At 67.2% G+C, this 55,970-nt stretch carries 53 protein-coding genes (1 of these 53 running past the window's edge); 21 read left to right on the forward strand and 32 right to left on the reverse strand.

Going from position 1 to position 55,970, the window contains the following annotated elements:
- Positions 1 to 197: 197 nt before the first annotated feature.
- The 9 genes from ASC87_RS18730 to ASC87_RS18770 are packed head-to-tail and all read right to left on the reverse strand — an operon-like array spanning position 198 to position 9,212.
- Positions 198 to 908, reverse strand: coding sequence for an ABC transporter ATP-binding protein (locus tag ASC87_RS18730; RefSeq protein WP_056665517.1), 711 nt, complete (start codon positions 906 to 908; stop codon positions 198 to 200).
- A gap of 1 nt (position 909) precedes the next feature.
- Positions 910 to 1,662, reverse strand: a complete 753-nt coding sequence (locus ASC87_RS18735; RefSeq protein WP_056665520.1) for an ABC transporter ATP-binding protein — start codon at positions 1,660 to 1,662, stop codon at positions 910 to 912.
- Complete coding sequence (locus tag ASC87_RS18740) at positions 1,649 to 2,668, reverse strand: branched-chain amino acid ABC transporter permease (RefSeq protein WP_056665524.1); 1,020 nt, start codon at positions 2,666 to 2,668, stop codon at positions 1,649 to 1,651. The genes ASC87_RS18735 and ASC87_RS18740 overlap by 14 nt, the downstream gene beginning before the upstream one ends.
- 13 nt (positions 2,669 to 2,681) lie before the next feature.
- Positions 2,682 to 3,563, reverse strand: coding sequence for a branched-chain amino acid ABC transporter permease (locus ASC87_RS18745; RefSeq protein ID WP_056665526.1), 882 nt, complete (start codon positions 3,561 to 3,563; stop codon positions 2,682 to 2,684).
- Between the two features lie 24 nt (positions 3,564 to 3,587).
- Complete coding sequence (locus tag ASC87_RS18750; RefSeq protein WP_056665529.1) at positions 3,588 to 4,745, reverse strand: ABC transporter substrate-binding protein; 1,158 nt, start codon at positions 4,743 to 4,745, stop codon at positions 3,588 to 3,590.
- A gap of 7 nt (positions 4,746 to 4,752) precedes the next feature.
- Entirely contained in the window at positions 4,753 to 5,553 is an 801-nt protein-coding gene (locus ASC87_RS18755) for an alpha/beta fold hydrolase (protein WP_056665532.1), read from the reverse strand.
- A complete protein-coding gene (locus ASC87_RS18760) occupies positions 5,550 to 7,172 on the reverse strand; it encodes a benzoate-CoA ligase family protein (RefSeq protein WP_056665535.1) in 1,623 nt (540 codons plus the stop codon). The genes ASC87_RS18755 and ASC87_RS18760 overlap by 4 nt, the downstream gene beginning before the upstream one ends.
- An 8-nt stretch (positions 7,173 to 7,180) precedes the next feature.
- The gene (locus ASC87_RS18765) at positions 7,181 to 8,731 is read right to left on the reverse strand and encodes a 3,4-dehydroadipyl-CoA semialdehyde dehydrogenase (protein WP_056665538.1); all 1,551 of its coding nucleotides are present in this window, start codon (positions 8,729 to 8,731) and stop codon (positions 7,181 to 7,183) included.
- Positions 8,724 to 9,212 carry a DUF4863 family protein gene (locus ASC87_RS18770; protein ID WP_056665677.1) on the reverse strand — a complete coding sequence of 163 codons (489 nt, stop codon included), beginning with the start codon at positions 9,210 to 9,212 and terminating at the stop codon, positions 8,724 to 8,726. The genes ASC87_RS18765 and ASC87_RS18770 overlap by 8 nt, the downstream gene beginning before the upstream one ends.
- Before the next feature lie 85 nt (positions 9,213 to 9,297).
- On the opposite strand from ASC87_RS18770, the gene ASC87_RS18775 reads away from it, so the two are divergent.
- The 8 genes from ASC87_RS18775 to ASC87_RS18810 all read left to right on the forward strand — a co-directional run bounded on the left by ASC87_RS18775 (position 9,298) and on the right by ASC87_RS18810 (position 18,364).
- The gene (locus tag ASC87_RS18775) at positions 9,298 to 10,239 is read left to right on the forward strand and encodes a helix-turn-helix transcriptional regulator (protein ID WP_056665541.1); all 942 of its coding nucleotides are present in this window, start codon (positions 9,298 to 9,300) and stop codon (positions 10,237 to 10,239) included.
- 115 nt (positions 10,240 to 10,354) lie between these two features.
- On the forward strand, positions 10,355 to 12,013 hold the full coding sequence (gene boxC / locus ASC87_RS18780; protein WP_056665544.1) for a 2,3-epoxybenzoyl-CoA dihydrolase: 1,659 nt from the start codon (positions 10,355 to 10,357) through the stop codon (positions 12,011 to 12,013).
- 39 nt (positions 12,014 to 12,052) lie between these two features.
- Positions 12,053 to 13,480, forward strand: a complete 1,428-nt coding sequence (boxB, locus tag ASC87_RS18785; RefSeq protein ID WP_056665547.1) for a benzoyl-CoA 2,3-epoxidase subunit BoxB — start codon at positions 12,053 to 12,055, stop codon at positions 13,478 to 13,480.
- A gap of 41 nt (positions 13,481 to 13,521) precedes the next feature.
- Entirely contained in the window at positions 13,522 to 14,808 is a 1,287-nt protein-coding gene (gene boxA / locus ASC87_RS18790; RefSeq protein WP_056665551.1) for a benzoyl-CoA 2,3-epoxidase subunit BoxA, read from the forward strand.
- Positions 14,808 to 15,602: an enoyl-CoA hydratase-related protein gene (locus ASC87_RS18795; protein WP_056665556.1), complete on the forward strand. Its 795-nt coding sequence runs from the start codon at positions 14,808 to 14,810 to the stop codon at positions 15,600 to 15,602. The genes boxA and ASC87_RS18795 overlap by 1 nt, the downstream gene beginning before the upstream one ends.
- Positions 15,599 to 17,095 carry a 3-hydroxyacyl-CoA dehydrogenase gene (locus ASC87_RS18800; protein ID WP_056665559.1) on the forward strand — a complete coding sequence of 499 codons (1,497 nt, stop codon included), beginning with the start codon at positions 15,599 to 15,601 and terminating at the stop codon, positions 17,093 to 17,095. The genes ASC87_RS18795 and ASC87_RS18800 overlap by 4 nt, the downstream gene beginning before the upstream one ends.
- Complete coding sequence (locus ASC87_RS18805; protein ID WP_056665562.1) at positions 17,088 to 17,897, forward strand: enoyl-CoA hydratase/isomerase family protein; 810 nt, start codon at positions 17,088 to 17,090, stop codon at positions 17,895 to 17,897. Before ASC87_RS18800 ends, ASC87_RS18805 begins: the two co-directional genes overlap by 8 nt.
- Positions 17,894 to 18,364, forward strand: a complete 471-nt coding sequence (locus tag ASC87_RS18810; RefSeq protein WP_056665564.1) for a MaoC family dehydratase — start codon at positions 17,894 to 17,896, stop codon at positions 18,362 to 18,364. Before ASC87_RS18805 ends, ASC87_RS18810 begins: the two co-directional genes overlap by 4 nt.
- A 203-nt stretch (positions 18,365 to 18,567) precedes the next feature.
- Here the strand turns inward: ASC87_RS18810 and ASC87_RS18815 are convergent, their stop codons facing one another.
- Both ASC87_RS18815 and ASC87_RS18820 read right to left on the reverse strand, forming a co-directional pair.
- Entirely contained in the window at positions 18,568 to 19,482 is a 915-nt protein-coding gene (locus ASC87_RS18815; protein WP_157604128.1) for an alpha/beta fold hydrolase, read from the reverse strand.
- A gap of 131 nt (positions 19,483 to 19,613) precedes the next feature.
- Entirely contained in the window at positions 19,614 to 20,414 is an 801-nt protein-coding gene (locus ASC87_RS18820; RefSeq protein WP_056665567.1) for an SDR family oxidoreductase, read from the reverse strand.
- Positions 20,415 to 20,524: 110 nt separating this feature from the next.
- On the opposite strand from ASC87_RS18820, the gene ASC87_RS18825 reads away from it, so the two are divergent.
- Positions 20,525 to 21,472, forward strand: coding sequence for a GlxA family transcriptional regulator (locus tag ASC87_RS18825; protein WP_056665571.1), 948 nt, complete (start codon positions 20,525 to 20,527; stop codon positions 21,470 to 21,472).
- 288 nt (positions 21,473 to 21,760) lie between these two features.
- Here ASC87_RS18825 and ASC87_RS18830 read toward each other — a convergent pair whose 3' ends face one another.
- Positions 21,761 to 22,663: a LysR family transcriptional regulator gene (locus ASC87_RS18830; RefSeq protein WP_056665575.1), complete on the reverse strand. Its 903-nt coding sequence runs from the start codon at positions 22,661 to 22,663 to the stop codon at positions 21,761 to 21,763.
- A 121-nt stretch (positions 22,664 to 22,784) separates the two neighbouring features.
- Here ASC87_RS18830 and ASC87_RS18835 point away from each other — a divergent pair, with 121 nt between their 5' ends.
- From ASC87_RS18835 to ASC87_RS18855, 5 genes are all read left to right on the forward strand, one after another.
- The gene (locus ASC87_RS18835; protein WP_056665578.1) at positions 22,785 to 23,990 is read left to right on the forward strand and encodes a 3-hydroxybenzoate 6-monooxygenase; all 1,206 of its coding nucleotides are present in this window, start codon (positions 22,785 to 22,787) and stop codon (positions 23,988 to 23,990) included.
- Positions 23,991 to 24,017: 27 nt separating this feature from the next.
- Entirely contained in the window at positions 24,018 to 25,061 is a 1,044-nt protein-coding gene (locus ASC87_RS18840; RefSeq protein WP_056665580.1) for a cupin domain-containing protein, read from the forward strand.
- Positions 25,062 to 25,095: 34 nt separating this feature from the next.
- Positions 25,096 to 25,800, forward strand: a complete 705-nt coding sequence (locus ASC87_RS18845; protein WP_056665582.1) for a fumarylacetoacetate hydrolase family protein — start codon at positions 25,096 to 25,098, stop codon at positions 25,798 to 25,800.
- Between the two features lie 13 nt (positions 25,801 to 25,813).
- Positions 25,814 to 26,461 (forward strand): maleylacetoacetate isomerase, encoded by a 648-nt coding sequence (maiA, locus tag ASC87_RS18850; RefSeq protein WP_056665585.1) that lies wholly within the window; start codon positions 25,814 to 25,816, stop codon positions 26,459 to 26,461.
- Positions 26,462 to 26,543: 82 nt separating this feature from the next.
- Positions 26,544 to 27,542, forward strand: a complete 999-nt coding sequence (locus tag ASC87_RS18855; protein WP_056665590.1) for a tripartite tricarboxylate transporter substrate binding protein — start codon at positions 26,544 to 26,546, stop codon at positions 27,540 to 27,542.
- 46 nt (positions 27,543 to 27,588) lie between these two features.
- Here ASC87_RS18855 and ASC87_RS18860 read toward each other — a convergent pair whose 3' ends face one another.
- The gene (locus ASC87_RS18860; RefSeq protein WP_082568746.1) at positions 27,589 to 28,701 is read right to left on the reverse strand and encodes a LysR family transcriptional regulator; all 1,113 of its coding nucleotides are present in this window, start codon (positions 28,699 to 28,701) and stop codon (positions 27,589 to 27,591) included.
- On the opposite strand from ASC87_RS18860, the gene ASC87_RS33285 reads away from it, so the two are divergent.
- Together ASC87_RS33285 and ASC87_RS18870 are read left to right on the forward strand one after the other, a co-directional pair.
- Positions 28,610 to 29,770, forward strand: coding sequence for an alanine racemase (locus ASC87_RS33285; RefSeq protein ID WP_056665595.1), 1,161 nt, complete (start codon positions 28,610 to 28,612; stop codon positions 29,768 to 29,770). The genes ASC87_RS18860 and ASC87_RS33285 overlap by 92 nt on opposite strands.
- Positions 29,760 to 30,722 (forward strand): ornithine cyclodeaminase family protein, encoded by a 963-nt coding sequence (locus ASC87_RS18870; RefSeq protein ID WP_235582210.1) that lies wholly within the window; start codon positions 29,760 to 29,762, stop codon positions 30,720 to 30,722. The genes ASC87_RS33285 and ASC87_RS18870 overlap by 11 nt, the downstream gene beginning before the upstream one ends.
- A 161-nt stretch (positions 30,723 to 30,883) precedes the next feature.
- On the opposite strand, the gene ASC87_RS18875 is transcribed toward ASC87_RS18870, so the two are convergent.
- The 3 genes from ASC87_RS18875 to ASC87_RS18885 form a co-directional block, all read right to left on the reverse strand.
- Positions 30,884 to 31,249: a hypothetical protein gene (locus tag ASC87_RS18875; RefSeq protein ID WP_056665598.1), complete on the reverse strand. Its 366-nt coding sequence runs from the start codon at positions 31,247 to 31,249 to the stop codon at positions 30,884 to 30,886.
- A gap of 72 nt (positions 31,250 to 31,321) precedes the next feature.
- Entirely contained in the window at positions 31,322 to 31,669 is a 348-nt protein-coding gene (locus ASC87_RS18880; RefSeq protein WP_056665600.1) for a hypothetical protein, read from the reverse strand.
- Between the two features lie 100 nt (positions 31,670 to 31,769).
- On the reverse strand, positions 31,770 to 32,102 hold the full coding sequence (locus tag ASC87_RS18885) for a hypothetical protein (RefSeq protein WP_056665604.1): 333 nt from the start codon (positions 32,100 to 32,102) through the stop codon (positions 31,770 to 31,772).
- Between the two features lie 763 nt (positions 32,103 to 32,865).
- On the opposite strand from ASC87_RS18885, the gene ASC87_RS18890 reads away from it, so the two are divergent.
- Both ASC87_RS18890 and ASC87_RS18895 read left to right on the forward strand, forming a co-directional pair.
- Positions 32,866 to 34,671, forward strand: coding sequence for a hypothetical protein (locus ASC87_RS18890; protein ID WP_157604130.1), 1,806 nt, complete (start codon positions 32,866 to 32,868; stop codon positions 34,669 to 34,671).
- Positions 34,672 to 34,769: 98 nt separating this feature from the next.
- Positions 34,770 to 36,407 (forward strand): hypothetical protein, encoded by a 1,638-nt coding sequence (locus ASC87_RS18895; RefSeq protein ID WP_157604131.1) that lies wholly within the window; start codon positions 34,770 to 34,772, stop codon positions 36,405 to 36,407.
- A 26-nt stretch (positions 36,408 to 36,433) separates the two neighbouring features.
- Here the strand turns inward: ASC87_RS18895 and ASC87_RS18900 are convergent, their stop codons facing one another.
- From ASC87_RS18900 to ASC87_RS18965, 14 genes are all read right to left on the reverse strand, one after another.
- Complete coding sequence (locus ASC87_RS18900) at positions 36,434 to 36,928, reverse strand: type II secretion system protein (protein WP_056665614.1); 495 nt, start codon at positions 36,926 to 36,928, stop codon at positions 36,434 to 36,436.
- On the reverse strand, positions 36,915 to 37,334 hold the full coding sequence (locus ASC87_RS18905; protein ID WP_056665616.1) for a type II secretion system protein: 420 nt from the start codon (positions 37,332 to 37,334) through the stop codon (positions 36,915 to 36,917). Before ASC87_RS18905 ends, ASC87_RS18900 begins: the two co-directional genes overlap by 14 nt.
- A gap of 25 nt (positions 37,335 to 37,359) precedes the next feature.
- The gene (locus ASC87_RS18910) at positions 37,360 to 37,869 is read right to left on the reverse strand and encodes a type II secretion system protein (RefSeq protein ID WP_056665620.1); all 510 of its coding nucleotides are present in this window, start codon (positions 37,867 to 37,869) and stop codon (positions 37,360 to 37,362) included.
- Between the two features lie 9 nt (positions 37,870 to 37,878).
- Complete coding sequence (locus tag ASC87_RS18915; RefSeq protein WP_056665622.1) at positions 37,879 to 40,293, reverse strand: secretin N-terminal domain-containing protein; 2,415 nt, start codon at positions 40,291 to 40,293, stop codon at positions 37,879 to 37,881.
- Positions 40,290 to 40,859: a hypothetical protein gene (locus tag ASC87_RS18920; RefSeq protein WP_056665625.1), complete on the reverse strand. Its 570-nt coding sequence runs from the start codon at positions 40,857 to 40,859 to the stop codon at positions 40,290 to 40,292. The genes ASC87_RS18915 and ASC87_RS18920 overlap by 4 nt, the downstream gene beginning before the upstream one ends.
- Positions 40,856 to 41,530: a hypothetical protein gene (locus tag ASC87_RS18925; protein ID WP_056665629.1), complete on the reverse strand. Its 675-nt coding sequence runs from the start codon at positions 41,528 to 41,530 to the stop codon at positions 40,856 to 40,858. The genes ASC87_RS18920 and ASC87_RS18925 overlap by 4 nt, the downstream gene beginning before the upstream one ends.
- The gene (locus tag ASC87_RS18930; RefSeq protein ID WP_056665632.1) at positions 41,527 to 42,132 is read right to left on the reverse strand and encodes a hypothetical protein; all 606 of its coding nucleotides are present in this window, start codon (positions 42,130 to 42,132) and stop codon (positions 41,527 to 41,529) included. Before ASC87_RS18930 ends, ASC87_RS18925 begins: the two co-directional genes overlap by 4 nt.
- On the reverse strand, positions 42,129 to 42,971 hold the full coding sequence (locus ASC87_RS18935) for a hypothetical protein (protein ID WP_056665636.1): 843 nt from the start codon (positions 42,969 to 42,971) through the stop codon (positions 42,129 to 42,131). The genes ASC87_RS18930 and ASC87_RS18935 overlap by 4 nt, the downstream gene beginning before the upstream one ends.
- Positions 42,952 to 44,595 carry a GspE/PulE family protein gene (locus tag ASC87_RS18940; protein WP_056665686.1) on the reverse strand — a complete coding sequence of 548 codons (1,644 nt, stop codon included), beginning with the start codon at positions 44,593 to 44,595 and terminating at the stop codon, positions 42,952 to 42,954. The genes ASC87_RS18935 and ASC87_RS18940 overlap by 20 nt, the downstream gene beginning before the upstream one ends.
- Before the next feature lie 29 nt (positions 44,596 to 44,624).
- Complete coding sequence (locus ASC87_RS18945) at positions 44,625 to 45,803, reverse strand: type II secretion system F family protein (protein ID WP_056665638.1); 1,179 nt, start codon at positions 45,801 to 45,803, stop codon at positions 44,625 to 44,627.
- A gap of 12 nt (positions 45,804 to 45,815) precedes the next feature.
- On the reverse strand, positions 45,816 to 46,289 hold the full coding sequence (gene gspG / locus ASC87_RS18950; protein ID WP_056665642.1) for a type II secretion system major pseudopilin GspG: 474 nt from the start codon (positions 46,287 to 46,289) through the stop codon (positions 45,816 to 45,818).
- Positions 46,286 to 46,984 carry a lytic transglycosylase domain-containing protein gene (locus ASC87_RS18955; RefSeq protein ID WP_082568749.1) on the reverse strand — a complete coding sequence of 233 codons (699 nt, stop codon included), beginning with the start codon at positions 46,982 to 46,984 and terminating at the stop codon, positions 46,286 to 46,288. The genes gspG and ASC87_RS18955 overlap by 4 nt, the downstream gene beginning before the upstream one ends.
- 45 nt (positions 46,985 to 47,029) lie before the next feature.
- Entirely contained in the window at positions 47,030 to 49,462 is a 2,433-nt protein-coding gene (locus ASC87_RS18960; protein ID WP_162255181.1) for a zinc dependent phospholipase C family protein, read from the reverse strand.
- A 333-nt stretch (positions 49,463 to 49,795) separates the two neighbouring features.
- Entirely contained in the window at positions 49,796 to 50,143 is a 348-nt protein-coding gene (locus ASC87_RS18965) for a hypothetical protein (protein WP_056665652.1), read from the reverse strand.
- A 486-nt stretch (positions 50,144 to 50,629) separates the two neighbouring features.
- On the opposite strand from ASC87_RS18965, the gene ASC87_RS18970 reads away from it, so the two are divergent.
- The 3 genes from ASC87_RS18970 to ASC87_RS18980 all read left to right on the forward strand — a co-directional run bounded on the left by ASC87_RS18970 (position 50,630) and on the right by ASC87_RS18980 (position 53,163).
- Positions 50,630 to 50,959, forward strand: coding sequence for a hypothetical protein (locus tag ASC87_RS18970; protein ID WP_056665655.1), 330 nt, complete (start codon positions 50,630 to 50,632; stop codon positions 50,957 to 50,959).
- 323 nt (positions 50,960 to 51,282) lie between these two features.
- A complete protein-coding gene (locus ASC87_RS18975; RefSeq protein ID WP_056665658.1) occupies positions 51,283 to 52,032 on the forward strand; it encodes a FadR/GntR family transcriptional regulator in 750 nt (249 codons plus the stop codon).
- A 27-nt stretch (positions 52,033 to 52,059) separates the two neighbouring features.
- On the forward strand, positions 52,060 to 53,163 hold the full coding sequence (locus ASC87_RS18980; protein ID WP_056665660.1) for an SMP-30/gluconolactonase/LRE family protein: 1,104 nt from the start codon (positions 52,060 to 52,062) through the stop codon (positions 53,161 to 53,163).
- Positions 53,164 to 53,185: 22 nt separating this feature from the next.
- On the opposite strand, the gene ASC87_RS18985 is transcribed toward ASC87_RS18980, so the two are convergent.
- Together ASC87_RS18985 and ASC87_RS30830 are read right to left on the reverse strand one after the other, a co-directional pair.
- The gene (locus ASC87_RS18985; RefSeq protein ID WP_056665662.1) at positions 53,186 to 55,354 is read right to left on the reverse strand and encodes a LamG-like jellyroll fold domain-containing protein; all 2,169 of its coding nucleotides are present in this window, start codon (positions 55,352 to 55,354) and stop codon (positions 53,186 to 53,188) included.
- 173 nt (positions 55,355 to 55,527) lie between these two features.
- Positions 55,528 to 55,970, reverse strand: the 3' portion of a protein-coding gene (locus ASC87_RS30830) for an RICIN domain-containing protein (RefSeq protein ID WP_082568751.1). 847 nt of this gene lie beyond the right edge of the window; only the last 443 of its 1,290 coding nucleotides appear in the window; its start codon lies beyond the right edge, outside the window; it ends in the stop codon at positions 55,528 to 55,530.

Consider the following 55,970-nt stretch of genomic DNA (forward strand, 5'->3'; position numbering starts at 1 on the left):
AAGGCAAGCCGCGCAAGCCTTCGCCGCCGCCCAACCGCCCCTGTTCAACTGAGGGGGAAATTATTCCGGACAGTAGTGGGCTTTCGCCGGGATGACAACGCTGCGATGGAGTCGACCCATCGGTGAATCGGCTGTACCCAGTGGGCCTGCGCCAGGGCGATAGCGGGACGGCAGTGTGGGTCCCCGGAGCCAGCCGATCAGACGCCCAGCAGGTTCGAAAGCTGGGGCGACGCGGCGACTTCGGGCGCGGGGCCTTCGAGTACGGCGAGGCCCTTCTGCAGCACGATGGCGCGGTCGCTGCGGGAGAGGACCTTCCGATAGTCCCGGTCGACGATGAGCGTGGTGATGCCGCTGGTTCGGATCTCGTCGATCACGCGCCAGATGTCCGCCACGACCAACGGTGCCAACCCCTCGGTGGCCTCGTCGAGAATGATCAGGTCCGGGTGGGTCATCAGGGCCCGCCCGATGGAGAGCATCTGCTGCTCGCCGCCCGACAGTTGGCCGCCGAGGTTGGTCATCCGCTCCTGCAGCCGCGGGAAGGTGGCAAGCACCCGGTCCAACGTCCAGTCGGCGCGGCCGTCCCGCCCCTTGCGCGCGGCCATGACCAGGTTCTCGCGCACGCTGAGGTTGGTGAACACCCCGCGCCCCTCGGGCACATAGGCCACCCCGGCCCGCGACATGTCGTGCGGCCTGGCCCGGCTGACATCCCGGCCGTGCAAGGTGATGCGGCCCTCCCGCTGCGGGACGTGGCCGAGCAGCGTCCGGATCAGCGTGCTCTTGCCCATCCCGTTGCGTCCCAGCAGCCCGAAAGTCTGGCCGCGCTGGATCGTGATGTCGACGCCGTGGAGCACGTGGCTGCTGCCGTACCAGGCGTTCACGCCCTCGGCCTGGAGGAGGATGTCCGCCATGTCAGTGCTCTCCCAGGTAGGCCGTGCGGACCTGTTCATTGTTTCGGATGGCGCCTGGCGTGCCGGTGGCGATCACCGCGCCGTTCACCATCACCGTGATGCAGTCGGCGATGCGGAAGACGGCGTCCATGTCGTGTTCGACCAGCAGCATGCCGTGCCCCTGCTTGAGTTCCTGGAGGAGCTGGAGCATGCGGTCGGTTTCCTCGGCACCCATGCCGGCCAGGGGTTCGTCCAGCAGCAGAACCTGCGGACTGGTTGCGAGGCACATGGCCACTTCCAGTTGCCGCTTCTGGCCGTGGCTCAGGGAGCCGGCGTCGCGATCCAGCATCGATGCCAGCCCGGCACGTTTCGCCGCGTCGAGCGCTGCGTCCATCGTGGGGCCGCGTTTCTGGGCGTTGCGCCACCAGGCGAACGGTTCCGGCCGGCGGGCCTGCGCGGAGAGCCGGCAGTTCTCCAGCACCGTGAAGGTCGGATAGATCGTGTTGCGCTGGTAGCTGCGTCCGAGGCCGGCCCGTGCGCGACGTGGTTGGGGCCAGTGGGTGATGTCGCTCCCGAGCATCTCCACCGATCCGCTGGAGGGCGGGATCTCGCCGGACAGGATGTTGATCAGCGTCGACTTGCCCGCGCCGTTCGTGCCGATCACCGCATGGACCGACCCGCGTTCGACCTCGAGCGACACCTTGTCGAGTGCCAGCAGCCCACCCCAACGGCGGGTGATCTCATGGCCGCGGAGAAGAACCTCAGACGATGCCATGGCGGGCCCCCTTGCGAATGGTGGCCACCGGATCGCGCGACACCGCGCGGCGGCCGATGAGGCGCTCTCGAATCTGCGCGGGGACGTGCACCAGGCCCCGGGGCAGCAGCGCCGCACTGAGGATGATGGTGAACCCGAGGCCCAGGTGCCAGTGCTTGGCGAACGCACCGAACACCGCTTCGGACTTGAAGAGTTCCTGGACGAGGGCGAACGCGAACGCCCCGATCAACGCACCGCGAAGGTGACCCAGCCCGCCGAAGATGATCATGATGAGGACAGCGCCGCTCAGGTGCCAGCTCAGCATCTCCGGGTTGACGTACCCGTCCTTGACCGCGAAGAGGAAGCCCGCGAGGCCGGCGATCACCCCGGACAGCGTGAAGGCCGCGAGCTTGTACGGATAGGTCGAGAAGCCGGTGGCGCGCATGCGCTGCTCATTCACCCTGATGCCCGCCAGGGCCCGGCCGAATGGCGAACGAAGGGTCAACGCCAGCAAGGCGAACACCGCCGCGAGGCAAAACCACGTGAAGGCATAGAGCTGTAGCGGCGAGTCGAGGTCGATCGCTGTGCCGAGGGTCGGCTTGATGTAGAGGTAGATGCCGTCGGACCCGCCGCCGAGCGGCGTGTCGTGCACGACGTAGTACGCCATCTGGGCGAAGGCCAAGGTGACCATGATGAAGTAGACCCCCTTGGTGCGCAGCGAGAGCGCGCCGACGACCAGCGCGAACGCGCCGGCGGCGAGCATGGCGGCGGGCAACAGCCAGGCGATCGAGGCCGGTGCGGACTCCGGCGACAGCAGGACGGCGGCATAGGCACCAATCCCGAAGAAGGCGGCCTGCCCGAAGCAGACGAGCCCGGTGGTGCCGACGAGCAGTTCGAGGCTCAGGGCGAGGATGGCGTAGACCATGATCTTGTTGACCAGGTCGACGCCGTAGGCGCCGGCAAAGGCCGGCCATGCGGCCAGCGCCGCGAAGGCGCCGGCCACGAAGACGTGCTTGGAGATGTGCATGGCGGTACAGCGGTCAGGCGGTCTTGAACAGGCCGTCGGGTTTCCAGAGCAGGATGATGGCCATCAGCACGTACACGAGCACGCCTGCCGCCTGGGGCAGCAGCACCTTCCCGAACGTGTCGACGACACCGATGATCAAGGCCGCCACCATGGCACCCTTGATCGACCCGATGCCGCCGATCACGACGACGACGAAACACACGATGAGCACGGAGTTGCCCATGCCCGGGTAGACCGACGACACCGGCGCGGCCACCATGCCGGCCAGCACCGCGATGGCCACGCCGGCGGCGAACACGATGCGGTAGAGGAACTTGATGTCGATGCCGAGGCTCTGGATCATTTCGCGGTTGGTGCTGCCCGCGCGGATCATCATGCCTAGGCGTGTGCGGGTGAACACGAGGTACATCCCGAGCGCGAGGGCCAGGCACACGGCGCTCACGAACAGGCGGTAGACGGGATAGGTCATCAGGTCGCCGAGGGGCAGGCTGCCGGCCAGCAGCTCGGGCACGGCGACGCCGTGCACGTCGTCACCCACCAGCAGGCTGCGGCCCTCCTCGAAGACCAGGATCAGGCCGTAGGTCATGAGCACCTGCTGCAGGTGGTCGCGTTCGTAGAGGAAGCTGAAGAACACCCACTCCAGCACGTAGCCGAGCACGACGGCCACCACGACGCCCACGAACAGCGTCGAGAAGAAGCCGCCGCCGAACGTGGCGGACACGATGGGCGCGAGCGCGAACGCCATGTACGCACCGATCATGTAGAAGCTCCCGTGGGCCAGGTTGATCACGCCCATGATCCCGAAGATCAGCGTGAGGCCGGACGCCACGAGGAACAAGAGAAGGCCGTACTGCAAGGAGTTCAGGCACTGGATGAGAAACGTCGCGAGGTCCATGGCCGGATCTCCTGTCAGCCCGCTTTACAGGCGGCATCCGCGGCCGGGATCGGCGAGCGACTTGCTCGCAATGCCGACGAGCTTGTTCTCCTTGCCCGTCACCTGGCGCAGGTAGATGTCCTGCACCGGGTTGTGCGACCTGGAGACCGTGAACGGACCACGGGGGCTGTCGATCCGGGCCTTCTCGATGCCCGCGGCGAACTCGGCCTTCCTGGAGAGATCGCCCTTCACCGCGGACAGGCCCGCGGCCAGCATCTGGGCCGCGTCATACCCCTGCACCGCGTAGACGTCAGGCTGCAGCTTGAACTGCTTCGCGTACGCCAGCCGGAAGGCGCTGTCGCGCGGCGTGTTGAGCTGGTCGCTGTAGTGCAGGGTGGTGAGGATCCCGTCGGCGTCGGCACCCTGGGCCTCGAGCGTGCCGTCGGTCAGGAAGCCCGCGCCGTACAGCGGGATGGACTTGCGCAGGCCCGCGGCGGCATAGTCCTTGACGAACTTGACGGCGCCCCCGCCGGCGAAGAACGTGTAGACGGCGTCGGGCTTGGTGGCGGCGATCTCGGTCAACAGGGCCTGGAACTCGACGTTCGGGAAGGGCACGTTGAGTTCCTTGACGACCTGCCCACCGGCCTTCTCGAAGGACTCCTTGAACCCGGCCACCGACTCGTCTCCGGCGGCGTACTTCCACGTGATGGTGACCACCTTCTTGTGGCCCTTCTTCGCGACCACGTCGCCCATCGCGTACCCGGGCTGCCAGTTGCTGAAGCTGCTGCGGAAGATGTTCTGGGCGCACATGGGCCCGGTGATGGCGCCGGCCCCGGCATTCGCCACGATGAACGGCGTGCCGGTCTCCTTGGCCACCTTGGCCATGGCCATGGCCACGCCGCTGTGCACGGTGCCCACCAGCACGTCCACGTTGTCGCGCTTGATCAGCTTGTTGACGTTGTCGGTCGCCTTCGCGGGGTCGCTTTCATCATCGACCTTCACGAATTCGATCTCTCGGCCGCTGAGCTTGCCACCCTGTTCGGTGACGTAGAGGCGAAAACCGTTCTCGATGGCCGTGCCGAGGGACGCGAACGTGCCCGTGGCCGGCAGCATCAGCCCGACCTTCAACTTGTTCTGGGCGTGGACGAGGGAGGTGGCGAACAGCGCGGCGCTGGCCAGGGCGAGGGTGCGGATGGTGTTCATGCTGTCGTCAGTTCGTGTGGAGGTGGAGAAAGGACACGGTGGCGTCGATCAACGCCTTCGGTTGATCCCGGTGCGGCGAGTGGCCGCAGTGGGGGAGTTCGAGCAGCTGTGTCCGGGGCAGCTCGCGGGCGATGTGGTGGATCTGGGCCAGTGTGCCGTACTCGTCGTCCAGGCCCTGGACGGCGAGCACGGGGCAGCGGATGGCGGCGATCTCGTGTTCGATGGACCACGCCTTGAAGGGCGGGTGCAGCCAGATGTCGTTCCAGCCCCAGAACGCCGAGTCGGGGTCGTCGTGGTACTTGGCGAGCCGCTGGCGCAGGTCCGTGGTCTGGTAGGCGGTGCGGGCCTTCTCGATGTTCTCGACCGTCAGGTCCTCCACGAAAAGGTGCGGTGCGAGCACCACCACGCCGCCCACGTTGTTCGGGAACTTCACTGCGTGCAGCAAGGCGATGGACGCACCGTCGCTGTGTCCGAACAGCCACGGAGGGCGGCCCTGCGTGTCGACATCCAGCGCACGGAGCAGGGCGGGCAGCACCTCCTCCGCCTGGCGGTGCATGAAGTCGAGGCCCCACGCGTCACCGGGTGCACGCGGGGTGGACTTGCCGTAACCCGGCCGGGAGTAGACGAGACCGCGGCAGCCGGCTGCGTCGCACAGCTGCTGCGGGAAGTCCTTCCACATGGCGCGCGAACCCAGGCCCTCGTGCAGGAACACGAGCAGGGGCGTGCGCTCGCGGTGGTGCGAGATCCACGCGTACTCGATCGACACGGGCTGGCCCTCCCAGTCGACCGTGACGAACGACGGCTTCATTGGCCGGCCTCGCGTTCGCGCAGGCGGAAGCGCTGGATCTTGCCAGTGGCCGTCTTCGGCAGCTCCTCGATGAACTCGATGAAGCGCGGGTACTTGTAGGCGGCCAGGCGGTCCTTCACGAAGGCCTTGATCTCGGCTTCCGTCAGCGTCGCGCCCTTCTTCAACACGATGAACGCCTTGGTCTTGGTCAGTCCTTCCGCGTCCTGCTTGCCGATCACGGCGGCCTCCAGGACGGCAGGGTGCTGGATGAGGGTGGACTCGATCTCGAACGGGGAGACGTAGATGCCACTCACCTTCAGCATGTCGTCCCCGCGGCCACCGTAGGTGTACGTGCCGTCGGCGTTGCGGATGTACTTGTCGCCGCTCTTGGTCCATCCGCCCTGGAACGTGTCGCGGGTCTTCTCGCGGTTGGCCCAGTACATCATCGCGGCCGACGGCCCCTGGATGTAGAGGTCGCCCGGTTGGCCGTCCGGCACGGGGCCGCCGTCGTCGCCGCGCAGTTGGACGCTGTAGCCCGGGACGGGCCATCCCGTGGTGCCATAGCGGACCTCACCGGGCCGGTTCGACAGGTAGATGTGCAGCATCTCGGTGGAGCCGATGCCGTCCACGATGTGGACGCCGAAGTGCGCGTGGAACCGTTCACCGATCTCCGCGGGCAGCGCCTCGCCAGCCGAGGAAACGAGGCGGATGGCCACGTCTTCGCGGGCAGGGAGGTTGGGCGACGCGAGCATGCCGGCAAACCCCGTGGGCGCCCCGAAGAACACCGTGGGACGCACATGGCCTGCCTCCCCGCGCAATCGCTTGAAGGTGGCGTCGGGCGTCGGGCGGTCCGCCATCAGGATGACCGTGGCGCCCACGCTCAATGGAAAGGTGAGGGCATTGCCCAGCCCGTAGGCGAAGAACAGCTTCGCGGCGGAGAAGCAGACGTCGTCTTCCTGGAGTTCCAGGAGCCGCTTGCCATAGAGCTCGGACGTCCAGTACGGATTGGCATGGGAGTGGACCGTGCCCTTCGGCCGGCCGGTCGACCCCGACGAGTAGAGCCAGAAGCCCGGATCGTCCGGGCCGGTGGCGGCGGGTCGTGCCAGGGGGCTGTGCGCCTGGAGCAGGTCCGCGAGGTCGATCTCGGCGGGGTGCAGTGGCCCGGTCGGATGGGACACGACGACGCGGCGCACGTCCTCGCCCGACTGCGACAGCGCTGCGGTCAGCGTGGGCAGCAGGGCGCCGGACACGAACACGGCCTGCGCGCGGGAGTGCGCCAGCATGTAGGCGTAGTCGTCGGCCGTCAGCAGCGTGTTCACCGGCACGGGAACGATGCCGGCGTACATCGCGCCCAGGAAACAGGCGGGCCAGTCCGAGGTGTCCTGCATCAGCAGCAGCACGCGCTCCTCGCGCTTGACGTCCATGGCGACCAGGGCAGCGGCCACGCGGCGGACACGTTCGGCGAACGCGCCGTAGGTCAGCGCGCCGTGGTCATCGACGAAGACGGCCTTGTCGGGGCGTGCCTCGTTCGCCGCCAGCAGGTGCTGCGCGAAGTTGAAGACCTCGCCAGGCGCGCGGACAGGGGGGAACGCGGAAGAGGACTCGGTTGCCTGGGAGGCCGGGGCAGTGGTGACGTCCATGGCGGCTCCTAGAGAGTGAACGATGACAGGACGGACGTGCTGGCCTGGATGGCCGTGCGCTGGTGATAGAAGTCCAGGGCCCGCAGGCCGCCCAACTCCTCGCCGCCGCCGGCCCGCCCAGGGCCTCCGTGCACCGACTGCGGCATCACGTTGCCGTGGCCGGAGTGGCTGGCACCCACGTCCGGAGACACCACGTGCACCCTGCCGTGGCTGTCCGCCAGTTCCAGCGCGGCCGCGCCGAGCGCTGCAGGATCGCTGCCGTAGATCGACGTCACCAGCGAACCCAGGCCGCGTCGGGCCAGTTCGATGGCGTGTGCACTGTTGCGGTATGGCACCAGCGTGGCCACCGGGCCGAACACCTCGGTGTCATGGACCAGGTGGGCTTCGTCGGCACGGCGGGTGCCCAGCAGCGTGGGGCCGATGCAGCACGCCACTTGCGGATCGGCGTCGACGAGTGCCTGCGCGGCACCGTCGTGAAGGGTTTCCGTCTGGCTGGCCAAGGCCTGCAATCCGCTGCGCACCGAATCGAACTGGGCACGGCTCACGAGCGAACCCATGCGCACGGATTCGTTGCGCGGGTTCCCGACTGTGACCTTCGAGAGCCGGGCGCGCAGTGCTTCGGCCACCGCGTCGTACTGGTTCTCCGGGATCAGCACGCGGCGCACCGCCGTGCACTTCTGGCCGGACTTCTGCGTCATCTCGCGGGCCACCTCCTTCACGAAGAGGTCGAAGGCCTCGGACCCTGGGCCTTCACCCGGCAGCAGGATGGCCGAGTTCAGGCTGTCGGCTTCGATGTTCGCGCGCACCGAGCGCTTCGCCACGGCGGCGTGCGTCCGGATCACGGCAGCGGTGTCGGCAGAGCCGGTGAACGAGAGCACGTCGAAGGGCTCGAGCGCGTCGAGGAGGCCGGCGGAGCTGCCGCAGATCACCGAGAGCGCGCAGGCGGGCAGCACACCGGCATCGATGATGTCCTTCACCATGCGCTGCGTGAGCCACGCGGTGGGCGTGCCGGGCTTCACGATCACGGGCACCCCGGACAGCAGTGCCGGTGCGGCCTTCTCCCACAAGCCCCAGCCCGGAAAATTGAACGCGTTGATGAAGAGGGCCAGGCCGCGGCGGGGCACCCGCACATGCTGCGACTGGAACAACGGGTCCTTGCCCAGGCGCGAGGGTTCACCGTCCAGCAGCGCGCGCTGTGCACCCAGGCCTTCACCGAGCTTGGCGTAGGTCGACAAGGTGTAGATGCCGCCGTCGATGTCGATGGCCGAGTCGTTCTTCACGGTGCCGCTGTTGGCGGTGGCGATCTCGTAGTACGTGTCGCGGTGGGCCTGGAGCACCTTGACCGCGGCGGCGAGCATGGCTGCACGCTGTGCATACGTCAGGGCGCGCAACGCTGCACCGCCTTCGCTGCGGATGCGTTGGAACGCAGCCGGCAGGTCGATGCCACCGGCGTCGACCCGGACCAGCTCGGTGCCGAGCACCGGGTCGAACAACGCTGTTCCTGACCCCGAACCGGTCTGCCAGCGGCCGGCAATGTGATTGGCGAGCAACTCACTCATGAACAGGACCTCGAGCTTGCGGAGAAAATTCGATGCGGCCCTGGGGCAGCAGATAGAGCACCAGGGCCCTGCCGTGTGACACGGTGGGCCGGTGGGCGCTGCCGGGTGGGCACACGAGCCACCCGGCGGGACGGCCGTCGAAGCGGGCATCCGGCGTGAGCGGCACCACGAGGTCGATCTCGCCGTTGGGGTGCACGTGGTGCGGGCCGGCGATGTCCGCCATGTCCACGACGTCGACCGAGAAGCCGTGCAGGTCGTCCGCCGGCTTGAAGATGCGCCCGTAACGGATGCCGCCGCCTTCGCGGTCGCACAGCCAGCCGGCGGCGACACCGTGCTTGCAACCGTCCGCCAGGCGTTCGTAGGTGTCGCTGCCTGCGCCATGGGCCTGGTTCAACCAGGCATCGAGGGTGGCGTCGAGTGGGCGCCCTGCCAACTCGGCGGTCAGCCCTGCCAGGTGAGTGCGAAATTCTTCAGGGGACAATGCCGGCTCCTTGAGATTCATCAGCCTTGCCTGCACCCAAAAGATGCAGTATTGTGCCAATGCACTCTATGGGTCGGGTCACTACATGTCAAGCAATATAATGCCTACTCCCGGGTTAGCACCTACGGAATCCGCACCGGCAGGTGTCGTGGAGGAAGGCGAAAAGAACCCGTTCCTCGTCACGCTCGGCGAGCGCGTGAGGACACTCCGCGCGCGTCGCGGCATGACGCGCAAGCTGCTTGCCACCGCCGCTGATGTGTCCGAGCGGCACCTCGCCAACCTCGAATACGGCGTGGGGAATGCGTCCATCCTGGTCCTGTTGCAGGTGGCGCAGGCGCTCCAGTGCACGCTGGCCGAACTGATCGGCGACGTGACGACGACGTCGCCCGAGTGGCTGTTGATTCGCGAGCTCCTGCATGGCCGGGACGACGACACGCTTCGCCGCGTGCGCGAGTCCATCGGTGAGCTGCTCGGAACGGGCGGAAGCTCGGCGCGGTTCAACCCGCGCATCGCGCTCATCGGGTTGCGTGGCGCGGGCAAGTCCACGCTGGGCCGCATGCTGGCTGAAGACCTGGGATTCCCATTCGTGGAATTGAGCCGGGAGATCGAGAAATTCGCCGGGTGCAGCATCTCCGAGATCCAGGGGCTCTACGGGCAGAACGCCTACCGGCGCTATGAGCGCCGGGCGCTCGAGGAGGCGATCCAGATCTACCCGGAGGCGGTGATCGCCACGCCGGGTGGCCTGGTGTCGGATGCGGCAACGTTCAACCTGCTGCTGTCTCACTGCACCACGGTGTGGTTGAAGGCCGATCCCGAGGACCACATGAAGCGCGTGGTGGCCCAGGGCGACATGCGCCCCATGGCCGACAGCAAGGAGGCCATGGGCGACCTGAAAGGCATCCTGGCTGGCCGGGCTGCCTTTTATTCAAAGGCCCAGCATCAGCTGGACACGAGCGCCGGCGATCTGGCCGCCACGTTCCATGCGCTGCGGCAAGTGGTTCGCTCATCGCTGCAGGTGGCTGCATGACGCCAATGCTTTTTAATGCATCAGAGGTTGACGGCTAGAAATATCATGCACTATGATGCTCCTATCGCAGCTGCAGGCGTGCAATTTATTGCCTGCTCTTTGGAGGAGCCTCACCGTGACCCAACCCGCACGCGTCGACTACCAGACGTCCCCCGCCCAGTACCGCCACTGGAAGCTGAAGTTCGAAGGTTCCGTCGCGACGCTCGCGGCGGACTTCGATGAGAACGGCGGCCTGCGGCCGGGCTACAAGCTCAAGCTGAACAGCTATGACCTCGGGGTCGACATCGAGCTGAACGATGCGATCAACCGCATCCGTTTCGAGCACCCGGAAGTGCGCACCGTGGTGCTCACGAGCGCGAAGGAGAAGGTGTTCTGCTCCGGCGCGAACATCTTCATGCTGGGCGTCAGCACGCATGGCTGGAAGGTGAACTTCTGCAAGTTCACGAACGAGACCCGCAACGGGCTCGAGGACTCGTCGAAGCACAGCGGCCTGAAGTTCCTGGCGGCCGTGAATGGCGCCTGCGCAGGCGGCGGCTACGAGCTGGCACTGGCCTGTGACGAGATCATCCTGGTCGACGACCGTTCGAGCGCCGTGAGCCTGCCGGAAGTGCCGCTGCTCGGCGTGCTGCCCGGCACCGGTGGCCTCACCCGTGTCACCGACAAGCGCCACGTGCGCCACGACCTCGCCGACATCTTCTGCACCACCAACGAAGGCGTGCGCGGCCAGAAGGCCAGGGAGTGGGGCCTGGTCGACGCGGTCGTCAAGCCGACCGAATTCGCGAGCAAGGTGCAGGAGCGCGCGCAACAACTGGCCGCCCAGAGCGACCGGCCGGCGAACGCCAAGGGCGTTGCCCTGCCACGCCTCGAACGCACGATCGAGGCGGATGCGCTTCGCTATCCACATGTGACGGTCGAGATCGACCGTGCCCGTCGCGTGGCCACGTTCACCGTGCGCGCGCCCAAGGGCACGCAGCCGGCCGGCGCGGCCGCCATCGAGGCAGCGGGCGCCAGCTGGTACCCGCTGCAGATGGCCCGCGAACTCGAGGACGCCATCCTCGAGATGCGCACGAGCGAACCGGAGATCGGCACCTGGCTGATCAAGACCGAAGGGGATGCAGCGGCTGTCCTGGCGATGGACGCCACGCTGCAGGCCAATGCCTCGAACTGGTTCGTGCGCGAGACCGTGGGCCTGCTGCGCCGCACGTTCAGCCGCCTCGACGTGTCGTCGCGCAGCCTGTTCGCACTGGTGGAAGAGGGCTCGTGCTTCGCCGGCTCGCTGCTCGAACTCGCGCTCGCCTGCGACCGCATCTACCACCTGGCACTGCCGGACGACGAGGCCGCGGCGCCGAAGATCCACGTGGGCGAGCTGAACTTCGGCACCTACCCGATGGCCACGGAGCAGAGCCGGCTCGGCCGCCGCTTCTACGACAACGCGAAGCTGCTGGATGCCGTGAAGGCGAAGGTGGCGCAGCCGCTGGATGCCGACGCCGCCTTCGCCCTCGGCCTCGTGACCTCGAACCCGGACGACATCGACTGGGCCGACGAAACGCGCATCGCCATCGAGGAACGCGTGGCGATGTCGCCCGACGCGTTGACGGGCATGGAAGCCAACCTGCGCTTCAACGGCGTCGAGACGATGGCCACCCGCGTGTTCGGCCGCCTCACCGCGTGGCAGAACTGGATCTTCCAGCGCCCGAACGCCGTGGGCGAGAAGGGGGCGCTGAAGGTCTACGGCAAGGGAGACAAGGTTGCCTTCGACTGGAACCGCGTCTGAGCGTTCGCCTTCCCTGACACCATCTCCAGGAGCCCTTCCGTGAGCACCATCAACTACAGCGACAAGATCCCCAACAACGTCAACCTGTCCGAGGACCGCACGCTGCAGCGCGCACTCGAACAATGGCAGCCCAACTTCATCAACTGGTGGGACGACGTGGGCCCCGAAGGTTCCACGAACCATGACGTGTACCTGCGCACGGCCGTCAGCGTCGACCCCCAGGGCTGGGCCCAGTTCGGCCACGTGAAGATGCGCGACTACCGCTGGGGCATCTTCCTGAACCCGGGCGACGCGAACCGCGAGATCCACTTCGGCGACCACAAGGGCGAGAAGGCGTGGGCGGACGTGCCGGGCGAACACCGCGCGAACCTGCGCCGCATCATCGTGACGCAGGGCGACACCGAGCCGGCGTCGGTGGAACAGCAGCGCCACCTCGGGCTGACGGCACCGAGCATGTACGACCTGCGCAACCTGTTCCAGATCAACGTGGAAGAAGGCCGGCACCTTTGGGCCATGGTGTACCTGCTGCACCGCCACTTCGGGCGTGACGGCCGCGAGGAAGCCGAGGCGCTGCTCGACCGCCGCAGCGGCGACGAGAACAACCCGCGCATCCTCGAGGCGTTCAACGAGAAGACGCCGGACTGGCTGGCGTTCTTCATGTTCACGTACTTCACCGACCGCGACGGCAAGTTCCAGCTGTCGGCGCTGGCCGAAAGCGCGTTCGACCCGCTGGCCCGCACCACGAAGTTCATGCTGACGGAAGAGGCGCACCACATGTTCGTGGGCGAGAGCGGCGTGTCGCGCATCGTGCAGCGCACCTGCCAGGTGATGAACGAGCTGAAGACCGACGACGTGGGCAAGCTGCGCGCCGCGGGCGTGATCGACCTGCCCACCGTCCAGCGTTACCTCAACTTCCACTACAGCGTGACGATCGACCTGTTCGGTGCCGACCAGTCGAGCAACGCCGCCACCTTCTACAGCTCGGGCCTCAAGGGCCGCTACGAGGAAGGCAAGCGCGAGGACGACCACATCCTGAAGGGCCAGACCTACAAGGTGCTGGAAGTCCAGAACGGGCAGCTGCTCGAGAAGGAAGTGCCGTTGCTCAACGCGCTGAACGAGGTGCTCCGCGACGACTTCATCCGGGACTCGGTGGCCGGCGTGGGCCGCTGGAACAAGGTGATCGAGAAGGCCGGCATCGGGTTCCGCCTGACCGTGCCGCACAAGGCGTTCCATCGCAACATCGGTGCGCTGGCCGGGGTCAAGATGTCTCCGGACGGCCGCGTGATCAGCGAGACCGAATGGGAGGCCCGCCGCGGCGAATGGTTGCCCACCTCCGAGGACCGCGCCTTCGTGGCCAGCCTGATGGGGCGTGTGATCGAGCCGGGCAAGTTCGCCAACTGGATCGCGCCGCCGGTGATGGGCATCAACCGCCAGCCGGTGGAGTTCGAGTACGTGCGTTTCGGCTGAGAGGCCGAGACCGCGCGCACACGGAGGTGAAGGAGACCCGCATGGACATGGCCGTCGACGTCCGGATCATCAAGCAGCATCTGATCGATCCCGAAATCTGCATCCGCTGCAACACCTGCGAGGCCACGTGCCCGGTCGATGCGATCACGCACGACTCGAACAACTACGTGGTCAATGCGGACAAGTGCAACCTGTGCATGGCCTGCGTGCCGCCGTGCCCCACGGGCTCCATCGACAACTGGCGTTCGATGCCGGTGCACCGTGCCTACAGCGTCGAGGAGCAGCTGGGCTGGGACGACCTTCCGCCCGAGTTGACCCCCTCGGAGCTGGAACGCATGGGCGTGCCGGCCGAGCAGCAGGCGGAAGTAGCGCCTGCGGAGCCCGGGGCGCCGCAAACCACCGCGGGAGGAGAGACGGCATTCAACAGCGCCCAATACGGCTCGACGATCCCCCCCTGGTCCGCCGCGCATCCGTATGCCAACCTGTACGGACCCAAGGCGGCGCACAAGCACCTGACCGCCACGGTGGTCGGCAACGTGCGGGTCACCGAGGTCGGAAAGGACAACGACACGCACCACATCGTGCTCGACTTCGGCAGCACGCCGTTCCCGGTGCTGGAGGGGCAGTCGATCGGCGTGGTTCCGCCGGGCGCGGACGCCAATGGGCGGGCCCATCACCCGCGGCAGTACTCGATCGCCAGCCCCCGCAATGGCGAACGTGCGGGATACAACAACCTGTCGCTGACCATCAAGCGCGTGCTGGAGGATCCCCTGGGCCAGCCGGTCCGGGGCGTCGCCAGCAACTACATGTGCGACCTGAAGGTGGGTGACACGGTGCAGGTCATCGGTCCGTTCGGCACGAGCTTCCTGATGCCGAACCATCCGCGCAGCCACCTGGTGATGATCTGCACCGGCACGGGCAGCGCGCCGATGCGCGCCATGACCGAATGGCGCAGGCGCCTGCGCGCCAGCGGCAAGTTCGAAGGTGGCAAGCTGCTGCTGTTCTTCGGGGCCCGGACCCAGGAGGAACTGCCGTACTTCGGTCCCCTGCAGAACCTGCCGAGGGACTTCATCGACATCAACCTCGCGTTCAGCAGAACCGCTGGCGCGCCGAAGCGCTACGTGCAGGACCTCATGCGCGAGCGTTCGGCGGACCTCGCGGTGCTGCTGTCCGATCCGAACGCGTACTTCTACGTCTGCGGGTTGAAGGCCATGGAAGAGGGCGTGGTGCTGGCGCTGCGCGACGCGGCCACCGAAGCCGGTCTCGACTGGGACACCCTCGGCGCCACGCTGAAGCGGGACGGTCGACTCCACCTGGAGACCTACTGATGGCGTACGACACCATCGCATTGCAGCGCGACGCCAGCGGAGTCGCCCGCGTCACGATGAACCGGCCGGACGTGTTCAATGCGTTCGACGAGGCCATGATCGCGGAACTGGACCGGGCCTTCGAGGAACTCGAACGGGACGCAGCGGTGCGTGTCATCGTGCTGGCGGGCGAGGGGAAACACTTCAGCGCCGGGGCCGACCTGCAGTGGATGCAGCGGGCCAGCACCGCCACCTTCGAGTGGAACCTGGAAGACGCGCGGCGGTTCGCCGGAATGTTGTCCCGCATGGCCTCGTGCACGAAACCCACGGTGGCGCGCGTGCAGGGCGCCGCGCTCGGCGGAGGTGTCGGTTTGGCCTGTGCATGCGACATCGCCGTGGCATCCGCGGACGCATCGTTCGCGGTGAGCGAAGCCAGGTTCGGCATCTTGCCCGCGGCCATCGGCCCCTACGTCGTCAATGCGGTCGGCAAACGCCATGCGCAGCGGCTCGCGTTGACGGCATCGCGGATCGGTGCGTCCGAGGCCTTGTCCATGGGGCTGGTCCAGTGCGTTGCGCCGGCGACCGGTCTCGACGCTGCGGTTCAGCGTGTCGTCGACGACCTGCTGGCCGCGGCACCGCAGGCACAGGCCGAGATCAAGATGCTGTTCGCGAAACTGAGCCTCGGGCCCGTCGATCCGCCGACACGCGAGTTGACGGCAAAGACCATCGCCCGGGTGCGCGGCACCGACGAGGCGAAGGAGGGCTTCGCGGCGTTCCTCGGCAAGCGGCCCGCCGCCTGGGTGACGGCACGATGAGCGGCCGACTGCAGGGCCGGCCGGTGCTGGTCGTCGGGGCGGGCATCATGGGCGCGGGCATCGCGCAGGTGGCTGCCCAGGCAGGTCATCCGGTCTGGCTCCACGACCTGCGCGAGGGCGCGGCCGGCCAGGCCAAGGACAAGCTGCGGTCCACGTTGGAAGGCCTCGTCGCGAAAGGCAAGGTGACCGCCGCCGACGCGCAGGCCACGCTCCAGCGGATCAGCGTGGCCAAGTCGCTCGGGGATGCGCGTGACGCCGCCATCGCCGTCGAGGCGATCGTGGAAAAGCTGGAGGCCAAGCGGAGCCTGTTGCGCGACCTGGAGGCGGCACTCGCCGACGACGCGGTGCTCGCCACCAACACCTCGTCCATCTCCATCACCGCGCTTGCCAACGGACTCCGACACCCCGAGCGTGTGGTGGGCATGCACTTCTTCAATCCGGTCCCCCTGATGAAGCTGGTGGAGGTGGTGTCGGGCCTCCACACCGATCGGACGGTCGCGGACGACGTGTTCTCGTTGTCGCGCACCTGGGGCAAGGTGCCGGTGCATGCCCGGAGCACGCCGGGATTCATCGTCAACCGCATCGCCCGGCCGTTCTATGCGGAGGCCCTGATGCTGCTGCAGGAGCAGGCGCTGTCCCCGCGTGACGTCGACGCCTGCCTGCGTGCTGCAGGGTTCCGCATGGGCCCGTGCGAGCTGATGGACCTCATCGGCCACGACACCAACTTCGCGGTGACGATGTCGGTGTACGAAGCCAACTTCGGAGACAAGCGCTTCGTTCCGTCGCTTGTCCAGCGCGAGCTGGTTGATGGTGGCCTGCTGGGCCGCAAGACGGGGCGGGGGTTCTTTTCATACCCGGCGCCGGAGGCACCGGCCGCCGTCGACGCCGGCCCTGCGGCCCTTCCACCGGACATCGTGGTGTGTGGGGAAGGGCGCGTGGCCGACATGCTGTTCGACCAGGTCGTGCGCCACGTGCCGGCAGCCCGGCGTGACGGGGCCACACGGTGGACGGGCCTGGCGACGGCCACCTCCCAGCTGCGGCTGACCGATGGTGTGCCGGCATTCGAGTTGGCGGCGGCCGCGAGCCAGGACATCGCCGTGTTCGACCAACCTCTCGCTGCGTCCGGCCACCTCGCGTACGCGGTGGCGCGGTCGGCCAGCCAGGCGTGGCGCGATGAAGTGCCCGCATGGCTTCGTGCGCTGGGGTACTCCCCGGTCCTCATGGCCGACGCGCCTGGGCTGGTGGTGGCGCGAACCGTGTCGATGTTGATCAACGAGGCCGCGGACGCCGTCCTCCAAGGCGTTTGCACGCCCGAGGGGGCCGACGCGGCGATGACGCTCGGGGTGAACTACCCTGCCGGCCCGTTCGAGTGGCTGGCACGGGGGTCGATCGAGGACGTGATCGGGGTGATCGATGCCCTCGATGCAACCTATCGGGGCGAGCGGTATCGGGTCAGCCCGTGGCTGCGAGGACGTGGAGAGAAGCATGAGTGAGTTGCGCGTGTGGACCTTGAGCCCGGAAATCCGGGTGGAGTTCGGTGACCAGGGGGTCGCGGAGGTCGTCCTCGGGCCGGAAGGGGGCATGCCGGCGATGGATGCGGCTGGCCATGCCCACCTCGCGTTCTTGTGGTCGCGGCTGGCGAACGAACCGGGTGTTGGCGCCATCCTCGTTCGCAGCGAGGGAAAGGGCTTCTGCGCCGGCGGCCGGATCGAGCTGGTCGAAGACATGTTGGCGAGCGAGACGTCGAGGCTGCGTGTCATGCGCGAGGCCCGCGATCTGGTCCAAGGCATGCTCGACTGCGACGTGCCGATCGTGTCGGCGATCAACGGCGCGGCCGTGGGGGCGGGCGCTGCCGTGGCGCTGCTCGCGGATGTTTCCATTGCGGGGCACCGGGCCAAGATCATCGACGGCCACACCAGGCTGGGCGTGGCCGCGGGCGACCACGCCGCCGTCATCTGGCCGCTGCTGTGCGGCATGGCCAAGGCGAAGTACTACCTGCTGACCTGCGAGCCATTGACGGGCCAGGAGGCCGAGCGGATCGGGCTGGTGAGCCTGTGCGTTCCCGATGACGAGCTCCTGGCCAAGGCGCGCAGCGTGGCAGCCACGCTGGCCGCCGGCAGCCCCACGGCGCTGGCGTTCACGAAGCGCAGCCTGAACCACTGGCTGCGGGCCGCATGGCCGGCGTTCGAACATTCGTTGGCGCTCGAGATCCTCGGATTCGCGGGGCGCGATGCCCGCGAAGGACTGGCGGCGCTCCAGGAAAAGCGGGCTCCCCGCTTCGGCAGCGACACATGAAGTTCGCCGACTTCCACGCCGGGCAGGTCATCACGGCCGGGCCGTACCGGGTCACGGAAGAAGAGATCCGCGCGTTCGCCGGGAACTACGACCCGCAGTGGTTCCACACCGATGCCGCATTGGCGGCCCGGGGAAAGTTCGGCGGGCTGATCGCCAGTGGTTGGCATACCTGTGGCATCGCGATGCGGATGATCGTGGCGGTGGCCCTGCGTGACTCCGAGTCGTACGCATCGCCCGGACTGGGCTACGTGCGTTGGCCGCACCCGGTGAGGCCGGAGGACGAGCTGGTTCTTCGTGCGACCGTGATCGAAGCGCGTCGGTCGAGCCGGGGTGTGCTGGGAATCCTGCGCTGGCGTTGGCAGTTGCACAACGACCGTGACGTTGAAGTGCTGGATCTCGAGGCCACCAGTTTGTTCGATCTCGTGGTCGCGGGGGATGAGAAAAGCTGCCATGGAGGTGCGAGCTAGGTGCCATAGTTTCCGATCGGTGTTCGGACCGGTGCGCAGAGAACGATGTCAGGGGTGGGCATGAGAGCACCTCAGTTGTTGCGGATTAATCGAAAGATCAGGCACGTCGTTGCGTGCGAATGCAGCTGCCGCAGGGTCCGAAAACGCGACCGTCGGCGGCGGCCACTTGGCATCCCACGTGGATCACCTTCCCCTCAGCGGCATCAGGCCGCGGCTTTCGGAACGCTCGCGATTTGCATCGCGTCGTTCAACACCTTGGCAGGCACGTCCGGCCGCTCGAGGACGATGAAGTGACCGGCGCCAGGCACCTGGACGAACTCGGCCGCGGGGAGGAGCTGCTTGTTGGCTTGTCGGTCCGAGGGTCTTGACCAATCCTTTTCTCCGTAGATGAGGTGGACGGGTGCGCTGACCTCTGGGTAACGGGCGCGTGCCGCGATGAGGCTGGGCAGGTTGCCGTACACCGCGCGCGCGACGACCGGATAGCCCGGCCGACGTCCGACCTTCAGCAATTCATCGACGTAGTCATCGTGCAGGGCGGCGGTGTTGCCGAGACCCCCACGCAGCACGGCGCGCACGATCGGCTTGGGTTGGACTCCGGCGACAGTCGGGCCGACACCCGGCGCCAGCGCGCCGGTCACGATAAACCGGGCCAGCAGGCTGGACCGCGCGATGCCGCCCGCATAGTCATAAGCATTGATCGCGACGACACGCCGTACCCGCTCGCTCAGATCAGCCGCGGTGGTGAGGGCGAGCGTCGCGCCCATCGACTCGCCGAGCAGCGTCACGTCGCGCAGATCGAGGTGGGTGATGAGGCGCTTGACCGCCGCGCGCATCGCGGGCTCGTCATAAGAAGCGCCCGGCACGATCTGCGAGTAGCCCATTCCTGGGAGATCGAGCGCATACACCGTGTACCGCTCCTGGACGAGCGGGATGAGGTGGCGGAAATGCTCGGCCTGGGTGCGTACGGTGTGCAGCAGGACCAACGGTGGCCCCATGCCGCCCGAGAGATAGCGCAATCGCCCCACGCCTCCCTCGTTTGATCCGAGCGGATCGAGAAAGTGTTCCGCGGTCCCGGGAATCTTGATTGCGGAAAGTGAGTCATTGCTGGTCAGTGGCACGGTGGGCTTCCTTGAATTTTCAGGGGGGTCGTGGCCCCGGGGGCCATGGATGGATGCATGCTTACTGGCGCACTCAATGCGCCTTCATGCTGATTCCAGAGCGGGGCGCAGGCCGAATGGGATGCGGCCACTCAGCGCAAGGGCTGGTAGCGCGATGCCGCTTCGTTGCTCGAGAGGTGGGGTGCCATCGCCTTGCGCGCGCCTTCGTAGGCGTCCCAGAGGCGGCCGTCATGCAGCGACGGAAGCGTCACCGACTCGCCACGCTCGAAGCCCCGCAAGGCGGCATCCACCAGGTCTTCGGCACGCATCACGATCTGCGCCGGCAAGTGCTCCACGGGAAGGCCGCCGCGTGCCCAGAACTCGGTGGCCGTCGCACCCGGCAGCACGGCTTGCACCCGCACGCCCTTGCCGGCCAGCTCGTGCTGCAGCGATTGGCTGAAGGCCAACACGAAAGCCTTGCTGCCGCCATACACGCCATTCAAGGTTTCCGGCGAGACGGCCGCGACGGAGGCGATGTTGATCAGCGCACCGTTGCCGCGTGCCACGAAGCCGGGGACCACCGCGTAGCTCAGCCGGGTCAGCGCCGTGACGTTGAGGTCGATCATGCGCGCCATCTGGTCCACGTCGCTCTCCAGAAGCGACGTGTGCGTGCCGATGCCGGCGTTGTTGACCAGCAGGGTGATGCTGGCATCGCGCTTGAGCTTGTTCTCCACGCTGCGCAGCGCCACCGGGTCGTTCAGGTCGGCGGGGAAGACTTCCACTGCGCGCCCATGGCGGCTGCTGATGTCCCCAGCCAGCGGGTTCAAACGCTCGCGGCCGCGGGCGACGAGGATGAGGTCGTAGCCCCGCTGCGCCAGGCGGTCGGCGTAGAGAGCGCCGATGCCGGAGGAGGCTCCGGTGATGAGGGCGGTGCCCGGGTTCGTCTGCGTCATGGTGGTGTTTCGTTTCTGGTTGCGATGAAGCGCATGTTGTGCCGTCAGGCGTCTGGCGTAAATGACGCGTATAGTCACGTTTTATGCCATCCGCTCTCCGGAGATAGAAAATGCACAAGATCGGCTACGTCCTGCCGGCCGGCTTCCAGGTGATGGCGCTGGCCACGCAGGCGGTCTTCGAGTTCGCCAACCTTGTGGCGGGCGAGCCCTTCTACGAGGTGACTTGCCACTCGATGCCCGGTGGCAGCGTGAAGGCATCGCTAGGCACGGCCCTGCAGACGCGTCCCTTCACCGCACGCAGCACCGCAGACACCTGGATGGTGGTGGGCGTGATCGACCCGTTGGCCACACCCTCACCATCCCAATTGCTGCATGCGCTGCAAAAGTGCAGCGCTCGGGCACGTCGGACCATAGGGCTGTGCACCGGAGCCTTCGTCCTGGCCGAGGCAGGCCTGCTGGCCAGGCGACGCGCCACGACACACTGGGCCTATGCGGACGCACTGCAACAGCGGCATCCCGATGTCCAGGTCGAGCCGGACCGCATCTTCATCGCCGATGACCCGATCTGGACCTCGGCCGGCATGACGGCGGAACTGGATCTGGCGCTCGGCCTCGTCGAGAAGGACCTGGGCGACGACGTGGCGCGATCGGTAGCGCACCGGCTGGTCATGCATCAGCGTCGTTCGGGCGGCCAGTCGCAGCATTCGGAGATCCTGAATCTCGCGCCGCGCTCGGACCGCATCGCGCGGGCGCTGGAGCATGCCCGCCGTCACTTGGCGCAGTCGTTGAGCGTGGAAGAACTCGCTGCGGCCGCGAACCTCAGCCCGCGCCAGTTCAGCCGTGTGTTCACGGCCGAGACCGGCCAGTCGCCAGCCAAGGCGGTAGAGCGTCTGCGTGTGGAGGCAGCGCGCTTGATGATCGAGCGCAGCCGCCATCCGCTGGAGGTGGTTGCACGCGAAACGGGCTTTCGCGATCGGCGCCATCTTCGCGAGGCGTTCATGCGGGGCTTCGGCAAGCCGCCTCAGTCACTCAGGCGCGACGCCCGCCTGGGGTTCTGAAGTGTGTCGAGATGACGGTGACAGTCTTGCCATGCGTCGATCGTCGTCAATCGGCACACGAGACGGATCACTCGTTCACGAGCACTGGCGCTGCCATGCGATGCCTGGATTGGAGCTGGACGCGGGGCCCGCCGCTTCTGCCTGCGCGATGCAGATCAAAAGCGGCTGGTCCTGGGCAAGAGCGTCTACGGCTGCGCGCCACTTGGCCCGTCCTACCTAAACCGCTTACGAAGGACTGCTGAGGGTCGAGGCAACCTGCTGTTCGCAGCCGAACCAGACCGTCGCCTCTCAAAGCGCCTCTGCCAGCAACTCAGCCAGGGTCCGCCGCAACCAGGCATTCGCCGCATCCGCATGAAACCGCTCGTGCCAATGCTGCTTCACGGCAAACGGCGGCAGGCGCAATGGCGGTTCGAGCAACTGCACCCGTTCCTGCTGCACGAGAGCCAGGCCCAGGCGGCGCGGCGCGATGACCAGCAGCTCCGTCTGGGCGACGATTCGCGCGACACCGAGGAAGCTGGGCACCTTCAGTGCGACCCGCCGCTCGAAGCCGCGCTGGGCCATGACCTTGTCGACGATCGCGTGGCCAGTACCGGAGGTGGTGACCACAAGGTGACCCTCGGCGAGGAACTTCGCGCGCGTGAGACGCGGCCCCTGGATGCGCGGGTGGTCGGCCGCGGCCAGGCAGACGAAGTCCTGCTTGAAGAGTGTCTGCTGGTAGAAGCCGGCCTCGAGGTGCGGCATGAAGCCCACGGCGAGGTCGATCTCGCCGCTCTCGAGCCGGCGGGGGCTGTCGACGGAGATTCGCTCGGCTTCGATCACGACACCTGGCGCAATGCGCCGCAGGTGATTCACGAGGGCCGGCAGCACGACGATCTCGCTGATGTCGGTCATGCAGATGCGGAATTCCCGCGTAGCGGTTCCGGGGTCGAACCCGGGACGCGCGCCGGCGAGTCGCGACAAGCGCTCCACCGTGTCCACCAACTCGAGGTAGAGCGCCTGCGCGTGCACCGTGGGTGCCATCCCCTGCGACGTGCGCACGAACAGGCGGTCGCCGAAATGCAGGCGAAGCTTGTTCAGCGCCGTGCTGGCGTTGGCCTGTGCAATGCCCAGCCGCTCGGCTGCGCGCGACACGTTTCCCGTGCGGTAGATCTCGATGAAGACATGCAGCCAGTCGAGGTCGAGCTTCGCCATGACGCCCCTTCTATCAAGAAATCGGATTGCAAGTATACGAGTCGTCGGCTTTTCCGGATGCCCTGATCGACCCAAACTCGCCCCCAAGACGGCCGGATGGATCGCCGTCGCGGAGACAGAGATGGACGATCAGAAGACACAAGGCGCAGCCGGAACCGTGCTGGTCGCGGGAGGTGGCATCGGCGGCATCGCAGCCGCGCTCGCGCTGACGCGCCGGGGGTTCCGGGTCAAGGTGCTGGAACAGGCCGCCCAGCTGGGCGAGATCGGCGCCGGCATCCAGCTGGGTCCGAACGCCTTTGCCGCCTTCGACGCCCTGGGCGTCGGTGACCTGCTGCGCAGCCGCGCCGTCTACACCGACGAGATGGTGATGCACGATGCGCTCGACGAATCCCTCGTCGGCCGCATCCCCACCGGCGAGGCGTTCCGCCGGCGGTTCGGCAACCCGTATGCGGTGATCCACCGCGCGGACATCCACCTGTCGCTGCTCGAAGCGGCGCAGGCGACCGATCGCATCGAGGTGGTCACGTCGTTCCAGGTCGATCGCACCGAGCAGGGTGATGGCGTGGTCGAGGTGCGGGACCGTGCGGGGCACGTCCACCGCGGTGTCGCACTCATCGCGGCGGACGGCATCAAGTCGGCGGTGCGCCAGCAGTACGTCGGCGACGCGCCGCGCGTGTCGGGCCACGTGGTGTACCGCGCCGTGGTGGACCGGGAGCGCTTCCCGCCTGACCTGCAGTGGAATGCCGCGAGCATCTGGGTCGGCCCGAACTGCCACCTGGTGCACTACCCGCTGCGCGGCGGCGAGCAATACAACGTGGTCGTCACGTTCCACAGCCGCGACGAGGAAACCTGGAGCGTGCGGCAGGGGAGCGCCGAGGAAGTGCAGAGCTACTTCCAGGACATCTGCCCGAAGGCACGCCAGCTGATCGAGCTGCCGAACGATTGGAAGCGCTGGGCCACCGCCGACCGCGAGCCCATCGGCGAGTGGACGTTCGGCCGCGCCGCGCTGTTGGGCGACGCGGCGCATCCGACCTTGCAGTACCTCGCGCAGGGCGCCTGCATGGCCCTCGAAGACGCCGTCACGCTGGGCGAGGCGCTGCGCGTCTGCGACAACGACTTCGTGGCCGCGTTCGCGCGCTACCAGCAAGCCCGCGTCGCGCGAACTGCGCGGGTGGTGCTGTCTGCCCGTGAGATGGGCCGGATCTTCCATGCCCAGGGCGTCGAGCGGCTCGTCCGCAACAGCCTGTGGCAGGGCCGTGATGCCGATCGCTTCTACGACGCGATGGCATGGCTCTACGGCTGGACCGCCGAGACCTGCCTCGCCTGAACCCCAAAACGACGAAGGAGCTTCACCATGCTGGAACTCGGCCGATTGGAAGACCTGCCCGCGGACTACCGTGCGGCCCTCACCGCCCACAACCTCGTCCCGCTGTGGCCCAGCCTGCGCTCGCTGCTGCCGCCCGACGCGCCGCGTCCCGCAACGCGGGCGACGCACTGGTCCTACGAGACCCTGCGCCCGCTGCTGCTGCGCGCAGGCGACCTGACCCCGATCGAGAAGGCGGAGCGCCGGGTCCTCGTGCTCGCCAACCCCGGCCACGGCCTCGAACGCATGCAGGCGAGCGCTGCGATCTACCTCGGCATGCAGCTGCTGTTGCCGGGCGAATGGGCGCCGGCCCACCGTCACACGCCCAACGCGGTGCGGATGATCGTGGAGGGCGATGGCGCCTACACGACGGTCGACGGCGAGAAGTGCCCCATGGAACGCGGCGACCTCGTGCTCACGCCCACCGGGCTGTGGCATGAACACGGGCACGACGGCGACCAACCGGTGGTGTGGCTCGACGTGCTGGACCTGCCGCTGGTGCATTACCTCGAGGCCAGCTACCACGTCGATGGTCCGCGCCAGGCGGTGCGTCCCGGCCGGACCGACGAACGCTACGCTGGCGCCGGCGTCGTGCCGTCGCCGATGTTCCAGCGCGACGGCGCAGGCCGGCCGTACCCGGTGCTGCGCTACCCGTGGTCGCGCACCCGCGCCGCGCTGGAGGCATTGGCCGCAGCGCAGCACGCAGACGGCGCGGTGCAGGTGACCTACGTGAACCCGGAGACCGGCGCCGACGTGCAGAACATCCTCGGCTACCACGCACTGATGCTGCGCCCGAACCAACAGCTGACGCTGCCGCGCCGGTCGCCGGCTGCCGTCTTCCACGTGATCGAGGGTGCGGCGGAGCTGAGCGCCGGAGACCACCTGCACGCGATGCAGCTGGCCGACACCTGCGCCGTGCCGGGCTTCTGCACGGTCACGCTGCGCAACCCTTCCGACCGCACGCCGGCTTTCCTTTTCGTGGCCGATGAATCGCCGCTGCACCGCAAGCTCGGCCTCTATGAGACCCGCGACTGACTCGCGTTGCTTTTTTTTCCCCCAGGAGACTTCGATGAGCACCACCTACCTCTGGAACCCGCCCGCCGTGCGCTCGCTCCCCGTGCGTGGCGAGGCCGCCCGCCTGCCGATCAACCGCCTGTTCTTCGTCGGCCGCAACTACCACGCGCATGCGGTGGAGATGGGCAAGCCCGTCGACAAGGCGTCGGCCCAGCTTTTCTACTTCACGAAGGCGCCGCAGACGCTCGTCGAGTCAGGTGCCACGACGGCCTACCCGCCTGGAACCTCGAACTTCCACCACGAGATGGAACTGGTGGTTGCCATCGGCAAGCCGGGCTTCCGGGTGCCGGCCGACCAGGCACACGAACTGGTCTACGGCTACGCGTGCGGCCTCGACATGACCCGCCGCGACCTGCAACTGGTGGCCCGGGAGCAGGGCCGGCCGTGGGACCTCGGCAAGGACGTCGAGGAGTCTTCAGTGGTGTCCGAGGTGGTGCCGATGCCGGGCCGGGTGCTTGAACGCGGTGCGATCACGTTGAGCGTGAACGAGCAGGTTCGCCAGCAGTCCGACATCGGCATGCTGATCTGGAACGTCCGCGAGGTGATCGCCGACCTGTCCCGCTTCTACCACCTGCAACCGGGCGACCTGATCTTCACCGGCACGCCCGAGGGCGTGGGGCCGGTCGTGGCGGGCGACCGCATCGACGGCCACATCGACGGCGTCGGGGACATTCGCCTGACGGTTGGCGCGGCCGAGTGAACGGAGGCGCGCGATGGCTTTCCGGCTCCACAACTTCTTCCGCAGCGGGACGTCGCACCGGTTGCGCATCGCCCTGAACCTCAAAGGCCTGCCGTACGACTACGTGCCGGTGAACCTGCCGAAACTCGAGCACCAGTCCGCCGCGTACAAGGCGATCCAGCCCCAGGGGCTCGTGCCGGCGCTGGTGGACGGCGACACGGCGCTGATCCAGTCCCCCGCGATCATCGAATGGCTCGAGGAGACGCATCCGGCGCCACCGCTGCTGCCGGCCGATCCGCTGTCCCGGGCCCGCGTGCGGGCGCTGGCCGCCATCGTGGGCTGCGACATCCATCCGCTGAACAACCGGCGGGTGCTGGAGACGCTGCGCCATTCACTGTCGTGCGACGAGGCCGCGGTGACTCGCTGGTGCGAGTCGTGGATCGTCGAAGGTTTCGACGCCTGCGAGACGCTGCTGGCCGCTGACCCGCAGCGCAGCGCCGGCTTCAGTTGGGGCCATGCACCGACCCTGGCCGACGTGTACCTCGTGCCGCAGGTGGAGAGCGCACGCCGCTTCAAGGTGGACATCACCCGCTGGCCTCGCATTGCCGAGATCGATGCGACCTGCGGACGGCTCGACGCCTTCGCACGCGCCGCACCCGCGTTGCAGCCCGACGCCCCCTGAAATCCCCATTTCCCCAAAAACTTCCGGCGCCGAAAAGGCCGGCCGTGTCCGCCGGTGCCGGACGATCCAGGAGACTTTCATCATGCGCACCTCGACCCACTTCTCACCCCGGCGGCGGTGGACCCTTGCCTGCGTGATCGCCGGCGCGCTTGCCGGCACCGCAGGCAGTGCGATGGCCGCCGATGCGTTCCCGTCCCGCCCGGTGACGGTCTTCACGGCGTTTGCGCCAGGCAGTGGCCCTGACGCTGTGCTACGTCTTGTCGCGGACAAACTCGGCAAGCGTTGGAGCCAGCGTGTGCTGGTGGAAAACCGCCCTGGCGGCGGTGGATTCATTGCGATCGAGGCCGCGAAGCGCGCTCCGGCCGATGGCTACACGCTGCTGCAGCTCGACAGCGAACACCTCGCCGCGCTGCCGCTCCTCTACAAGTCGCGCGGTTTCGACACCTTGAAGGCGTTCGAACCGGTCGCGATCCTGTTCCGCACGCCGTTCCTGATCGCAGTGCCCGCCACCTCCGGGTGGAAGTCCATGGCCGACCTGGCCGCCGCCGCCAAGGCAAAGCCGCTCACCTACGGCTCGTGGGGCGTCGGGAGCCGTGGCCACCTGGGTGCCGAGCAACTGGAAATGTTGACTGGCACCGCGATGCAGCACGTGCCGTTTCGCGAGGTGTCCCAGCTCTACATGTCCGTGGCGGCGGACGACGTGTCGTGGGCGTTCGGCACCATCCCGTCCAGCCAGGGGTCGTACAAGGCCGGCAAGATCAGGTACCTGGCGGTGGCTGCGACCAAGCGGCTGCCGCAGTTCCCCGATGTCCCCACGGTGACCGAAGCTGGCGGGCCGACCGGACTCGAGGTCAATTCGTTCGTGGTGCTGGTCGCGCCGCGCGGCTTGCCGCCGGCCGTGCGCGACCGAATCAACGCCGACGTGCGAGGTGTCATTGCCGAGACCGACATCCAGGCGCGCTTCGACACCTTCGCGTTCGAAACGCTCGGCTGGTCACCGCAGGAGATCGAACGACAGGCCGGGATCAAGGCGAAGACTTATGGAGAGCTCGTGGCGCGTAAGCACATCAGCCTCGAATGATCCAACGAGAGATGGGGCGTCGAGGGTCGCGTCTCGCCAGAAGCAGCTACCCGGCCGCAGCCGCGCTCTCGCGGTCGGTCCAGTGAATCGACGAGGGGTGCGCGGCGATCTGGCGCTTCAGGTGCTGCACGAAACCGAGCACACTCGCCGCGGCGTTGCGGCGGGTGGGCACGAGGGCGACGGCATCCGCGGACGGCAGTTGCCAGCTGGGCAGCAACCGCACCAGCGCCTCGGCCGAGACCAGGCGTTCCACATGCCACGCTGACCGCATGGCGATGCCGTGGCCGGCCACGGCCCAACGCACCAGGGTCTCGCCATCGTTGGTCACCATGGCCGCCTTCAGGCGCACGGTCTCCGTCGTGCCGTCGCGTTCAAGGTGCCACAGGGTGGCGTCTTCATCGTTCTCGCGCAAGCCGAGGATGCGGTGGCGGGCGAGGTCCGACGGGGCGTGAGGCGCGGCGTGTTCGCGCAGGTAGGCCGGGCTCGCGCAAAGCCATCGGGCATTCCGGGCGAGCGGGTAGGCCACGGCGGATGAATCCCGCAATTCACCGACATGCACCACCACGTCCGCGGCGCCTTCCTGGTCGCGTGTGGGCCGTTCACTCAAGACGAGTTCGCAGCGCAATGCCGGGTGCAACCTGCCGAATCCGGCCATGGCCGGCGCGACGAACTCGCGGCCGAACCCGAACGGGGCCACGATGCGCAGCGAGCCCGAGAACCCCGATTGGCCCCCGCGCAGCGCCATCTCCGCGTTGTCGAGCCGTTCGAGCAGGTCCACGGCCGTGGCGGCCAGCTGCGCGCCCGCGTCGGTGAGGGACAGCCGGCGCGTGGTGCGCAACACCAGCGTCGTTCCCGCCCTGGTCTCCAGCGCCTTCAGGCGAACCGACAGCGACGGCGGCGTGACCTCGAGCGTGCGCGCGGCCTGCGCAAGTGACGCGCTGCGGGACAGGCAGGCCATGAATCGGAGGTCCTCGACTGTCAGCACGGCGGCACCATGAAGTTCTGCTAAAGGATGAATGTAGCAGTGGCCCATTCGCCGGGCGGGGAGCGCGCCCACCATGCCGGTCATGAACACGAACCACCACCCCGACCTCGCCGCGTTGACCACCCCGCGCCTGCTGCTGGATGAAGCGCGGATGGACCACAACATCCAGCGCATGCAGCGCCGCCTCGATGAACTGGGCGTGGCCTTCAGGCCTCACGTCAAGACCACGAAGTGCGTCGACATCGCCCGGCGCCAGGCCGCGGCGGGCGCCCGCGGCATCACCGTGTCGACGTTGATGGAGGCCCGGGTGTTCCACGCCGCGGGCTTCGACGACATCCTGTACGCCGTCGCGATTGCGCCGGCGCGCCTCGACGAGGCCCTCGAACTGGCGCGCCGCGGCTGCCGGCTCACCCTGGTCGTCGCATCGGTCCAGGCTGCCGAGATGGTGGCGGCGCATGGCAGGGCGCAGGGTCACGTGCACGACGTGGTCATCGAGATCGACACCGACGGGCATCGCGCGGGGCTGAAGCCCGACGACGCTGCGCTGCCGGCCACGGCGCGCGCGCTGACCGTCGTGGAACGGGGCGGCGCACGCCTGAAGGGCGTCATGACACACGCGGGCAGTTCGTACGGCCTCGACCAGCGGGACGCCCTGATCCGCCTCGCCGAACAGGAGCGCGCGGGCTGTGTCGCTGCCGCGCAGCGCCTGCGCGACTGTGGTTTGACCTGCGACGTGGTCAGCGTCGGCTCCACCCCGACGGCGCTGGCCGCGATGAACCTCGATGGCGTGACTGAAGTCCGCGCCGGGGTCTACGTGTTCTTCGACCTGGTCATGGCGGGCACCGGGGTGTGCCGCACCGATGACATCGCGTTGTCCGTGTTGACGACCGTGATCGGGCACCGTGTCGACACCGGGTGGCTGGTGACCGACTCGGGCTGGATGGCGATGAGCCGGGACCGCGGCACGCAACGCCAGGCCGTGGACCATGGCTACGGCCTCGTCTGCGACCTCGCTGGCACACCCATTCCCGGCCTGTCGTTCGCCGAGGCGAACCAGGAGCACGGTGTCCTGCACTGGCAGGGGGACCCGGGTACCGACTTGGTGGCGAGGTTCCCTGTCGGGACACTGCTTCGGATGCTGCCGAACCACGCTTGTGCCACCGGTGCGCAGCACGGCCAGTACACCGTCATCGACGCCTCTGCCGCCCCGGTGGCCACCTGGGAGCGCTTCCGTGGCTGGTGATTTGTTGCTGCTGGACGGCGAGCAGGTTGCAGCCCTGCTGGATCCGGACGACGTGTTCGCCGCCGTTCGGGAGGCGCTGGCACGGCACGCGAGTGGGACGGCAACGCTGTTCCCCGTGCTGCGCGAGGGGTTGCATTCCGGCGCGGTGTTCGGCATCAAGGGCGGGACGATCGACGCGGCGGGCCTGCTCGGGTTCAAGGCCGCGGGTTTCTGGCCCGGCAATGCCGCCACCGGACACGACCGCCACCAGGCCACCGTCGTCCTGATGGATCCCGACACCGGGCGTCCGCTGTGCATCCTCGACGGCAACGCGATCACCACGGCGCGCACCGGTGCCGCAGGGGGTGTTGGCATCGCCCTCCTGGCCCGTGCCGATGCCGAATCGGCCTGTGTGTTCGGTACCGGCGTGCAGGCCGTCAGCCAGGTCGACTGGGCGCTGCGAGTTCGCCCGTCGCTGCGAACCGTTCGCTACCTGACGTCGGACCACCGGTTCCGCCCCGGCTTCGAAGCCCGCTTCGCCGGTCGCTGCCGTGTCGTGCACACCACCGACGCGAACCGTGCGGTTGCGGCCGCCGACCTGGTCATCACCGCAACTCGCGGCGCGGGGCCGCTCTTCGACGCCCAGGCGGTGCGGCCGGGCACCCACGTCAACGCAGTGGGTGCCGACACCCGGGGCAAACGCGAACTGCCTTCCGGGTTGCTGGCCCGCGCCACTGTGTTCGTGGACGACCTGGCTCAGTCGCGCGCCATCGGGGAACTCCAATGGGCACCGGACCAAGCCGCCGAGATGATCGGCTCGGCACTCGACCGGGCGTCGGCGCGCAGGCACATCGACGAGATCACGCTGTTCGACATGACGGGCATCGCGTTCCAGGACCTGACCGTTGCCAGCGCGGTGGTGGCGCGTGCGGACCGGACGGGTGTTGGTACGCGATTGCGGTGGCCGTGGTGAGGTGGCGACGACGCGTCAGACGGTGGGTCGCTGAGCCGTTGTGGGAAGCGCCGTCAGATCCTCCGCAGCAACCCGACCCCGGCGGCTGATAGCGGGGCGTTCAGGGCCGACAACACTCCGCCAATCGGACTGCGATGGCGTCGCGCGGCGAGCAGCCGTTCTCACGGATACGGCGCGTCGGGTGTCGCGAGCAGATCCAGTCGCTGCAGAATCGGGAGGTTGTAGTGCTGAGCGTCGCAACCATAGGTAAAACCGCCGATCGTTGCGCCCGTCGTCACGGCAAGCAGGGCTTGCGCGTAGATTTCCTTGAACTGAGGGTTGGACCGAAGCAGCACCAGCGGATTCTTGCCTTCGCACGCCTCGGTGCTGGCCAGCGTGCTCGTATAAATGAAGACAGAGTCACCCCAATCATGAGTGGTGACTCGCTGGACGGTCGTTTTGGAGACCCAACCGTGGGCCATGGCCAGCGGCGATTGAGCCAGCAAGGCCAGGGAGAAAGAAATGAGAGCAAGCCGAGTCGAGGTCATGTGAGAGTCCGAGAGTGCAGCGCTTGAATCGCGCAATTTGTTCGCCGGCAGTCGTGGTGTTGTTTCAATGAACTACCAGTCCGACCCCGCCGCATAAAAGCTCGGAAACGTTTCGCCCCATGCGGCGTAGCAGCCGAGTGCGTAGAGCTGGAGTGGCTTGCCGGTTTCCTTCGCGAGCATGACCACTGCGAGCAACTGCTTGTACGCGGGGTGATCTGCCGGAATGATGGCCAGCGAGCTGGACGAGCAGCCGGTGGGATTGGCATATGGGGTTGCCGGACGCACGGCCAGAAAGGCCGACGATTCCACCCAATATGCGGAAACCGTACGAGGGCCGAGGTAGCCGGATGTCTGTGCAGGGCTCATTGCTCCCACCGACATTCCCGCGACGAGCAGGAAGATCGTTCGCACCAGTTGCATTCTTCTATTCGATCGTTGGTTGAAGCGGAAACTCTCCGCTCCGACACAATGGTGTGGTGGGGACACTGGATGATCGGAGGGCGGTCATTGAACCGACGGGTCAGGCGTCGTGGGTGTCGACCTGCGACACGAGGCAGAAGGCTCCGGAGCTGCCGGAAGGTTCCGTATACACGTCCACCGCCCGCTTGCCCGTGGCCCAGAACATCATCGTGGCTGCGATGATGATCTTGCGTTCTGCAGGAATGAGCATCCACGCGAATGGCGTCCCCGCACAATTGTCCGGTCGCGAGGTGTCGACGCGGATGAGCAGTCCTTCGGGCACGGCACTCATGTCGACCAAGGTTCCGGCGGTCCAGTTCGGCCCGGCCATGGCGCTGGCGCTGGCGGCAAGGGTGAGGGCGCCGATGAGGCCGCGCAGTTGGCGTGAAGGCATGTGAGATTCCTTGATCGTCGTGAAAGGGTCTATGCGAGCATGGCTACGCCGAGCCGGCATGTGGCCCTGGCTGCAGACTGGGTGGGAGTGGCGCGACGGCCGCCGGGCGGCGTCGCCTATGGAATGATGGGTGTCATTGTTCCTCCCCTTTGAGGTGTTGCGCTGTTCGCATGTGGGATGCCTGGCGGCTCCGACTTTTGTGCGCGCAATTTAGTGGTTGCATCTTCTGGTGTCAACCGAACTCATTCGCAAATGGTGAGAAGTCCTCGAAAGCGGCGCAGGTTCGTTGACGCGCATCGACGCTGATGGGTGGGATGACGTCCTCGAGACATTCGACGGTTGCAGAACGGGAAGTGCTCGGGTATCGTCTAAATCACAAATAGACAAAGCGTGCTTCGTCCAAGGAGCACGAGGGGAGTACTCCATGCGAACATCACTTTCGTCTGATTCAGGCGGCGTTCCTGTGCGCGCGCCGCGCTGTGTCGCGGACGATCGCCCAGTCAAATCGCTGCCGCTGCGCTTCTGCGCAGTTCCGCAGTCGCGGTGAGATTCACCGCAACGCTTCCACCCCCCGTGTTGGCATCGCACCTCTGGCGCGAGGCTTCGACTGCGCCATTCGGCGGGTGTCCACCCAACAGTCTTGCCGGTGCTGGTGGCATGTGACACGGCGAACCGGTGCTCATGCGCGCGGACCTGCCCTGCCGGTATGAAGGCTCGCACGCGGGCCCTTCGATTAACGATTCAAACACGACCTGGAAAGTGCATGGCAAAGAGAGTTCTTCTTGCATCGCTGCTGATCGCAGTGACCCCGGCGTTTGCGGCATTGCCGTCAACCGTTGAACTTCTGCAATCGGGCAACGGTTATGTGCGCCTGCGATCCACCGATCCGGAATACCGGCAGTCCTTCCAGAGCGAGGTTGTGGAAGCCGTCCGCACGCAACAGGCCCAAGGACTGGGTCTGCAGGACCCAGGCCGCAAGGCAACCGCACAAAGCGCGGCGGAGTTGACCGGTGAGATCGTGGTGGTGGACACGCTCCGCGGCGTACTGGCCGCCAACTTTCCGGACTGGCTGAAGCAGGAAATCCTCGAGGACGCCGGGTACACCGCAGGTTTCGATCAGCTGACCGATGCACAGCTGGACGCCAAGCTTCCCAAGCTGTCCATCGACATGGACGCGCTGCCCTCCGTCAGCGAGCAATTCGTTCCTTCCACCAATGCCACCATCCTGTCGGTCGACGGCCGCGTCCAGGCGGCAGGCAGCAGCTATCCGCGCATCGCCGGCATGCAAGCGCTTGGCCTCTGTTCCAAAAAGCGCGAGAACAAGATGTACGAGAAGTCGTTCTCGCTGAACAAGAGCATGTTCTCTCCGGTCGAGACGAAGACGGGCGATCTGACCACGACCTTCCAGACGGTTGTGCGCGGTGACGGGACGGTGACGGGGGCTGTTCACTACGTGATGAAGAAGCGCTGCGGCATTCCCTACGGCGCGGAGTACGACCACGTCGAGTTCAAGCTCGTCTCGACACTAGGCGGTGAAATCGCCTTCGATGCGAAGACCCGCTACGAGCACAAGGAACGGCTCTTCAAGAAGAATTTCACGTACGACATCGGCTCGTACGACTTCTGGGTGTACTTCCTCGAGTTCCGCCTGCAGGCCGACCTGCAGTTCGACGTGGGGGTGGATCTGGCGATGCTTGCCGAAGCGGAAGTCAGGGCCGGATACACCTTGGGAGGCAAGGCCAACATCACCTGGGTGTGCCGAACGACCTCCGATTGCGTGAAGACCCGGAGCGAGGTGGACCTCAAGCCGGTGCTCAAGGAAACGAACAGCTACCAGGCCAAGGCGGCCCTCTCCGTCATCCCGTTCATCGACAGCAGCGTGGGTGCGAACCTGTCGCTGTACTACGGGTTGCTCGACTTGGTCGGCGTTCGCGTGGGTGTCTTGACCGAAGTGCCGGTGACCGGGTTCGCCTACATCGGAAATATGTGTTCGGATGCCGATGGCGATGGGACGTCCGAGCAGGTCAAGGGCGCCTACCTCGACGTCTCCGTCCAGTTCTCGGGCTACTTCAAATGGGAACTGCTGGGCAAAGGGGCCACGGCCGACATCACGCTAGACCTGGAGCCCATCGGCTACCGCAAGGAGTGGCGCCAGGTCGACTTGAACGGCGAATCCCGCATGAAAAACTTCTATGTCAAGAACCTGTATTTCAAGGATCTCTTGTCCGAAGGGTCGTCCCTGTTCCAGCCGGTCCTGAAGACACCGAAGGTCATCAAGCAGGGTGGCACGCTGCAGTTGGCGACACGATCGTGCTACCCGCTGACCGGCGAGCCCATCTATGAAGTGGACTTCGGTGCCGGTGGCCCTCTCGTGCGAGGCAAGGCCAGTGAACTCGCGTACGCGTACCCGCGGTTCGGCGACTACACGGTCCGCGTCCGGCTCGTTGCCGATTCACAGGGGCGGACGTTCGACACCTCCTGGAGCACGTTCCGCGTCAACGTGAGCCCGGACGGCAAGACCCCGTACTACCCGTGGTTGGCAACGCTGCTGGACCAGTTGCTCGACTGAATTTCCTCGGCCAAGCGGATCCGCGTGACCCGCCCCGAGGGTGATCGACGCGCCATTTCCCATCCACTGCGCCGCACGGGCGCCGCCCATCCGGAACCATGAATCGATCTCGAGACACAGACGCGAGACACATCGTTGCCAAGTGGGTCTCGGCAACCGCGATCGGCTGGCTGGCGGGTTTGGCTGCTGCGCATGCGCAGCAGCTGGAGACGACGATCACCTTTCCGGCGTCGGGTTCGACGAACGCCACGATCCGATCCGCCGTTCAAGTTCCCGCAGGGGCGCCGCCGACGGTGCAGATTCAGAGTGCTTCATCGGGAACTCAGGGCGCCTCGCCGGGAACGGTGAGCACGACGTCTGAAGGTTGGACCTTTACCGGGAAGTTGCCGAAGCTCGCGCCGCTCGTGTTCGACGACGAACTGACCATTCCGATTCCAGTTGGCATCTCGGAATACACGCTCGTGGACCCGAAAAGGGGAGCCTTTGTCTTTGCAGATGGCGAGATGGATTCCGCGGTGGTCGTTCCATTGGAGAACCTCGCGTTCAACGTGGATGCGCTTCCGAACCGGCGGCCCGCGCTGTTCATCTCGATTCCCGGATTCAATCCGGCGGCAGCCAACCTTCCTGGTCTGACCAACCGGCACGCGACAGGGATCGATGCCTGGCAGACGAAGGTTTCCTACACGATTTCCCCGACGATCTACTGGAGCCAGTACAAGCACTTCATGGTGTCGTGGCGGAGCGCGGAGGCCATTCAACCGCAGGTCCGTGTCCTGGCTGACCTGGTGAAGGCATTCCTGGGGCCCAAGAAGTACAAGTGGGATGTGGTCATCATGGGGCACAGCCGCGGTGGCATCTTCGGCCATGAGCTCTCCAAGCGACTGGCTGGCCACGAGAAGATCAGCAGCTTGCACGTCTGGATGATCGAACCCACCGCAGCGCCTCTCTTTGGCGACATCTACCCCACGCAACTCCCAGCAGCCGGGCAAACCTATGGCTACTTGAAGTACGACAATCGGCCGTTCCTCGATACCACGGCGGGCGGCATCAATTTCGGTGTCAGGCTCGGAACGGACAGCGATCGGGAGGTCTCCGGCTACACCAACTACGGCAAGGGTGGTTTCGCCGCAGACATCAATCCGGTCACGAACAGCCATTTCCTCTATGCCGACAAATGGGCAACTCTGCAGGGGCCGAACGGATTCTCCGACGCCTTCAAAGAGTTCCGCAATCGCCAGGAAGGCACCGGTGGCACCTTCGACCTGGACGGCGATAGCGGCGAGGTTTTGGTCCCGATCAGCCGCGACACTCTGTCGTCCGATCTTTTCGGCACCTGCAGCGGCAATTCTTGCACCGTGTCGGGCGCCCTGGCCATCGGTTCCATCGGTTCGGTCGCATTCGACAATCTGGTTTCGACGGATGGCCTGGACGTGGCCGTGGCGAGCACGGTCGCGGCTGCTTCGGTCGCCATTCGCAAGGACTTCGCCAGCGCGCAGGCGACGGACATCTTCTCCGGGCAGTCGATTGCAGCGCGGGTGGACTTCAACAGTGGCTTCGTGATACGCCAGCAGGTCGGCGACGGCCAGATCGAGGTCACGACCCAGCTCGACTGGACCGGCATGACCAGCACGGTGAGGCTTTTGGGCATCGACATCCCGCTCGTGCGCCGCGACCCGCTCTTGAACCTCGTGAAGAAGCACACCTGCAAGAAGGGATGGATCCGCTACCCGTGCTGAGCCGTCCCTGGGTTCGTGCGTGATCTTCAGCGCCCGGCCTGCTGCACCGCCTTCGCCGAGAACACCCAGTGCGAATAGCTCTGGGCCTTGTCGAAGGCCGCCTGGTGCGGCTGGAAGCCGGTCTGCTTGATGGGGGTGCCGGGCGCGAGGCTGTAGACACCGGCGATGGTGCCGTCGGGGTAGTAAACGAGGCCCCATTCGTCGCTGCCCGTCAGCGGGTCCGGCCGCAGGTCGCGGAGGTGGCGCCGGGGCGACGGGCTGCGGGGATCCTTCAGCAGGTCGTCCAGGCGCTTCGGCCCGCCGCCGACCACCGCGTTGGCCGACTTCCCGCGATAGGATGTCAACGCCTGCTCGTATTCCTCGCCCGCCTGGAGCAGCGCTTCCTCAGCGTCCGCGCGCGTCCGTTGCACGCTGACACCGACGGTCGATGCCGACACCCCGCCGATGACGGCCAGGGCAATCAGGAACATCAGGTAGGCCACCCCACGCTGGCGGGCTGCGGTGGCGTCACCATTCCGCATAGGGCTTGCCGTCCTTCGTTTGTGCCGAAGATCCGCTGCGGATGTCGGCGACTGCGCCGTCATGTCCCTCCGGCGGCGCCGTGATGATCCACGTGTCGGTGGACTCAGTCATCGGGTCCACCGGCACGGACCGCAGGTACCAGCGCTGCACCAGTTCATCGAGGCTCTCGGGGTAGCGGCCCAGGTCGCCGTAGAACCGATCGATCACGTCACGCGTCACCCGCAGGTTCTCGCGCAGCACGCTTTCCTTCGAGGCGTCGAGCTGGCTGTAGTAGCGCGGGATCGCCAGTGTCAGCATGACCGCGACGATGGCGAGCACCACCAGCAATTCGATCAGCGTGAAGCCGGCCGAGCGTCGACCCGGAAGAGGGTCGGGCGACGAAGCGTCGTGGCGGCGAAAGGGCATGGTGCGGGGCGTCGGCGAAAAAGGGTTACCAGCGGCGGTGCGGAATGCCATTCAGTCCGGTGGCCCCGGATCGACTGAACACGTCGTACACGTCGTCGCCGTCCTGCGGGTCGTCGGCATCACTCGCATACGATCGCCGGCCCCATGTGTCCTCGTCGGCCAGCGTGTCGTCCCGTTCGAACGGATCACGAGGCACTCTGCGCAGGAAGTAGAGCTTGCGGTGTTTCGGATCCGCTTGGTCCTCGACGCCTTCCACGAGCAGGGCGAGCGTGGGTGGATAGCCCGAGCCGGCGGCATCGGTCCGGATGCGTCCGGCGTCCACCGCGCGCTTGTAGGCATCGATCGCGCCGCGGATCTCCACCAGTGCCGCCCGCAACTGTCGCTCCTTGAGCCGCTGCGAATGGATCTGGGCGGTCGGGACGACGATCAGCGCGAGCACCGACAGCAGCGCGAGCGTGACGAGCAGCTCGATCAGCGTGAAGCCGCACGAACCGCGGCACGACCACCGCGTGGGACGACACGTCGCAAGTCGCATGGCCGCGCCTCAACGGGCGATGCTCACGGCGTGGGCGGCCGGCAGAGTCAACCCGATCGCCCCGCCGCCGACACCCACCGGGGCGGCCGTGACCACGCGGATGTCGGTGCTGCCGGCAGCGGCAGCGGCGAGCACCTTGAACTGCACCGTGGCCAGTGCGCCGACACCCGTGGCGCCGCTGGCGCCGGTGCGGGTCGCGGTGAACACCACCTGCCCTGCCGCATCGACACGGTGCTCGAGCACGCTCTGCCCGGCCGCCTGCTTCATGAAGCCGCCTTCAGAGACCCCCGTGACCTGGACGATCTTCGGGTCGAAGCCGAGGGCCCCGGTTACGCTTGCCAGCGGCTGATCGCTCTGGAGCATCAGCGCAAGCGAGAACGTCTGGCCCGCCGTGGCCGCCCTGGGGCCCTCCCAGCCGAGCTGGATCCCGTTGTTGCCGGACGCGGCGACCACGCCGGCGGATGGTGTTGTCCCCGAGGGGGCGGCGCCCGGCGTGGCGATGCCGGACGTGCTGCCCGAGGCCTGGGGCGTCGCCAGCCCGCCGCCCGTGGGCACGGTGGGGCCGCCGCTCGGGACCGGGGCCGCGCCGTCTCCCGTCGACTGGATGCGCGCCGACGGCGAACCCGCCGCGTACGAGTCCATCGCCGCGGTGCCGGACGACGGGAAGATGCGCATGCTCGCCTCCGTGCCGGCCTCGAACTCGCGCTCCGTCGGCCGCTTCACGGTGCGAAGGACGCGCGGCGTGATCGACAACACGATCTCGGACTTCACCGAGCCGTCGCCCTGGGTGCCGAACAGGCGGCCGAGGACGGGCAACTCGCCGAGTCCGGGAATCTTGTAGGCCGTGCGGCGGTCCTCGTCGTTGATCAGGCCCGCCAGCACCTGGTTCTCCCCGTCCTTCAACCTCAGCGTCGTCTGGGCCGTCCGGGTGCCCAGCTGATAGGCGACTGAGCCCGACTTGGTCTGTTGCTGGCTGGTGATGCTGCTGACCTCCAGCGCGATCTTGATCGCTACCTCGGAGTCGAGGTAGATGGTGGGTTCCACTTCGAGCTTCAGGCCGACGTCCACGTAGTTGATGGACTCGCCGAGGAAACCGGTGGCGGTGGAGCTGGTCGTGATGTTCGGCACGCGGTCGCCGATGTGGATCTTGGCTTTCTCGCGGTTGCGCACACGGATCCGTGGATTGGCGAGGATGTTCGTGTCGGCATCCTGCTGCTGGGCGCTGATGCTGGTGGCCCCGACTGTGACGCCGACCATCGACCGCGTCGGGTTGCGCAGGTCTTCCAGCGTGAGGTTGCCGCCCGAGGCCTTCGGCAGCAGGCTCAGGGACACCTGTTCGGGCCAGCGCACGCCCAGGTCGAGCTGGCGGCTGCGCTTGATCTCGAGGATCTCCACTTCGAGCATCACCTCGGGCTCGGCGACATCGTGCATTGCGACGAGCTTGTCGGCCAGGCGGATGGCGTCGGGCGTGTCCTTCACGACGACGAGGTTCAGCTTCTCGTCGACGACGACCTCGCGGCTCTTCAGGATCGACTTCAGTGAAGCGGCGACGTTCTTCGCTTCCGCGTTCGCGAGGTAGAAGCTGCGCACGACGAGCGGTTGATACTCGCGCTGCTTCGCCTGGGTGGACGGATAGATCAGCACCGAGTTGTCGTCGAGCACACGCTGCTCGAGCTGGTTCGTCAGCAGGAGCCAGTTGATGGCCGCCTCAATGGTGCTGTTGCGCAGGAAGATCGTCGTGCGCGTGTCAGTCTTGACGTCCTTGTCGAAGATGAAGTTCAGTCGCGAGGTCCGCGACAGCACCTCGAACACCATCCGCAGCGGTGTCTCCCGGAACTCCAGCGTGATCGGCTTGCGATAGGCGGCCCCGAGGCCGGTACCGGGCGAGGCCTTCGTGCCTTCGTCCAGCAGGCGCTGGGCGAGCGCCGTCACGTTCATGTCCAGCGGCCGCTCCGATGCCATCAAGTCGATGCGTTGCCGGGCCAGTGCCCAGTTCTTCTTGTCGAGGGCCGTCGTGGCCTCCTGCACCCTGGCGCGCCAGCGCCTGTTGTCGTCCAGCTGGCGAAGCCCGGCCAATGCACGTTCCTGGCTGATCGCGATGGGTAGCGCCTCCTGGTACAGGCGTTCGGCCTCGTCGTCCGCTCCCGATTGCACGGCCTTGGCGGCACGCTCGAGCAGCGACTGCGCGTAGCCCTCGCGCGTCTGGACGTAGGCGATGCGGTACTCGGCCGAGCCGGGCGCGAGTTGACTGGCTTCGGCAAGTCGCGCCAGGCCTTCCTTTGTCTTGCCGGCTTCGATCAGGGACTTGCCGTCGCGGAAGGCCATCTGGGCGGCACACCCGAACTGGGCGATGCACAGCGCCGCGATGGCGAATCGGCGGCACCAGCCGGACCCCTCGCGGGTCGTCGGTCGGTCAGAATTCATTCACTCTCTCCAATGGCCACCATCTGCGACTCGTTCAACGGCAGGTACTTCAAGGTCATGATCGGCGGACGAACTTGCTGCACCAGGTACTGTCCTTCCAGCTGGGTGCCCTCGCGCACGATGTAGCTCAGCTCGCCGCGCGCGAGGTACACCTCCCAGGTGCCGGCTTCGAGCTTCTTGCCCATGTAGGTGAACGGGACGGGCGGAGGTGTCGGTCGCGGCGGAGGCGCGACGACCACGGGCGGCGGGGGCGGAGGGGGCGGGGTCCAGCTCCGCGAGGCGAAGAGGTCCGCCGGCGCCGATGCCGCCACCCGGCCGGCATCGATCATCTCGGAGCGGACTTTCAGCCGCTCGATCGTCGGCGATGCCGCCGGCGCTTCACGAGCGGTGCCCGGGGCCTTCGGACGCGGCGCGGGTGACGACGCGGCGGAAGCGGCCGGCCGTGGACGTGCGTCATGGGCCAGCGCGACCCCGTTCGGTGTCTTGTCGCCGAAGAGCGCGAGATAGCCCGCGACGGCGAGTCCGCACAGCAGCACCCCCAAGCGGATCCGGTTCGAGCGGCTCATCTGGTCTGGCTCACGGACGGATCGGGGCGGCTCACCGCCGCGGCCGCGGCCGACGGCGGCGCCGCCAGCCACAAGGACAGGCGCACCTTGACCTCCACCTCGGCCTGGCTCACCTGGCTCCGCTTGAAGCTGAGCTGGTCGATCGACACACTGTTCATCTCGCGCAGCGTGTTCTCCATGAAGCGCCGGAGCTGCGGATAGGTGGCCTTGAAGGCGAGGTTCACCTGCAGCCTCTCGATGCCGTCGGCGGCGGCCGCGGCACGTTGATAGTCCGAACGGGGCGTCACGAGACGCTCGGCGGCGGCGAGGGCGAACAGGCGCTGCAGCTGACGCCCGATTTCTGCGCGCGGTTCCAGGACGGCTCGCAGCTCCGATGCGGCATCGTCGTCGGTGGCGACGCGCGTGCCGGTGGGTGACTCCGGGGCCACGGAGGGGCTCGGCGTGTGGCGGAGCCGGTGAAGGTCCGAGCGCAGCGCTGCCTCGACCGACTGCTGCGGCACCAGCACGCCCTGCCAGATGCCTGCGGACGCGAGGAGGAGCACGAGGGCGAGGGGCCACGTCCAACCGCGGCGCCAGGCGAGGATCTCTGCCTGCAGGCGAAGCCGGGTGGCCTGACGTTGCCACGGCCGCGCCGGATGAGCGCTTGCTGCGCCGGTGTTCGCGTTCGTCATGGCCGGGGCCTGCCCTCGGGTCGGGGTAGGCCCGGTTTCAGGCGGAGGTCGAAGCCGAGCCGCGCAGGGCGGTTCGGGTCCTGCTCGTTGGTCTCGTGCTGGTACGGAAAGGCGCCGTCGAACGCATCGTCGATGGCGAGGCGGTCGACGTACGCGAACAACGCGTCGAGTTCTTTCGCCTCGGCCTGGATGCGCACCGTTCCCTTGGCGACGTCCGGTTCCACCAACACGAGGGCGACGCCCGGCGGGGTGTGGTGTTCGATCGCATCGAGGACCGTGGGCCACGGGGTGTTGAGCTGACGCACCACGGCATTGAATTGAGAGATCTGACGGGCGCTGTAGCGTGGTGCGGCGGCCTTCGGCTGCGCGGGGCGCACCGCGCGGGACAGGCGGGCCTGCTCGGTGGCGATGTCGGCCGCCGTGACGGCGAGCCGCTCCCGCGCCGCGAGCCAGTGTTCGAGGCCGATGCAGGACGTGGCAACGGCGATCACCAGCGCGCCCAGTCCGGCCATGCCGACGAGCGGCGAGCCGGCGCGACCGAGCAGGCGGGCGCGGAGACCGTTGCGGAACGAAAGAGTTGGCGTGCGCATGCCGAAGGTCACCTGTTCCGGCGCACGAGGGCCATTGCTGACCACGCGGCCACCATCGCATCGCTGGCGCGCAGCGGTGCCGGTACGGCGGCGACATGGTCGATGCGGCGGAACGTGACACCACCCGCCAGCAGCTCGGGAACGTCGTCGGCGTCGAGGCTGGCCCATACCGCGCCGTCGCTGAGCGGAGTCTGGTGGCGCATGGCCTCGCGTTCGAGTTCGACGCCGATGGTGCTCAGCCGCTCCGCCGCGGAGGCGGCCGCGCCGAGCGGCATCACCCGCAGCGAAGCGATGTGTCCTGCCTTCGTGCTGGCCATCATCGCGTAGTGCGGTGTGCCGAGGCAGAACCAGCCGTCCGATGGCAACGAGGGCGCGAGGGCCGACATGACGGCCGACAGCAGCGGGTCGATGCGCGGATCGCGGCCGAACGCCTGCTGCACCATGTCGATGGTCCAGCGCGGCACCGCGGTGCAGAGGAACGGACGGGTCGCGTGCCAGTCGCCGGCGACATGCCATTCAGCCGGGCTGCCGCCGAACAACTGCGAGCAGCGGGCGGCCGCGGTGTGCTGCAGCTCGCCGAGCGACACCACGGCGGCGGGCGGCGACATCAGCCAGTAACGCGCGAAGGCGTCCGCGAGCATGACACGCTTCGGAGGGCGTCCGATCGCGCGGAGTGTCTCCTGCAGCTGGCTGCACAGGGCTTCGAGGAAGTCCTTCGGCCGCGCCAGCAGCGTTGCCGCGACGCCGACGACGGGGGCATCCAGATGAACGACCGGCGCGTCGCCGCGCTGCCAGGCCACACCCGACAGACCGACGCCGACGACCGTCGCTTCACGCTGCCACAGTGACACGTCTCACCTCTTCCACCGTGGTCTTGCCGGCCGCGACCATGTCCAGCGCGACTTCCGTGAGGCTGCGCGTGCCCTTGCGCCGGGCTGCCTCCTTGATGACTCGGACCGGTTCCTTGCGCAGGATCAGCTCGCGGATCTCGTCGTCCAGCCGCAGGATCTCCGCGATGGCCTGGCGGCCGCGGTAGCCCGTGCCGCGGCAATCGCCGCAGCCGGTACCCTTCATGAAGGCCTGGCCGGCCGGCCAGGCCTCGTGCAGGCCGAGCCGGGCGAGTTCGCGCGGGTCCGGCTGGTACGCGGCGCTGCAGTGCGGGCAGTTGAGCCGCAGCAGCCGTTGTGCCCAGATGCCGTTCAGGGCCGACACGAGGGCATAGCTGTCGAGACCCATGTGCGTGAATCGCCCGAAGACATCGAACACGTTGTTCGCGTGCACCGTGGTGAGCACGAGGTGCCCCGTCAGCGCCGACTGCACGGCGATCTCGGCGGTCTCGCGATCGCGGATCTCGCCGATCATGATCTTGTCCGGGTCATGGCGCAGGATCGACCGCAGGCCGCGCGCGAAGGTCAGCCCCTTCTTCTCGTTGACCGGAATCTGCAGGACGCCTGCGAGCTGGTACTCGACCGGGTCTTCGATCGTGATGATCTTGTCGCGCCCGGTGTGGACCTCCGACAGCGCGCCATAGAGCGTCGTCGTCTTGCCGGAGCCGGTGGGGCCCGTGACCAGCACCATCCCGTACGGGGCCTCCATCAATTCGCGCAGCGTGGCCAGCGAGCCGAGGTCGAAGCCTAGCGAATCCATGGACAGCTTGCCGGTCGGGCCGAGCACGGCCCGCTTGTCGAGGATCCGGACCACCGCATCCTCGCCGTGCACGCTCGGCATGATGGACACGCGGAGATCGATGTCCCGGCCCTGGGCCGAGACACGGAAGCTGCCGTCCTGGGGCACGCGACGTTCCGAGATGTCGAGCTCGGCGAGCACCTTCAGGCGGGACAGCACGTGCTCGGCCATCACGGTGCTGCCGATCTGCGTGATGGCATCGAGCACGCCGTCGATTCGGTACTTGATGTGCAGCCCGTCCGACGAACTCTCGAAGTGGACGTCGCTCGCACCGAAGCGCAACGCGTCATAAAGGGTCGAGTTCACCAGCTTGACCGTCTGGTTGCCCGCATCCGAGAGCGCGGCCAGCGACAAGACCTCGAGGTGGCCGCGACCGCCGGCCGGGCGCGCCTCGCTGTCGTGGTCCACGGCATCCATCGCACGGGACAGGGCCTCCTGCTGGTTCAGGTACGCATGGATGTCGGCGGCCGTCGACAGGGCGCACGTCACGGGCTGACCCGCGAGTTCCTCGAGGTGGGACACGCCGGCCACGTCGAACGGATTGCTGATGATCGCGTGGAAGCCGCCGTGTGCGCTGCCGACCAGGATGAAGCCGCGCTGCTGGGCCCGGGCGAGCGGCAGACGATCGAAGGCCGGCGCGCTTCGCTGGATGTCGGCGCTGTCCCAGTACGGCATCGCGAACAGGGCGGCCAGCGATCGGGCGGCGTCCCGCTCAGGCAGCCGCAGTTGCCGTGCCAGTGTGTCGATCGGATGCGCGCCGTCGCGGACGAGGTTCGCCAAGGTGGCCATGTCCGGGAGGAGGGTGGTGGTGTCGGGTTTCACAGCGAGCCCGCCAGTTCGAAGATGGGCAGGTACAGCAGGATCACGACGAGCCCGATCACGATGCCGATGCCGGCCATGAGGATGGGTTCGAAGGCCTTCGTGAAGCGCTCGATCCAGCGGGCGATGTCGCCCTCGTAGAAGTCGGCAGTACGGTTGAGCATGGGGCCCAGTTGCCCCGAGCGTTCGCCGACCTGCAGCAGCCGCAGGGACACGGGTGTGACGAGCCCGGCCGCCTCGAGTGCCGACGTCATGCTTTCGCCCTGGCCGATCTGTCGCACCACTTCGTCCATGGACGGCCGATGGTCCGCGCTCAGCACGGTGCGGCCGAGCTTCAGGGCGCGGGTGAGCGGCAGCCCGCCTTCCAGCAGCATGCCGAGCGTCATGTAGAGCCGGGACAATTCGAGGATCTGCAATCGGAGCCGCATGCCCGGCAGCATCGCGAGGAACTGCACGAGGTTGCCCTGGCGCAGGCGCCGCCGTACCGCCCAAGCCCCCATCACGAGCACCGCGGACACGACGGCCAGCAGCTCCACGCCGTGTTTCCCGGCGAATTCGCCCCACTCGAGCAGCAGGCGCGACGCCCACGGAAGTTCGCGGCCGCCGCTGCGGTACACGGTGGAGAAGCGCGGCACCACATACCCGAGCAGGAAGAGCGCGACACCGCTGCCGACCGTGAGGAGGATGGACGGATAGATGGCCGCGCTGACCAGCTTCTGTTTGATCGCGTTGATGCGCGATTCATAGCTCATGTAGCGCGCCAGCGACCGGGGCAGGTCGCTCGTGCCCTCCGCCGCCTGCACGATGCCGAGGAACAGCTCCGGAAACACCGACGGTTGCTGCAGCAGCGCATCGGACAACGGGCGTCCCTCGCGCAGGTGTCCGGTCAAACGGACCAGCACCGCGCGACTGCCATTGGACGTTTCCTTGTCGATCAGCACCTCGATGGCTTCGATCACGCTGAGGCCGGCCACGAGGAGTGCATGCAGTTCGTGGACGAACAGCAGCAGCGCGAACTTCGGCGCCTTCGGCTTGAACATCCCGCCGGGCGCATCGACGGTGATTCCCACCAGGGCCCGCTGCTGCAGCTGGCGTTGCACATCGTCCGCGTCGAGCGCGTCGATGTCCAGCATGACGACCTGCTGCTGTGCGTCGAGCGCCCGGACACGGTACTTCAATCCAGCACCCGTTCAATGGTTCGTGATGTCAGCCATGTCACCGGCGCCACCGGGCTGACCGTCCTTGCCCAGCGTGGACAGGTCGAAGTCGCGGCTGTCGTTGCCTGGCGACACGTACAGGTACGCACGGCCCCACGGATCGTTCGGCACCGACTTGTCGAGGTACGGGCCATTCCACTTCGTCGCGGTGGCTGGTTTGGTGACGAGCACGGCGAGGCCTTCCTCCGAGGTCGGGAACGACCCCACGTCGAGCCGGTAGGTGCCGAGCGCCCGCGAGAACGCCTCGATCTGCGACTTCGCCACGGCCTGCTCGGACTTGCCGATCTGCGAGAAGTACTTCGGCCCGACGTACGCCGCGAGCAAGCCGATGATCGCGATGACCACCAGCAGTTCGAGCAGCGTGAAGCCCCCTGGGAGAGGGCGGGAGGAGAGCGTGCGGCTCGACCCTGCGATGGCAGGCGAACGCCGCGTGACCGGACGCGTCATGGCTGTGGACTTCTTGCGGGAGGGTGGGGATTGGTGGCGCGGCTGAGCACGGTGGGCACGTAGAGCATGGTTTCCCTGAACGGCGGGATGCGGTCGCCGTGCCGTGCGACCTTGCCGCGGCCCGCGTTGTACATGGCCAGCGCGAGCGCCGTATTGTCGCCCGCGGCCCGCAGCAAATCGCGCAGGTGGCGTACGCCGGCGTCGATGTTCAGCGTCGGATCATGGAAATCCTTCACGGAGCGCAGGCCGTACTGCAGGCCGGTCGCGGGCATCAGTTGCATGGCCCCGCGTGCACCGGCGGGAGAGACGGCCGCCGGATCGAAGTCCGATTCGGTCTCGATGACCGCCATCACGAGTTCGACCGCCATGCCGTGCCGGCTCGCGGCGGCCGCGACGATCGGCTGGAGCGCACGCCGCCGCGCTTCGCGGGCCGGCGACGACGCCGTGCCGGACAGGGTGCGCGGCCCGGCGTCCGCCGCGGCCACGGATGATGGCCCGTCCCGAAGCAGCAACTGGTACGACACGTCCAGCGGCTCGCTCGCGTAGCGGAGGCTGCCGTCCTCGGCCGTGGATACGTAGACGTCTGCCGCGTGTGAGGACAGCATGGCCGCCATGCCGGCGATGCCGGCTAGTACGTGACGCAGCAGGTGTCGGCGCAGGGTGCCGACACACCGGTGAGGCAGGGGTCCAGTCATGCCGTGGCCGCTCGTGCGAATGCTTCGCTGCCGAGGTGCCTTCACTCAGTCCAGGATCATGGACAACACCGGCATCAGCTTCATCGCGAGGCAGGTCCTGTCGGTCACGCCATCCGGGAACGGCCTCGCGCGGCAGGGCTGGTACGGATAGTCGGCACGCAGCAGCGAAGGCAGGCCCGCGTCGGTGGCCGACTCGATCCCTGGCGACAGCGGCCCGATGAACAGCGCTCGGAAGAGCGCGTCGCGCGCTTCCGGGCGCCACGGGACGAAACCTTCGGCGGAGGCGTAACCACCGGGGTTCGGATAACCTGGCAGGTCGACGGCACGGTACGGCGCGCCGACGGCGTTGGGCCGGGGCGGTGCCGCCGTGAGCCACTGGTGGTTGCCGTCGATGCTGGCGAAGGCGTTCGAGACCGCGTTGTCCGTCCCCGTGAACAGCGGGCGGCCGTCGCTGCGGTTGGCCACCCCGGCGACCTGCGCCAGCAGCGCGAGACCTTCGCTGTCGAGCAGGGCCAGCTTGGACAGCGTCACGGCGTTGTAGACCACCGCAAACTTCTCAGGGTCGAACTGGTTGGTGGCGAGGTTCAGGTTCATCTCGGCCTTCACCCGCGTGTCGATGTCCGGGATCATCAGCAGGTTCTTCGACGAGCCGGACCGCGTGTAATAGTCGCGCAGTTCGGCTTCATCGACCTTGACGCCCATCACCGCGACGATGTCCCGGATCTCCGCCGGCAGCAGGTCTTCGACGGCGCGGATGCCCGCGGCCGTCAGTTCGCTCGTCGCGCGGCTCTTCAGTCGCTCGACCTCTTCGCGGACCTGTTGCGGCGTGGGCAGGCCGACCGTGGGGCCGACGTAGGTGCCGATGGAGGTGGCATCCTGCAGCACCGTGGCGAGCTTCTGCAGGTCAGCCCAGTTCTGGGTCGCGCTCGAATAGAAGGCGCAAGTCACGGGCGTCCCGGCGATCGACAGGTGATAGCAGTCGAACCAGTCGCTCATCGGCGTGAACGCGCCGAAGGGGCCGAGGCTGCTCGGGGACGGCAGCAAGGTGTTCACCATGGAACTGCCGGCAGCCACGACGTACTCCCGCATTGCGACGTCGAGGTTCGAGCGCCATGCCATCAGGTAGGCCTTCACCGGGGACGTGTTCGACGTCTGGGCCTGCTGCATGTCCTTGATGGCGTTCAGCAGTGCGACCGAACTGGCCTTGGTGCTGACCGCTTGGTCACGCACGCGCGTCGCGGTCTGCTGCATCTGGGCGCGCAGGCCGTTGGTGCCGTTCACGAGCTCGTTGATGCGGTCGATCTCTTTGGCCGCCAGATCGTGCGCGGCTTGGTCGATCGGACACACCAGCTCTTCCGCGAACTTGTTGCAGACTGGGTCCAACTTGGGACACAGGGACCTCCTGACCGTCGAACACAACCGGCCACGTTGCCTGCTCTGCTCAGCCAACTCGGAGAGGATCCGGCTCTCCAGATCTTTCAGGCTTCGCAACGCGCTGTTCAGTTCCGAGAAGCGCTGCGCCTCGAAATTGTTCGCGAACGTGTCCAGCTTGTTCAGTGCCGCCTGGTCCAGGTCCTCCCGGCGGTTCACCTTGGGAAGCACCGTGTCGTTCATGAAAGCGACCAGTTGCCCGGCCTGCTGGTCGGTGACGCCGATGTCGTTGTAGCTGGCGACGATCTGCAGCACGGCCTGGTCGATCTTCTGCCAGAGTTCGCTGTTGGCGGCATCGTCGATCGCGTCGCGGTACGCGAGGTAGGCCGGCAGGTATTTCGTCCCGACCCCCTTCGCATACTGCGCCGCGACGTCCTCGTTCATCACGAGCGCGTCGCGGATGAACGTCGCCAGCGCAGGGCTCGCAACGCGCACCCCGGCGGTGGGGAAGGCGATGATCTGGCCCGCGTTGTTGCGCATCGGCGGCGCGCGGCGGCTGATGAATGATTCGAGTGCGATATGGCGCTGCTCCACCAGCGTCTCGTCCGTCAGCTCGAAGATGTCGCCCGAGTACTGGTTGACGTACGTGTGGGCGAACACGTCGGCCGACGCGTGGCCGAGGTACCCGTAGGCGAAGGCGGTGCCGACCGCGTTGCCCTGTGCCTTCGTGAGCACGAACTTCAGCCAGTCGTTCGTCTTCCAGCCATTGGCGAGACCCGGATGGACCACCGTCTGCCCGGCCACGACATCGGGGAAGGCGTCGGGGCCGATGTTTCCGAGGTAGAACGCGTCGCGGTTCGCCAGGATGGCGGCACTGACCGTGGGCGGCACCGGCAACGTGACCGGCTTGCCCTTGAGCTTGATCGTGATCCGGCCGTCGTCCTCCAGGTCGTTGATGACCTGTTGCGCGATCCAGGCGTGGGTGTCGATCTTGAATGCCTGCGCCGTCATCGGCAGAAGCAACGATGCGATCAGTCCCGCGCCGGCGGAGAACGTGAGCACACGGGATGTCGGGCGGCGAGCCGCGTTGGAGGTGAAGAGTGTCACGGGCATCTGGCGTAAAGAGGGAGCGCTCACATGCAGCTTGCTGCACAACGAGGACATTCGGAACGGACGGTCAGTGAGCGCTGTTGGTGCCGAGGCACGCGGCAGCGGCGCGCGACGCTTCACCCGACACGGCACGTCGTGCGCATGGATGGTGGTGGCAAGTGGTGGACCGTGCATCGCGACAGCTGGCCGCGGGCAACCCGGCGCCGCGCGCGGCGCCAATGGGCGTGGACATGTGTGGACTCTCCCCTGTGGTGGGCTTTGCGCGTGGGTCGATGCCCAGCGTTCTTCGCCCGCACGAGTTTGCCACGGAAATCATGTCTCGCTGCCGCGTCAGGGCGTCACGTCACCGACGTAGACCGGGGCAGGCGCGGCGCCGTAAGTGGGCAGCGTCGCACAGGAGCCTTCGCCGTTGTAGTAGATGTTTGCGTTGCCGTCCTTCTTCTTGATGTGCTCGAGCATCGCGAACCAGTTGGCGCAGACCATCGGCGTCGCCGCGCCGTAGTTCTGGTTCATGTTGCACAACACGGTGAAGTCGTTCCGGCCGGTGTGCAGGACGTTCAGTTCGCCGGTCGCGTAGACCAGCACGGACTTCACCTTGACGTTGCATTCGAAAACGGCAAAGGCTTGCAGCGGCAACAGGCCCGCGGCGAGGAGAACGAGGGATTTGGGGAGGCGCATGGTCGAAGATGTCCTGGCGGTGCGTTGAAGGGGATGGACGGGGTACAGTCGGTCCGACCCTGCGATGGTGTCGGAACCACGAACAAGTGATTTCAGTCGCGGCGGAGGACCGCGGACCGGTGCGATTGGGGGCGTGGTGGTGGACGCGAGCGGCGAGGCGTGCGCTAGGCGCGGTGTCGTGTGACGAACGTGCGTGACGACGTGCCTCGGCTTGAGCCGATGCGCCATGCGCGGCTTGGCGCCGCGTTGGTGTGTGTGGACATGGGGCCCTCCCGGGAGCCGGTCGAATGCCAATGGCCTCGACGGTTGATTGTTCGATGCCGCCGAGTTTGCCACGACGTTTGACGAATGAACATCGGTCGCTGACGTCGTTTCAAACGAGTGTGCGCAACGTCACGATTGTGTCCACGGACGTGATGCGGTAGCCTCTCGCCCTCACGAAAACAGCATGCGACCCCGCCACGGGGAACGCAGGGGAATAAACCAATGAAGACGACATTCGGTCGGCGGATCGCGTGCGGCATCGCCCTCGCGGCTGCCTTGCAGGCGCCCGCGCACGCCTGGGACAAGAGCTCCCACGGCACCATCGCGGTGACAGAGGTCACGGCGGGTCAGAACTTCGGCTACCGCGTGTGGCTGGACGGCGAACCGGCGCTGTGCAGCAACGGGCTAGGCTGGGCGTACCTGCTCGAGACCGACAGCAACTACAAGACCTTCGTCGCCGCGTTGCTGATGGCCAAGGCCATGCGCAACCCAGTCACGGTCCACACGTCCCTGCAGAACGGGTACTGCCACATCGAGCACATCGCCTTCTGAGGGCCCCAGGGTCGGGCTGCGCCCAACCTGCCCCCCGTAGGGGTCAAGGAACTTTGGGCTGCCCGGCGCTTCTTCGAGAGGCGTTCGGCAAGCGAGGCGAGATCGGCGGCCGCGGCTAAGGCTGCCCATTCTTTGGAGCGATGGTTCGGACCCGGACCACCACCGCATCGCGGCCGTTTCGATCTGTTATCGATATCAGTATTTCCGCGGATGACTCTTTCCCCCGAAACCGTAGATTGACCTCCCGTTGATGCCGACGTCGGCGAGCGCGTTCAAGGCCATCCTGCCGAGATGCGTGCGCCGCCGCTTTCGCGAGGACACGGATGGCCGCGAGGAACGACACGGGGGACGGGGCACAGGTCGGCGGAGTTGTCCCTCCGGACGCGCCGCCGCGCTCGCAACCCGTCAAGCTGGCGGCGTTGCTGTCGGTCAGGATCTCGGAAGGGCGAATCGCCGCTGGCGAACAGCTGCCGACCCAGGCGGACCTGGCGAAGGCGTTCGGCGTCAGCCGGAACAGCGTTCGCGAAGCCCTCTCCCACCTGCAGGGCCGGGGGCTCGTGGTCACGCGTCACGGCATCGGCACGTTCGTTGCCGGATGCGCGGACCGCATCGGCCCGCTGCGCGCGCCGCCACATGGCGACGACATCGCGTGCCTGCGCGAACTTCAGCTGGGCATCGAATCGGAAGTGGCCGCGATGGCGGCGGCTCGCCGCTCGCCGGAGAGCCTGCAGGCGATGCGCATGGCATTGAATGAGTTCGAGCAGGCCGCCCAGCTGGGGTCGGACGCGTCGGAGCCCGAAGAGCGGCTGCATGCGGAGTTCGGGCGCGCCTGCGGGAGCGCACACATCCGTGAACTGCTGGTGCAGGTGGTGGCCAGGCTGGCCCCGCGGTGGCGCCTCCACCTGACACGCCTGCGGCGCGCCGAGCGGCTGCGTCACCTGGTCCAGCTGCACACGCGGTACGCCCGCGTGGTGGCGGCCATCGAGCGCCGCGACGGCGAGTGCGCGCGATCGGCGATGAGGTGCCTGCTGGCCTGCCGCGCGCCCTGTGATGAACCCCGCCGCACGCCTTGACTTCGATTCACCCCACGGAGAGATGCCATGCCCCACACCCCTCGCAATGCCCGACGCCAATTCCTGAAGACCGCAGCCGGTGCCGGCCTCGCCACCGCCGGTGGCCTGGCGGTGGCGCAGTCGTTCGACTTCAAGCCGAACCAGCGCTATCCGGACCCGGCCGTCCAGATCCTCGATCCGGGCTTCGCGAAATACCGCATCTACAGCAGCACGGTGGAGCAGGTCGCCACCGGCATGCGCTGGTGCGAGGGCCCGGTCTACTTTCCGGACGGCGGGTACCTGCTGTTCAGCGACATTCCGAACAACCGGATCATGAAGTACGACGAGAAGACGGGGGCGGTCTCGGTGTTCCGCCAGCCGAGCAACTACGCGAACGGCAACACGCGCGACCGCCAGGGCCGGCTGGTCACCTGCGAACACTCGTCGACGCGGCGCATCACGCGCACCGAGAAAAACGGCAAGGTCACCGTGCTGGCCGACAGCTTCGAAGGCAAACGGCTCAACGCGCCGAACGACATCGTCGTGAAGTCCGATGACACCCTCTGGTTCACCGACCCGCTGTTCGGCATCAACGGGGAATGGGAAGGTTTCCGGGCCAAGCCGGAGCAGGCCAGCACGAACGTGTTCCGCATCGGGCCGGACGGGCAGTTGACCGCGGTGATCACCGACCTCGTGAATCCCAACGGCCTGGCGTTCTCGCCGGACGAGAAGAAGCTCTACGTGGTGGAGTGGAAGGGCACGCCGAACCGCAGCGTGTGGAGCTTCGACGTGGGCGCGGACGGGGTGTCGCTGTCGAACAAGACGAAGCTGATCGATGCGGCCGACCAGGGGGCGCTCGATGGTTTCCGCGTGGACCGCGACGGGAACCTCTGGTGCGGATGGGGCAGCAACGGCGCGCTGAACAGCGAGCCCACCGATGTCAACGGCCGCAAGGTCCACCAGCTCAAGGGCAAGCCGGAAGACCTCGACGGCGTTCGCGTGTTCAGCCCGCAGGGCAAACCCCTCGCCCACATCAGCTTGCCCGAGCGCTGTGCGAACCTCACGTTCGGGGGGCCGAAGAACAACCGCCTCTACATGACGAGCTCGCACTCGGTCTACGCGCTGTACGTGGAGGCCCACGGCGCGACTTGATCGCGCCGGCGCGATTCGCCGCCTACGCCACAGCCAACGCCGCGATCCCGGAAGCATCCAGTGCCCCCGAGTAGATCCGGAAGTCATGCACCTTGCCCTTCAGCAGCGGATCGTTGGCGTACTGCGACTTGCCGATCCAGCCCACCATCCCTTCGCCGAGGTCGCAGGGCGCGAGGACCGTGTCGGTCTTGGTGCCCACGGCCACGCCGTTCACGTACAGGGTCAGCAGCGGGCCGCGGAGGGTCACGGCCACGTGGGTCCACGCGCCGGTGGGGAAGGCCGACTGGCCGGTCACCACCTGGGCCACGTAGCCGTGTTCGACGTCCAGCGTGAATTGCACCACCCCGGTCCCGTTGCGGACGGTGAGGAACATGCTCCGGCGCGGGCCGGAGCCGATGTCGAAGATGCGGGCGAAGCGATCGGTGGCATCGGCGTAGACCCAGCTGGCGATGGTGAAGTCACTGAGGCCCCGCGTCACGTTGGCCGGCAATGTCACGAAGTCGGAGGTGCCGTTGAAGGCGGCCGCGTGATCCTGCTTGCGGCCCTCGGTCCAGGCGTTTGCCCGCATGATCTTGCTGGCGGGCCAGGTGCCCGTGGTGTCGGCGGCGCTCACGCCGCTGCCTTCGTCGAACGCCAGGTGCAGCAACATCGTCGGTTCGGTGGAGACGGTCACTTCGTTCGATGGCGCGCTTTCACCCGACGCGCTGACGGCCGTGACGACGTACCACACGGCTCCCGAAGCCGAGGTGTCGGTCCAGGTGAGCAGGTCGTTGATGCCGCTTGCGACGTTGCTGTACGGCCCACCCGCCCGGGTGGCACGCTTCACGTTGTAGGTGACACCGTCCGGGGTGCCCCACCAGGAGAGCTCGATCTGCGTGCCCTTCAGGCGTGCGGTGAGACCGCTGGGTGCGGCCTTGAGAATGGGATCTCGCGTGAAGGTCAGCGTGCCGAACGAGAGTTGATCGGCCGACGGGGCACCCGATTCGGGCCGAAGCAGCGCGGCCTGCCGCTTCACGTAGGGCGCAGCGATGCCTCGCCGGCCTTCGTAGTGATGCAACACCGACTCCCAGACGGGACGCCGATGCCCCAGGGCCGCGGGTGACAGGCCGCCGCTGTAGCCTTGCTTGTTGTTGTAGGGCAGGTAGGGCACCTGGAAGAATGCGCCGTTGGCATCCGTGGCATTGGACTTCGCCACGTACTCGGCGCCGGCGAGGAACCGGCTGTTGTCGTGGCCGTAGAAGTCTTCGCCCTGGTTCCAGGCCATCTCCGCGAGGGCCCCGGCCACGCCGATGCCCAGCGTGCAGTGACCCTGGTCGCGGCCGCTCTCCTGCCATTGGCCCAGGTATCCGGGGTGCACGTGGTACACCGCCTGGAGCGAGGCGCCGTTGCCTTGGCCCTTGTGGTAGTAATCGACTGCTTCCTGGTAGATGTCCTGGCGGTCGCACAGCACCCCCACCGCCAGCAGGCAGGCGATGTTGACCAGGTCCCAGTTGGCCCAGTAGTTGGTGATGACCGCGCCGTTGTGTTCCTTGAGGAACCGGCTGCTCAGCGGGTAGAACACCGCGAGCATCATGTCCTGGAAGCGTTTCAGGTCCGCCGGCGCCCACCCGTCGTAGGTGCGCATGATCTCGGCCGCGTTCGCGAACTCGTAGCCTTGCAGGCCCGCGGCGAGGTAGCGGTCTGCGTTGCCGGTGATCGACGTCAGTGTGCCGGACCACGCGTTGAGGAACTGCACGGCACTGTCAGCGTAGCGGGTGTCACCGGAGATTTTCCAGCGCAGCGCCAGCCGGTAGATGCGATGGATATCGATGACCATCTGGCCGACGTTGGTGCCCGTTCCGCCGCGCACCACCTGCGCGAGCACCCTCGGCGAGGCACCGAGCTGAGCGTGCCCGCTGGAGATGAGCGCGTTCCAGCCATCCAGCCACGGTTGCGCTTGTGCCGCGACCTTCTCGCGCATGCGGGCGAAGTCGGCCTCGGTGTGCAGCAGCCCTGGGTGCGTGAACACACGGGGCTGGGCCGTGGGCGCCCCCGAACCGTCCCCGGTGCCGCCGGTCGCGACGTCGTCCCCGGTGCCGCTGTTCGCGGCGTCGTCATCGTCACCGTAATTGCACCCTGTCAGGCCCAACCCGCCGAGGCCGATGAGAAATGCGCGGCGCGAGAAAGGCGGAAATCGCAACGGGTCGTTCATGGCTGTTCCAAGGAATGAAGGGCGGGGGCGAACCTCCGCCCCACCAAGCTGCCATTGGAACAGTGCGCCGTTTCAGCGCCGTTGTGCCCCACCAGCGGGGATCGGACCGAAAGTGTCATCCTCATCCCGTTACAAGACCAGGAATGTCACCTTCGGCTCCGGTTTGACGCCTTTTACGGCTGGCGAACCCAGTCCTGGCTCGTGGCCGCGTTGCAAGTCTGCTGCCGCACGTCCGCGCCATCGGTGGTGGCGCTGTTCACCACGGCCGCGCACTTGCCGCTGTGCCGTGCCTTCAGCAGGAAATCGCTCCCATGGGCGACCCATTGCCATTGCTGGTTCGTGCCGCCGTTGCAGGTCCACTGGACGATGTCGGCGTTGTCTGCCGTCGAGGCACCGCTCACGTCCAGGCACTTGCCGCTGTTGGCGCTGACCACGGTGAAGTAGCCGGTGCCGGTGTCGTAGAAGCGCCACTGCTGCCACGGGCCGTTGTTGCGGGTGTACTGGCCCACGTTGGCACCGTCGGACTGGTTGGGGTTCTGCACGTCCAGCACCTTGCCGCTGTTGCGGTTCGAGACATATTCCACGGAAGGCGGGTGCCCGGCGGTGTACTGCGTGT

This window comes from Rhizobacter sp. Root1221, from assembly GCF_001425785.1.
GTDB lineage: Bacteria > Pseudomonadota > Gammaproteobacteria > Burkholderiales > Burkholderiaceae_C > Rhizobacter.

Excerpts from the sequence above, each read along its gene's own strand:
- ASC87_RS18940 (WP_056665686.1), bottom strand. The coding sequence starts at position 44,595 with ATGGCCACCTTGGCGAACCTCGTCCGCGACGGCGCGCATCCGATCGAC.
- ASC87_RS18820 (WP_056665567.1), bottom strand. The coding sequence starts at position 20,414 with ATGACGCAGACGAACCCGGGCACCGCCCTCATCACCGGAGCCTCCTCC.
- ASC87_RS18740 (WP_056665524.1), bottom strand. The coding sequence starts at position 2,668 with ATGCACATCTCCAAGCACGTCTTCGTGGCCGGCGCCTTCGCGGCGCTG.
- ASC87_RS18840 (WP_056665580.1), top strand. The coding sequence starts at position 24,018 with ATGCTGGAACTCGGCCGATTGGAAGACCTGCCCGCGGACTACCGTGCG.
- ASC87_RS18765 (WP_056665538.1), bottom strand. The coding sequence starts at position 8,731 with ATGAGTGAGTTGCTCGCCAATCACATTGCCGGCCGCTGGCAGACCGGT.
- ASC87_RS18875 (WP_056665598.1), bottom strand. The coding sequence starts at position 31,249 with ATGACCTCGACTCGGCTTGCTCTCATTTCTTTCTCCCTGGCCTTGCTG.
- ASC87_RS18910 (WP_056665620.1), bottom strand. The coding sequence starts at position 37,869 with ATGCGACTTGCGACGTGTCGTCCCACGCGGTGGTCGTGCCGCGGTTCG.
- maiA (WP_056665585.1), top strand. The coding sequence starts at position 25,814 with ATGGCTTTCCGGCTCCACAACTTCTTCCGCAGCGGGACGTCGCACCGG.
- ASC87_RS18830 (WP_056665575.1), bottom strand. The coding sequence starts at position 22,663 with ATGGCGAAGCTCGACCTCGACTGGCTGCATGTCTTCATCGAGATCTAC.
- ASC87_RS18975 (WP_056665658.1), top strand. The coding sequence starts at position 51,283 with ATGGCCGCGAGGAACGACACGGGGGACGGGGCACAGGTCGGCGGAGTT.
- ASC87_RS18980 (WP_056665660.1), top strand. The coding sequence starts at position 52,060 with ATGCCCCACACCCCTCGCAATGCCCGACGCCAATTCCTGAAGACCGCA.
- ASC87_RS18900 (WP_056665614.1), bottom strand. The coding sequence starts at position 36,928 with ATGCGGAATGGTGACGCCACCGCAGCCCGCCAGCGTGGGGTGGCCTAC.
- gspG (WP_056665642.1), bottom strand. The coding sequence starts at position 46,289 with ATGACGCGTCCGGTCACGCGGCGTTCGCCTGCCATCGCAGGGTCGAGC.
- ASC87_RS18965 (WP_056665652.1), bottom strand. The coding sequence starts at position 50,143 with ATGCGCCTCCCCAAATCCCTCGTTCTCCTCGCCGCGGGCCTGTTGCCG.
- ASC87_RS18845 (WP_056665582.1), top strand. The coding sequence starts at position 25,096 with ATGAGCACCACCTACCTCTGGAACCCGCCCGCCGTGCGCTCGCTCCCC.
- ASC87_RS18955 (WP_082568749.1), bottom strand. The coding sequence starts at position 46,984 with ATGACTGGACCCCTGCCTCACCGGTGTGTCGGCACCCTGCGCCGACAC.
- ASC87_RS18745 (WP_056665526.1), bottom strand. The coding sequence starts at position 3,563 with ATGGACCTCGCGACGTTTCTCATCCAGTGCCTGAACTCCTTGCAGTAC.
- ASC87_RS18795 (WP_056665556.1), top strand. The coding sequence starts at position 14,808 with ATGGCGTACGACACCATCGCATTGCAGCGCGACGCCAGCGGAGTCGCC.
- ASC87_RS18755 (WP_056665532.1), bottom strand. The coding sequence starts at position 5,553 with ATGAAGCCGTCGTTCGTCACGGTCGACTGGGAGGGCCAGCCCGTGTCG.
- ASC87_RS18835 (WP_056665578.1), top strand. The coding sequence starts at position 22,785 with ATGGACGATCAGAAGACACAAGGCGCAGCCGGAACCGTGCTGGTCGCG.
- ASC87_RS18750 (WP_056665529.1), bottom strand. The coding sequence starts at position 4,745 with ATGAACACCATCCGCACCCTCGCCCTGGCCAGCGCCGCGCTGTTCGCC.
- ASC87_RS18735 (WP_056665520.1), bottom strand. The coding sequence starts at position 1,662 with ATGGCATCGTCTGAGGTTCTTCTCCGCGGCCATGAGATCACCCGCCGT.
- ASC87_RS18920 (WP_056665625.1), bottom strand. The coding sequence starts at position 40,859 with ATGAGCCGCTCGAACCGGATCCGCTTGGGGGTGCTGCTGTGCGGACTC.
- ASC87_RS18880 (WP_056665600.1), bottom strand. The coding sequence starts at position 31,669 with ATGCAACTGGTGCGAACGATCTTCCTGCTCGTCGCGGGAATGTCGGTG.
- ASC87_RS18985 (WP_056665662.1), bottom strand. The coding sequence starts at position 55,354 with ATGAACGACCCGTTGCGATTTCCGCCTTTCTCGCGCCGCGCATTTCTC.
- ASC87_RS18800 (WP_056665559.1), top strand. The coding sequence starts at position 15,599 with ATGAGCGGCCGACTGCAGGGCCGGCCGGTGCTGGTCGTCGGGGCGGGC.
- ASC87_RS18760 (WP_056665535.1), bottom strand. The coding sequence starts at position 7,172 with ATGGACGTCACCACTGCCCCGGCCTCCCAGGCAACCGAGTCCTCTTCC.
- ASC87_RS18775 (WP_056665541.1), top strand. The coding sequence starts at position 9,298 with ATGTCAAGCAATATAATGCCTACTCCCGGGTTAGCACCTACGGAATCC.
- ASC87_RS18805 (WP_056665562.1), top strand. The coding sequence starts at position 17,088 with ATGAGTGAGTTGCGCGTGTGGACCTTGAGCCCGGAAATCCGGGTGGAG.
- ASC87_RS18860 (WP_082568746.1), bottom strand. The coding sequence starts at position 28,701 with ATGCGCTGGATGTTGTGGTCCATCCGCGCTTCATCCAGCAGCAGGCGC.
- ASC87_RS18810 (WP_056665564.1), top strand. The coding sequence starts at position 17,894 with ATGAAGTTCGCCGACTTCCACGCCGGGCAGGTCATCACGGCCGGGCCG.
- ASC87_RS18895 (WP_157604131.1), top strand. The coding sequence starts at position 34,770 with ATGAATCGATCTCGAGACACAGACGCGAGACACATCGTTGCCAAGTGG.
- ASC87_RS18825 (WP_056665571.1), top strand. The coding sequence starts at position 20,525 with ATGCACAAGATCGGCTACGTCCTGCCGGCCGGCTTCCAGGTGATGGCG.
- ASC87_RS18905 (WP_056665616.1), bottom strand. The coding sequence starts at position 37,334 with ATGCCCTTTCGCCGCCACGACGCTTCGTCGCCCGACCCTCTTCCGGGT.
- boxA (WP_056665551.1), top strand. The coding sequence starts at position 13,522 with ATGGACATGGCCGTCGACGTCCGGATCATCAAGCAGCATCTGATCGAT.
- ASC87_RS33285 (WP_056665595.1), top strand. The coding sequence starts at position 28,610 with ATGAACACGAACCACCACCCCGACCTCGCCGCGTTGACCACCCCGCGC.
- ASC87_RS18730 (WP_056665517.1), bottom strand. The coding sequence starts at position 908 with ATGGCGGACATCCTCCTCCAGGCCGAGGGCGTGAACGCCTGGTACGGC.
- ASC87_RS18925 (WP_056665629.1), bottom strand. The coding sequence starts at position 41,530 with ATGACGAACGCGAACACCGGCGCAGCAAGCGCTCATCCGGCGCGGCCG.
- ASC87_RS18890 (WP_157604130.1), top strand. The coding sequence starts at position 32,866 with ATGGCAAAGAGAGTTCTTCTTGCATCGCTGCTGATCGCAGTGACCCCG.
- ASC87_RS18915 (WP_056665622.1), bottom strand. The coding sequence starts at position 40,293 with ATGAATTCTGACCGACCGACGACCCGCGAGGGGTCCGGCTGGTGCCGC.
- ASC87_RS18885 (WP_056665604.1), bottom strand. The coding sequence starts at position 32,102 with ATGCCTTCACGCCAACTGCGCGGCCTCATCGGCGCCCTCACCCTTGCC.
- ASC87_RS18970 (WP_056665655.1), top strand. The coding sequence starts at position 50,630 with ATGAAGACGACATTCGGTCGGCGGATCGCGTGCGGCATCGCCCTCGCG.
- ASC87_RS18855 (WP_056665590.1), top strand. The coding sequence starts at position 26,544 with ATGCGCACCTCGACCCACTTCTCACCCCGGCGGCGGTGGACCCTTGCC.